The following is a 57,671-nucleotide window of genomic DNA, read 5'->3' on the forward strand; positions in this document are numbered from 1 at the left end:
GCGCGGCTGCGGGAATCTTCCCGCCGGGAAGTCAGCGCCCTGCGCGCCCTTGAAAGCCGGCGGGGCGAATACTTCTTTGGGCGGATGGAAGCTGGTGTCTATGAGGTCACGGCGGTGGTGACCGGCTACGAAGCCAAAACGTCCGAGGTTGTTGTCACCGGTGAGCGGACGACGCTTGAAGTGACCCTCCTGCTTAGCCGGGTTTCGACCATTCCGCTTGGCATCCGCAGTCTGGACCGTTCCTTCGTCGCACCACGGTTGCCCTCCAACGACGTGCAGACGGTTTTCCCCGACCGTGACGGGAGCGTGTGGTTTGGCACGGCGGCCGGCGTGTGCCGTTTCGACGGGCAGCAGTTCTGGTCATCGGAAACGCCGGAGTCGCTGCTGTCTCCGCTGGCTGGCAAATCGGTGACGGCGCTGGCGCGGACGGCGGACGGCACCCTGTGGTTTGGGCTGCCGACCGGGCTGGCCGCTTTGGGGCCAACGTCAACGACCGTGACGGCCCTCAGTGAACCGGCCGTGGCCGTCACCTGTCTGCTGCCCGGTCCGTCCGAAGACCTGTGGGTGGGCACCGGGCAGGGCCTGTACCGCTACTGGCCGTCGCCACCGCGCTGGGACTTCATCCGGGAAATCGGCAACACGCGCATCCGCGCCTTGCTGGCTGTTTCCGGCGGCCTTGTGGTGGCGACCGACCGGGGATTGTTCCGGTGGCCATCGGGGCCGGGTTGGGAGCCGGTGCTGTCCGTCGCCCAGGCTGGAGAGAGCGCCGCGTATGGCCTGACCGCTGATCCACAGTCGCTGACCGTGTGGTGCACTACGGCTGCCGGGCTTTACACTCTGACACCCGATGGCCAGCTTCTGCCGGTTTCCGGCTCTATGTTGCAGCGTCCACTGGGGGCCTGCCACGTGGATAGTGAGGGGCATGTGTGGTGCGCCCGCGCCGACGGGCCCGGTGTGGTGGTCTATGACCCACGTCGCCAGGAAACCGCCGAAGTGCTGACCGACACCGAAGTGACCGCTGTGGCCGGTGATCCCGACCAGAATGTGTGGCTGGCCACCCGCAAGGGGGCGCTGCGGTACGATGCCTACAGTTTCGTCGTCTTTGATACCAGTCGCGGGTTGCCGGACAGTGACGTGCAGGCCATGGCTCCGCGGGCCGAAGGTGGGCTGTGGGTCGGTACGTCGCGGGGGGTCTATGCCTTTGACGGGATTCGCTTCCAGCGCGTGCACCCTGAGCTGGACAAAATACCCGTGCGGGCCCTGCTGGCGGTAGAGAACCGTCTGTGGGTTGGGGCGGAAAACGGTCTCTGGCTGTGGGATGGGAACACGGTGCAGAGCATCCCGGCGGGTGAGGGGGCGTTTTCCAGGGTGCGCTCGCTGCTGTTTGACGGTTCGCGCCAGACACTCTGGGTGGCCACGGCCAAGGCCCTGTTCAAGGTGGACAGCCAGACCCTGAAACTCGACAGCGAGGCCATTCCACTGGATGGCGAAGTGCGGATGGCGCTGCTGTCACGTTCCGGCACGGTCTGGCTGGCGACGAACGATGGCGTGTATCGCTACGAGCCGGGCACGGCAGAACTCGTCGTCATTGGAACGACGCTGGGGCTGGAAAGCCTCGATGTGCGCACCATCGTCGAGCAGCCCCAGTCGGGGCGCTTCTGGCTGGCGACCGGACGCGGTATCGAAACCTTCGATGGTGTCAGTTTTGTCTCTGATGAATTCCGCGCGGCCGTGCAGGGCGGCGATGTCCAGACCCTCTACGTCGAGCAACATCCCTCCGGGGGCTTTCTGTGGGTGGGATTGGGCGACGGCAGCCTGCGCAAGTTCCTGCTCGATGGCAACGGTGTGGCCCAGACCTACCGGCGCGACCGCTATGACCTGGGCGGGCTGCGCTTCCGGGCCATGGTCGCAACCCCGGACGGCCACCTCTGGCTGGCGACTGATGCCGGTCTCGTGCGCCACCGTCCCAACGTGCGGGCGCCGGTCATTGACATCCGTCTGGAGGCCGATGGCGCCGAACTGCCGGGGACGGCCGAGGCTTCACTGCGCGCCGGTTTTCACCGGTTGAAATTCCGTTTCACGGCCCTCAGCCAGACCGGCCCCGTGACGTACTTTTACCGCCTGTCGGGCCGGGATGCGAAATGGCGCATCCTTTCACCCGAACGGACCGCCATGACGACGGCCGAGTATGCGGTCGCCGGACTTCCAGCCGGTGAACACGTCTTTGAAGTGCGGGCGCTCAACCGCGACCTCTACGGCCAGCAGGCTCCGGTGCAGCGGTATGTCGTGCGGATTGCCGCTCCGTTTTACCTCCGGGGATGGTTCTGGGCGCTCTGCGTTCTGGTGATGACCGGCGGCGGAACCGGCGTCTGGTTCGTTCAGCGCGCACGCAGCCGGGAGTACGTCCTGCCGCCAGCCCTGCGCCGGTTCACGCCCATCCAGCCCAATCCCTATGTTGTGGGCAACCCGATTCGCTCCCAGACGATGTTTTTCGGGCGGGAAGACGACTTCCACTACGTTGCCCGCAAGCTCGAAGGCACCCCCCAGGGGCTGGTCATCGTGTTCTGCGGCGAGCGCCGGACGGGGAAAAGCTCCATCCTGTACCAGATGGCCAACGGCCGGTTGGGCGCGGCTTTCGTTCCGGTGTTCATTGACATGCAGGAAATGCTCGTCCACAGCGACCGGGAGTTTTTCAGCCGGGTCGCCCGCCTCGTGGTCGAGGCGGTTGCCAAAGCGACGGCCACGCCGGTCAGCCTGGCGGCGGACCCGCTCTCCACCTGGGCCGAAGGGACGGTTGTGAAAGCGGCCGCCGGGAACGGGCAGGCGAATGTGTATGACCACGTACGGGATTTCGTCGGGCGGGCCCTGCAGCAGATTGGCGACCGGCAGATGGTCTGGCTGGTGGATGAATACGAGCTGTTTGAGACCAAAATCGAGGAAGACAAGCTTTCACGCGACCTGCTGCCATTTCTGGCCAGCCTGCTGGACCGTTACGAGCGCCTGTCGTTTGTTTTTACCGGCTCACGCCGTCTCGAAGAACGTGACAAGCGGTTGTGGCGTGATTTGTTGCGGCGCTCACTCTTTCGCAAGGTGTCCTACCTGACGCCGAACGACACCCGCCGGCTCATTACGGAGCCAGTCCGGGAGCGGGTCGTGTACGGGCGGGGCGTCGTGGAGGCCATCGTGCGGCTGACAGCCGGGCAGCCGTTTTACACCCAGGTGATTTGTCAGAACATCGTGGATTTTCTCAATGAGCAGAAGCGCCACTATGTCCTGCGGGCTGATGTGCTGGCCATCGTCGAGGAAGTCGTCAACAACCCCCTCCCCCAGATGATCTACTTCTGGGAGGCGCTGAGTGACGATGAAAAGCTCGTTCTGGCGCTGGTTGCCGATACGCTGGTGGATGAGCAGGATGTCGTCTCCTCGACGCGCCTGGCCGCGCGGATTACGGAGTGCAACTATCCCCTGACGCTTTCCGAAGCCACGATCCGCCTCACCCTCGAAGAACTGTTCCGCAGTGAGCTGCTGGAAAAATACGGCGCCGATACCTTTGCCTATCGCGTGGATTTGCTCCGCCACTGGATTCGGCGCAGTCACAGCGTCTGGCAGGTGGTGGGCGAAGTCCGTTCGCGGTAGCCGCCCTGCCCACGCGCCCGGATGACGTGGGCCGCAGGCGCGGACTGCCCACGTCAAAGCGCCTCACCTGCAAGGGGCAGATGAGGCGCTTTGACATCCGGGGCTTCCGACCATGTCTTTTCAGGAAGGCTGGCGAAACTTGTCCATCGGAAAGTTGACGCCCAGCACAGAGGGGTCGCCGTTGCACAGCGACTTGACAATGTACTCGTAAAGATAGTTCGACTCAGCGCGCACCTGTGGATCAGCCCGGTCCTCGTAGGTCTTGATGCTGCTGTCAAACTCTTTCTTGAGCAGGTCATAGAGGTTTTTCTGGGCGATGCCCTGCTCGATTTTCTGTGGGTTGTAGATTTTGATGTCACTGACAATGGTGCGGGCCACACGCTGCGCGACCTTGTGCAGTTCTTCGCTGGCCTTGAATTGCGTCGGTTGGGCGGCTGGTTTGGGAGAGCCAAGCGCCACCGTCTCTCCGCCGGGGGGCACGAAATAGGCCGGAATTTCGGTTTCCGCGGTGGTGGGGTCCGGTGGGGTTGGATCGGGCGCTGAGTTGACATCAAACTCCGGCAGTTGTTGGGCGCGCTGCTGGGCCTCCAGCGCCCGGCGGGCTTCTTCGGCGCGCCGCTGTTCTTCGGCGGCCAACCGGGCGGCTTCTTCGGCGCGCCGCTGTTCTTCCAGCCGCCGTTGTTCTTCGGCCCGGCGGGCCTCTTCGGCAGCCAGCCGCGCGGCTTCTTCCGCACGCCGGCGCTCTTCCTCGGCGCGGCGCTGTTCTTCAAGGCGGCGTTGCTCTTCCAGCCGCCGTTGTTCTTCGGCCCGGCGGGCCTCTTCGGCAGCCAGCCGCGCGGCTTCTTCCGCGCGCCGGCGCTCTTCCTCGGCGCGGCGCTGTTCTTCAAGGCGGCGTTGCTCTTCCAGCCGCCGTTGTTCTTCAGCCCGGCGGGCCTCTTCGGCCCGCCGCTGTTCTTCGGCCGCCCGCTGAGCAGCTTCTGCCTGGCGTTGGGCTTCGGCGCGGCGTTGTTCTTCAAGGCGTCGGGCTTCAGCTTCGCGCTGGGCCGCTGCGGCCAAGGCCGCGGCCTGCCCATCGTCCCGGGCCGCCGGGGCGGCAAAGGTTCCGCCCGTCAGCCCGAGCCCGGCTTCGTCAGCCTTTTTGCCTTTGAACACAAAGAACCACACGGCTGGAGCGGCGACAACGGCGACAACGAAGACCGCAATACCAATCAAAATGTATGACGACATTACCGAACAGGCTCCTTAGGGTGTCTCTCGGTTGGTGCGCATACAAAGCGTTGGTGTCATCTCACTTGCGCGACAGCTCATCCCGCGTGGCATGGATCGTTTGGGGAAGAATTTCACGAAGGCCATGCTCACGTGCATATTTTTCAGTGTTGTGCATCGCCTTCTTGCGAACAAAGAAGGGGATTTTTTTCAACTCCGCGAGAGCTTCGTCCGTCCACCGTGGCTCACCTGACCACTCGCCACCAGGCGCTTCGGTTGCCGGGGGAGTCACAACAGCGGCGGCTGCCGGTGTGGAAACCGCTGCCGGTGTGGAAGCCATCGCCGACGTTGCCCCACGCTGTTCCGTCCGTGGTTCAGCCGGGATGCCCTCATCCCGGCTCATCGGTGAGGGGGAAGGGGGCAGGTCTGGCAACCTCACGGCACCGAGTACCGAGTCATGCTCTATGCCCGGCAATTCGCGGAACATGTCAATCAAGTGCGATTCCAAACCAAGCGTCAATGTATGCGTTACCGCGTCGAAGATTACATTAGCCCCTTCCCAACCTGCAAATGGAGAATAGCGGGCAGGAAAATCCGTGACGTGGGCTGGACAACTGATGACCGTCGCCGGCAGCTCATGCCGCCGGGCGGAGTGCCGCTCCATCTGGGTGCCCAGCACAATGTCCGGCATGGCATCCGCGATCCGGCGCTCCACTTCCTTGAAGTCATCGGAGTAAAAGCCGGCCCAGCCGCGCCGGGTACATTCATCGAGAAACGCCGGGGCATGTTCGTAAGAGAACGTGCCGACGGCCAGCGGGCGCATGCCGATTTCTTCTTCCATCATCCGCGCCACGGCCAGCGCGTGCGAGGCCACGCCGAAGACGAATGACCGCTTGGGCGTCAGGTAGTGGCTGTCGGCCGAACGCGAGTACCACGGCACCCGGCTCATCGTTTCCGGGCGTGGATGGAAGCGGGCCGGGCGGCCGCCCAGTTCCCCGACCCTGGCCTGCACCAACTCGATGAATTCCTGTGTGGCCTGAATCCCAATCGGCGCATGCACCAGGTAAGGTTGCCCAAAGCGGTTTTCGAGAACTTTGGCCGCCCGCAGCCCGATTTCGGCGTAGGGCACGACGTTGAACCAGGCCTGTCCAAGGCGCTGGAAGTCAGCCGCCGTACCGCCAAAGGGAAGGGCGGCATTGACCCGCACTCCACACTGATTCAAAAGCTGTGTGATTTCACGCAGGTCGTCCCGGTGGCGAAAGCCCAGGCTGGTGAGACCCAGAATGTTGGCCGTGGGTTCGGGCGTCCGCTCGCCCGTGCCGGTGGCCAGGTGTTCGACGAGACCGGCAAAGGTCATGTCCGCCCCCTGGTCTTCTTTTTCGCAGAAGGCATTGAGCTGCAAAAACAGCAGCTTGGCGTCGCACGTCGTTTGCAAGCGGTTGAGCGCACCGCCCACGTCTTCCCTGAGCAGGTTGGACGTGCAGGTGGGGATGACTTGGATGACACGTGGTTTGTGTGTCCGCTCGACCTGTTCCACGACGGTCATCATCCGGTCCACGCCCGTCGTGGAGACTTCCTTCCGCCCGTAACTGACGTTCGTCACACTCGGAAAGCCACACTGCCGGTCAATCATCGTAAACAGCACGCTGGTGTAGGAATCGCCACCGGGAGCGTGCAGCACCGTGTGTACGCCGGGGATGGAGGTGCCGACCCGGCACGCGCCGACGTGGGCGGGGCCTTCGTACGTCCAATAGTGAAGTCGCATGCGTTTTTCTCCTGAGCAAAGTCAACCACTGGGTGATGTCCGGCGTGCGGCCGTTTCTCGTAAGAGGCCGACAACCAGCTAACTGGTTCGGGCAGCCGGGTGAGCCTGTCCGTCATGCGGTGGCGCTACCGGCCCGGGCGGCATCCGTTGGCTGGTTGACGTACCAGCCACGCTGGGCCATCAGATTCCCGCGCCGGACGGGTCGGGCGATGATTTCCGCCAGGTCTTTGGCGTGCTTGAAGCCGTGAATGGGCGTGAAGGTAAACTCGATGGACCACTTCGTGGGCAGCCCACGCGATTCAAACGGGTTGGCCAGCCCCAGCCCGCAGATGGTCAGGTCGGGCTTGAGGGCAATGACCCGTTCCGCCTGCGCGATGACATCGGGTTTTTCGTAAAGCGTCAGGCCTTCGGGCAGGCAGGCGACATCGGCTGCCATGGCCTTGCGGTTGAAATAGGGTGTGGACAGTTCGACGATTTCAGCCCCCATCTCGTGGAGCAGGTTGGCAATGGGGAGTTCCAGCAGGTTGTCGCCGATGATGGCCACCCGCTTGCCGATGAGCATTTCCCGTTCGGGTCCGATGCGTTCCCAGGCTTCGGCTTCGAGTGTGGCCAGGCTGGCCGGTGGTTCTTTCCCAAAGGCGCGGCAGATGGCCTCGTAAAACTGGCGGGTGGCAGTTGGCCCAATCGGAGTCCGGCAGGCAAGCACTTCCACGCCACGGCGCTTGAGGGCGTTCATCGTCATCGAGAGGTAGGGCTGCAGGGCCACGGCCACCGTGTTGGGTCCGATGGCCGGCAACCGGCGGGGATCACGCGCCGGCAGCACACCCCGCACGGGAATCTCCAGCGCCGCAAGCTGTTCGAGAATTTCATCCTCGACGAGATCGCCCACCGCGCCGACGAGCAGCAGTTCCCGTGGGGTTCCGGGCGCTTCTTCCGGGGAGATCGTCAGGAGCGCCTGCAAAACGCCGTCTTCGCCCTGCGTGAAGGTGTGCTCCAGACCGGAAACCGGCGCAAACATCACCGGGCGCGCGTATTTCTGCGTCAGCATTTCCCCGATGTTTTGCAGGTCAACCTTGATGATCTCTGCCGGACATGTCCCCACGAGGAAGATAATCGTCGGGTTGTATTCCCGCACGATGTCGCCCACGATACGGTCAAGTTCGAGGTGGGCAAAATCGGCCGTTTTGGCGGCGAGGTCACTTTCCTCGATGATGGCCGTGGCAAAGCGCGGCTCGGAAAAAATCATCACGCTCAGGGCCGATTGCATGAAGTACTGACAGGTGTGACTTCCGACAATGAGGAAAAACGACCCACGAATCTTGCGGTAGAGCCAGGCAATACAGCCCAGCGAGCAGAAGCCTTCGGCACAGCTCGCCTCGCGGATGACATTCAACGACGCCATAGGGGGATTCTCCAGAAAAAGGGTTGGTGCAGCTTGCGCCGCCACGATGCGGTACACCGGAAGGGTGCACAAAACACCTTGCACTCAACTTCGTTCATAAAAACACATTGCGCAACCCGGAAAGCAAGCAGGCTTCCGTATGCGCCGCGCGGCGGGAGGGTGTCGCCACCCGGCGCGCCAGGCTGCATCAGCCTTCCGGTGGCATCGGCGGCTTGCGGGGAAGTACAGGGCTTGTGATTACGCATCTGAGGGCTTGTGATTACGCATCTGACAGGGACACTGCTGGAGAAAAGCTCGGCATCGGTTGTGGTCGGGGTCGGCGGCATCGGCTTCGGCGTGGGGGTCTCGCTCTACACCTATGACCGTCTGCCGGAGGTCGGGAACACCGTGTCCCTGCACACCTACCTGCTCGTCCGCGAGGACGCCTTGTTGCTGTATGGTTTTTGTGACCGGGTCGAACGGGAGTTCTTCCTGCGCCTGCTGGCCATTGCTGGGGTGGGCGCACGGACGGCGCTGGCCGTGCTGTCCGGCTTTAGTCCGGCGGACCTCGCGCAGGTTATCCTTGCTGGTGATGGCAGGCGGCTGTCCGGTGTGCCGGGTATCGGAAAGAAGATGGCCGAGCGTATCATCATCGAGTTGCGCGACAAGCTCCCGGATGTCCCGCTCCCCCACGTGGCCACCCAGTCCCCGGTCAATGGCGATGAACCCCTCAAGCGGGATGTCGTTTCGGCGCTCATCAACTTTGGCTGGTCGCCCGCGGTCGTGGAAAAGGCCGTGGCGCAGACACTGGCCGAGGAAACAAGCCGGGATTTGAGCCACCTCATCAAGCAGACCATGAAGCGACTCTACCGCTAGCTTTTCTACAGGAGCCCCCCATACCCTGGTTGGTCTTTGGCTGAACACGTGTCTGTGACGATACCCACTTCCGCACCGGCCTTTTCGCTCGACGATCACCATGGCCGGACCCACACCTACCGGTTTCCACGCCCGCTGGTGACGGTGCTGTGCTTTGGCGACATGGTGAGCGCCTTTCAGTTGGCAAGCTGGATTGAGCCCCTGTACCTGAAGTTTCGCGACCAGATTGACATCGTCGGCATTGCCGCATTCCGGGGCGTGCCGGACATCTTCCGGGAATTGGTGCGCACGAGCATCGAGAAGCTTTCCCCCAAGGAAGTGCTCATTGACTGGGATGGCGAGGTCTCCCGCGCCTACGGTCTCACCTTCGGGCAGTGCCGCGTCGTGGTCGTCGCGCCCGATGGAACGGTGGTGCAGGCCGTGAACGGGACGGCCACCCCCGCTACCTTCCGCCGTGTCACCGACAGCATTGCCGGTGCGATGCCGGAGTCCACCGCCACCCGGTCGGCGTCTGACGCGAACCTGGCCTGACCGGGGCACGCGCCGGAAGGGAAGCGGACTTCACCCCCCGGTGATATATCTTGTGAACAAGTCGTGCCGCAGCGTCCCAGAGCACCTGCGGTGTGGTCGAACCTATGGCAGATACAGCAGCTTGCTATGATGTTGCCGTTGTCGGTGGCGGGCACAACGGCCTGATCTGTGCCGCCTACCTGGCCAAGGCCGGACGTTCGGTTCTGGTCCTGGAGCGCCGTCCGGTTGTGGGCGGCGCCGTTTGTACGGAAGAAATCATTCCGGGCTACAAGTTCGACATCGGTTCCTCGGCGCACATCATGATTCATGGCACGCCGGTGATTGCCGAGCTGGAGTTGGGTAAGTACGGTCTCGAATACATCGAGATGGACCCGTGGGCCTTTTACCCCATCCTGGGGACGCCCCACGGCATTGCCTTTCACCGGGACATCGAGAAAACCTGCGCCAGCATTGCCCAAATTTCGCCGGCCGATGCCGAGCAGTACCGCAAGTTTGTGGCGCACTGGGGCGAACTCAACGAGGCGATTTTTGAGGTGTTTCTCAATGCGCCGGACCCGCAGAAAATTCTCTGGACGGCGCTCAAGCGCAGTGTCACCAGTTTCCGGTCACGCAAGGCGTGGGGATCGCTCGAAACGGCGCGGCAACTGATGGCGCCCTACGGGCAGGTCATCCGGGAGACCTTCCAGAACGAGCATCTGCGGGCGGCCATGCTCTGGTTGGCCGCACAGTCAGGGCCGGCGCCAAGTGAAGTGGCCAGCGGGGATATGTTCGGCTGGAACGCCATGATCCACCAGACCGGCGCCAAACGCGCCAAGGGCGGCTCCGGGGCGTTGACGCAGGCACTGGCGAAGTGTTTTCTCGCCCACGGCGGAACGTTACACCTTGAGGCGGAAGTGTCGGCCATTGCGCGTCTGGCCGACGGCACGTTCAAAATCAAACTCGTCGGTGGTGAGGCTTTCCATGCGCGGCGGGTCGTCAGCGCCTGTCACGTGCAGACGACGTTCCTCAAGTTGCTGGAGGATTGCCCCACCGAACTCCGGCAGCGCGTCGCCAACATCCGGGTTGGCAACGGCTTTGGGATGATCGTGCGCCATGCCGTCGAGGAACTGCCCCAGTACGAGGGGATCGCCAGTGATGAACGTGGTGTGGCGGCCTGTCACAGCGCGCTGCAACTGTTGTGCCCGTCGGCGGCCTACCTGGAAAGCAGCTTTCGGGACTTCCTGCTGGGGCGTCCGCCGGAGCAGCCGAGCGTTGTGGCCATGACGTTCTCGGCCATTGACCCCACACTGGCCCCACCCGGCAAGCACACCCTGTTTACCTGGGCCCAGTATCACCCCTACGAGCTTTCCAACGGTGAGCAGTGGGATGACATTGCCGAGCGCGAGGCCGACAAAATCTACGAGGTCGTTTGCCGTTATGCGCCCAACATGCGCGGCAAGATCATCGGGCGCTACATTCAGACACCGGTCGAGATTGAGCGGAAGCTGGGGCTGTTGCGCGGCAATGTCATGCACGTCGAGATGTCGCTCGACCAGATGTTTTTCTTCCGCCCATTACCGGAACTGGCTTCCTACAAAACGCCGATTCCGGGGCTGTACCTGACGGGAGCGAGTACCCATCCCGGCGGCGGCGTTTTTGGGGCGAGTGGCTACAACACGGCGCGGGTGGTGTTGTCCGACCGGTGACGGGCGTTCCCGGCCATCCGGGCCAGGGCCACCCGCCACTCACCCGTACGGGCGGGTTCGGAACCCGCCCGTACCACTCGCCACTAGCCAACGCGAGCGGTGTCCTCTACTATCGCGCCGCACTACCCACTTCATTGCAGACAACCCTGACTTATGAGCACTGCCGCCCTGCCGCTGTCGTCAAGGCAAGCGACGACGTACGCCTATTTCGTGCTGGCGATGCTGACGCTGCTCAACCTGCTCAACTACATTGACCGGTACATCTTTTCGGCGCTGGTGCCGTACATCAAGGCGGACACCGGCTACACCGATGCGCAACTGGGACTGATCGGCAGTGCCTTCACCTGGGTCTATACGCTCTGCTCGCCGCTGTTCGGCTATCTGGGCGACCGGTATCACCGGGGGCGTCTGATTGCCGTGGGCATTTTTGTGTGGAGCCTGGCCACGGCCGGGGCCGGGCTCGCCCGCAGCCTGTGGCAGTTGCTGGTGGCGCGGGCGGCCGTGGGGGTGGGGGAGGCCAACTACGCCACCATTGCCCCCAGCTTGCTGGCCGATTACTTCCCCAAAGCCCGGCGCGGACTGGCGATGAGCATCTTTCAGGCGACAATTCCGATTGGTGCGGCGGCCGGCTTCGTTCTGGGCGGCTATCTCGGTGCACCGGACACGTTTGGCTGGCGCTATGCCCTTCTGATCGTGGGGGTGCCGGGGCTGCTGGCGGCGTTCACGATGGTTTTTATCCGCGAACCCCAGCGCGGCATCATGGATGAGCCGCCGGTGCAGCCGGGCCCGCCGTTACCTGATGCGCCATCCCAGCCGGCGACGGTCGGGTGGCTGGAAGGCTACCGGCGGCTGCTGGTGAACCGTGGCTACCTGCTGACCTGTCTGGGATATGCCGCCGTGACATTTGCGCTTGGGGCGCTGGTGTTCTGGGCCCCGGAGTGGATGAAAGCCGACAAGGGGCTGAGTGAAAAAGAAGCCAACCTGGTGCTGGGGATTTGCGCGGTCGTGGGGGGGACGCTGGGGAGTCTCATCGGCGGCCTGCTCGGCGATGCCCTCAACCGGCGGTTGCGCGGTGTACGCGGCTACTTTCTCGTCTGCGCCGTCAGTGCTGGCTTGGCGAGTGTGCCGATGTTCATAGCACTGGTGGCTACAACGCCGCTTGTCTATCAGGTCTGTACATTTATCACGCTGCTTCTGGTGTATCTGGGAAATGGCCCGGCCAACACGCTGGTCGTCAGTCTCGTCGCGCCCAACCTGCGCACGACGGCAACCGGCTTTCTGGTGGTGGCCATTCACGTTTTTGGAGATGGCATTTCACTGGCACTGGTGGGGTGGATTTCGACCCATCTGCGGGAACTGGCACAGGCGGGGCAGTCACCGCCGGCTTTTGTCGTCACCCTGGCCACACTCTGCGGGTTGTCACCGGCGGCCCAGACCCTTTCGGTCGCCCTGCTGCTGATGCCGGTGGCGCTGGTGGTTGCCGGCCTGCTGTACGGGCTGGGCACCATCACCCCGGAAGCCACCAGGGACAACCCCGCCTCGCCGGCCTAGCCGCTTGTGTCGGCTGACTGTCGTCAGATGGGGCTCCAGTTACCGGTCGGCTCCGTGACCCATGGTGGGGGTAGGACGGGATTCGTCCACGACCAGAATGGTCTCATTCTGTCGGACGAGTCCCATTTCCCGTGCTGAACGCTCGATAGTCCGTGGGTCCGTGTCGAGTTGGCGCAGTTCCTGCTGAAGGCGCTGGTTTTCAGCGGTCTGCCGGGCAATCTGCGCCTGCAGGCGGTTGTGAGCGGATGTGGCGTTCTGGAGTTCACTGTGCGTACGGAGCGTGACCGTGATGCACACCCCGGTCAGTCCGATGACGACCATGGCGACGAGGGCATAGAGGGGAATCCCCAGCGTCAGGACGCGCGGTTTGGGAAGGGACAGAACCTGCTCACGGCGCAGTTGGTACTCATTGATGAATGAAACTCTTGCCTGACTCAAGCAACACCTCCACGTCAGCTTCCGTTTGCGCCTCGGCATAGCACCGGGCCAGCGGCTCCGTCCCTGACAGGCGAATCAACACCCAGGCTTCATCTTCCAGAAAAAACTTCACCCCGTCGGTGCGATCAATGCGCGTCACCTGCTTGCCGCCAAAGGACTCCGGTGGCGTGGCTTCCAGGGTCTGGCGGAGTTGCTGCTGCTTTTCCGGGGTGAGGCGCACGCCGATGCGCCGGTTGACGAGGGTTCCGACGCTCCGGGACAGCTCGGCCAGCAGTTCCCGAATGGACTGCCCCCGCTGCGCCACCATTTCCGCCACGAGCAGACACGCCAGAATACCGTCTTTTTCCGGGATGTGACCGTGGATGGACAGCCCGGCGCTTTCCTCTCCGGCGAGAAATATCTTTTCCTCCAGAATCAGCTCGCCGAGAAACTTGAAACCGACCGGGGTTTCGTACACCGGAATGCCGTGCTGGTTCGCCACCCGGTCAAGCCAGTGCGAGGTGGCCACGCTGCGCCCGACGCCTTGCTTCCAGCCACGTGACCGGTACAAATAGTCGGTGAGCAGTGCCAGAATGGCATTCGCCGGGATAAAACTGCCGTCCCGGTCTATGATCCCGAAGCGGTCGGCATCGCCATCCGTGGCAAGTCCCAGATCAAGGCCATCGCGCCGGACGACTTCCCGAAGTTCAGCCAGGTTCGGTTCTGAAGGTTCGGGGCTGCGTCCCCCAAAGTACGGATCGCGCCAGTCGTGGAGGGTCGTCACCTCCCAGCCGTAAGACCTGAGAAACACATCGAGGTAGCCGCGTCCGGTGCCCCAGAGGGCATCGTAGGCCACACGCAGCGGGCGGTGGTGCAGGGCATCGCCGTTGACCTTCCCGGCCAGCACGGCCAGGTACATCTCGCGCAGGTCCACGGTTTCGATACGGCCGGGCGGCATCATGGGGATGGCCAGGGTGCTGTCATCCACCCGGCGCTGGATGAGCGTCTCGATACGTCTGGTAACTTCCGGCAGCGCCGGTGCGCCATTGGCCGTCGAAAACTTCATGCCGCCATACTCCGGCGGATTGTGGCTGGCCGTGAAGTTGATGCCACCACGCGCGCCCGTGGCGCGAATGGCCACCGAAAGCGTAGGCGTTGGGGTATCGCGGTCCGTTATCTGCACATCAAAGCCGCGGCGCGAGAGTTCCTCCGCACAGGCCGCAACGAATTTTTCAGCCATGAAGCGCGGATCGTAACCCACCAGGACCAGCCCGCCGGTGCTGGTGTTTTGCAGTTCGTCGGCAATGGCGTGGGTGACAAGCCGGACATTGGCAAAGGTAAAGTCATCGGCCAGAATGGCGCGCCAACCTGATGTGCCGAATGCAATCATGGACAATCTGCCGCCCCCCGAAGCGTGCTTCGAGACTTTTCAGAAAAGATGGGAATGAACCGCTTGTTACCGTGGGAATGTTATTTCGGAAAGATGCGCCCACGCTACCATGTGTTGGGATGTGCCGACAATGACTTTTCTGTTGCCGGTGCGGTTGGCTGTGTGCGAGACGGGTTTTTGCAGCCCGGTGGCTTGCTCTTCGGGCGTCATCCTGACTTGCAGAGGATGAAAACGCCGTGAATACTCACGGGTCAGCCCCAACGACATTGGCGCCGAAATCACATCCCACCAGAGCCGCTTTCGCTGTCGCCGGTCAGTTCCCATGCACCTGCTGAGGTGTCCCCATGCAGCCCAGGAAGCCCACCAAAATTCTCTACACATTTCTGGCGGTCATTCTGTCCCTGACCATCCTTCCGCTGATGACCATAAGCTGGAAGCTGATTGGTATCGGACGGGAGTCCATGCGGTTGAACGAGCGCGCCGAACAGCTCCGCTCGGTGGTGCTGGTGGCCAACGAACTGCGTACCTACGTGGGTGGCTATCGTCACCAGATCGCCGGCATGGCGCGCACGCTCGAAGCCATCGGGGGCGCTGAAGTGCTGCTTCGGCAGGAAGAAAGCGCGCGCAATCGGCAACTCGCCCAGTTTCTTGAAGATGACGCCAATCTCATCCTGCTGGGGATTGCGCCGCGCAGCAGCGAAGCCGACACCCGGCTGGTGGCGCAGTGGGACTCCAAAAAAATTCTGGGTGAGGAAGTCCGGGATACCGTCGGTGAGGCGCTCAAGGCGGTGAGCCGCCGGCTCGACCGCACCTATGTCAGCACGCCCCGCTACATCCGTTCGAGCAACGAGTTTGCCATCGTGCTGGCACATCCCCTTCACAAGGCAGATACCACCCCTGACCAGCCGGAAGTCGTTCTGGCGGTGGTGAGCCTCGAACCCATTTTCAATCTCGTCAACGTGACCTCCGCCAGCGGCAACCTCAATCACGAAGCGTTGCTGCGCAACGGCAGCCGCGTGGTGTTTCTGGTTGACCAGCAGGGACGCATCCTGGCGCATCCCGACCGGGCGCTGGTCTATACGCCGACGAACGTGAGCGACTGGGGGATTGTCGCCAAGTGGCAGGACACGATTGCCATTGATGTGTCCGCGCCGCTGGCCGAGCCGTTCGAGATTCGCTTGGGCAATGATCGGCTCCCGATGCTTGGCAGTTGCGCCACGGCGCTGATTGCGCCGGAGTTGCCGCTGGGGGTAATTGCCGTCATCAACGAGGAAGCGGCCTACTCATCCGTGACGACCATGATCTGGCAGGCGTCCATTTTGACAGTGGTGACCGCGCTCGTCGCCGCCGGGGTGGGTCTCCTGCTGGCCTACTGGGTGACCTCGCCGATTGCCGCCGTGGCCCACGGGGCGCGGGCCATTGCCGGGGGCGACTTCGCGCGGCGGATCGCCGTCCGCAGCCGCTCCGAGATCGGACAGCTTGCCGAAGATTTCAATGCCATGGCCGAGCAAATCCAGCGGTACATCACCGACCTGCGCTTTGCTGTCAACGAAAACCGGGAGTTGTTCCTGGGAACGGTCAAGGCGCTGGCCGAAGCCATTGACGGCAAAGACCCCTACACCCGCGGACATTCCGAACGGGTGAAAATGTACTCCGTGCTCATGGCGGAACACATGGGACTGAATGCGGAAGAAATCGAGGATATCCGGGTTGCGGCGCTGCTGCACGATGTCGGCAAGATTGGCATCGAGGACCGGATTCTGAAGAAACCGGCGGCGTTGACCGAGGAAGAGTACACCATCATGAAGACGCACCCGGAAAAGGGCGCGAAGATCATGGCGGAAATCCCGCAGATGAAAAAGTACGTGCCGGGGATGTACTACCATCACGAATGCATGGATGGGCGGGGCTATCCCATCGGTCTGAAGGGCGACCAGATACCGCTGATGGCGCGCATCATCAGCGTGGCCGATACTTTCGATGCCATGACGACCAATCGCCCGTACCAGCGGGCCATGACGCCGGAAGTGGCCGTTCAGAAGATTTGGTCCTTTGCCGGAACACGCTATGACCCGAATGTGGTGGCGGCCCTGGAAAGTGCGCTGAAGGCCGGCAAGCTGGATGAGGTCATTCATGGCTACCAGATGACCCTGGCGGCCGGAAAAGCCTGATATACTCCAGGTCCTATTCCCGTTTGGCGTGCTTTGGCACAGCCCTCAGTGGTGTGTACCTATGTTTTTCCATCGCCATTTCGCCCGCCTGGCCCTGCTGTTGATGGTCGTTTCCGCCGTCTTTGGGGGACTGTTGATGCGCTGGACGGCCTCCGGCTGGGGGGGCCGGCTTGGTCCGCCGGAACAGCAGCAGCGTGCTGAACTCGAGCGTTCCATCCGGGAAGCGCAGGAGGTGGTTGTGGAGAACTATGTAGCCGAAACGCCGCCGGATCAGCTCACCAAGGCCGCCATCCAGGGCATGCTCCGGGTTCTGGACCCACACTCGAACTTCTTTGACAGCAAAGAGTTCCAGGAGATGCGCACGGAGCAGCACAGCCGCTTCTACGGCATCGGGGTCTCGATTGCGCGCCGCCACGACCGCGTGTACATCCTGGCGACCATCGAAAACACGCCAGCGGCGCGCGCCGGGCTGCGGGCCGGCGATGCCATCATCAAGGTGGATGACGAACCGGCAACCGACTGGACGACCCGGCAGGTGCTTGAAAAAGTCCGTGGCGAGCGGGGCGAGCCGGTTTCCATCACCGTCGAGCGGCTGGGCGTCCCCAAACCGCTCACCTTTTCCATCGTCCGTGATGCTGTGCCGCTGCCTTCGATTCGCACGGCATTCATAGCTCGTCCCGGCATTGGCTACATTGCGCTTTCCGGCGGGTTCAACACCACAACAGAAGATGAGCTGCGGCGGGCCATGAATGAACTCACGGCGCAGGGGATGCAGTCCCTGCTGCTTGATCTGCGGGGCAATCCGGGCGGTCTGCTTCCCCAAGCGGTAAGTGTGGCGGATATGTTTCTGCGTCGGGATCAGAAAATTGTCGCTGTCCGGGGGCGCCAGGGCTACAGTGGCGAGGAAGCACGGGAATATCGGGCAAAGAATACGGCTCCGTTTGAGAAGCCAGTGGTTGTGCTCATCGATCGCAACTCGGCTTCGGCCTCTGAAATCGTTTCCGGCGCATTGCAGGACCATGACCGTGCACTTATCGTCGGCGAACCGAGTTTTGGCAAGGGACTGGTTCAGCGCGTGTTTGAGCTGTCTTTCGGAGCAGGGCTGACGCTGACCACGGCCAAGTACTACACCCCCAGCGGACGCTGCATCCAGCGTTCCTACACCAGCGGCCTGCTCTATGCCTACTATGCGCACCAGTCCCCGGAAGAGACGCCAACGGGCGAGGCCGTAGCCACGGATGCCGGGCGGACGGTCTATGGCGGCGGCGGCATCACCCCGGACATCATCGTCAAGCCACAAACCTTCTCCGCTGTGCAGTCCAGACTTTCCGACGCCACCTTTGCCTTTGCCCGGCATCTGGCGGCGGGCCTCGTGCCAGAGCTGGTGAACTACCGCATCGAGCGGACGGACTACCGCCATCAGTTGCGGGACAGCGACTTCCCCATCACCGACAAGGTGGTGGCGGCCTTTCGGGAATTTCTGAAAACCGATGCCGGGTTTGCTACGCTTGAAAGCGCCGTCACGCCCAATCTGGATTTCGTCAGGAACCAGATTCGGCAGCATCTGGCCACGGCCGCCTATGGCACGGAAGCCGGTTTTCGCGTCCAGCTTATGACGGATCCGCAGTTTCTGCGGGCAATAGAGTCCGTGCCCCAGGCCGTCGAGCTGGCCCAGCGGGCCTGGCTTGCCACCGGAACCGGACAGCGCCGTTAGCGCCGGCCCGGAACCGGGCCGGCGAAACCGGAAGCTGGCGCGGACGGCTTGCGATGGGCGCCACGTTTTGAAAGGAGTCATACCGAACCCATGCCAAAAGAGGATTTTTTGAACATTGACAGCCTGCTCTCCCCCGAAGAACTGCAAATCCGGGATGTGGCCCGGCAGTTCGTTCGCGAGCGGGTCCTGCCCATCATCGAGGACTGCTACGAACAGGGCGTCTATCCGCAGGAACTCATCAAGCCCATGGGAGAACTGGGCTTTTATGGCTGCACGTTGCCGGAAGAATATGGCTGCGCGGGCCTCAACAGCATTGCCTACGGCCTCATCACGCAGGAACTGGAGCGGGGTGACTCCGGTATCCGCAGCTTTGCTTCCGTACAAAGCTCGCTGGTGATGTATCCGATTTACACCTACGGTACGGAGGAGCAGAAGCGGAAATGGCTGCCGGCGCTGGCCAAGGGCGAGAAAATCGGCTGTTTCGGTTTGACGGAACCGGACTACGGCTCGAATCCCAGCGACATGGTCACGCGCGCGGAGCGCACCAAATACGGCTGGAAGCTCAACGGGGCCAAGATGTGGATTACCAACGGCTCCATTGCCGACGTCGCCGTGGTATGGGCCAAGACCGGCGCGGATGCCCGCAGCATCCGGGGCTTTCTGGTCGAGAAGGGAACGCGGGGTTTCAGCGCGCCGGAAATCAGGAAGAAGCACTCCCTGCGGGCCTCCATCACTTCCGAGCTGATTTTCCAGGACTGCGAAATCCCGGAGGAAAACCTGCTGCCCAATGTGGAAGGGCTGCGGGGGCCGCTGTCGTGTCTCAATCAGGCGCGCTATGGCATCGCCTGGGGCGCGGTGGGGTCGGCGCTGGCCACCTACACGACGGCGCTGGACTATTCGCTGTCGCGCATCCAGTTCGGCCGTCCGATTGCGGCTTTCCAGCTTACGCAGCGGAAGCTGGCCGACATGATCACCGAAATTTCCAAAGCCCAGCTTTTGGCCTATCACGTCGGCAAACTCAAGGATGCCGGCAAGGTGACGCCGGCGCAGATTTCCATGGCCAAGCGCAACAACGTCGCCATGGCGCTCGATGTGGCGCGCGAAGCCCGCACCATCCTGGGGGCCAATGGCATCAGTGCCGAATATCCGGTCATGCGCCACATGAACAACCTGGAATCTGTCCTGACCTACGAGGGAACGCACGACATCCACACACTGATCATCGGCGCCGAAGTGACCGGCATCCAGGCTTTCAAGTAAGGGGTTTTAACCCGGTTTCACGTGGAGACGCACCCCGCTGGCGGTGTGTCTCCACGTCGTGGTGCAACGTTTCCGTCCATGCCGTTTGAACTCGTCGCCCCTTATGTCCCCTGTGGCGACCAGCCAGCCGCCATCGAAACGCTGACGAACAACTTTCGCGCTGGCGCCAAGTACCAGACGTTGCTGGGGATCACGGGGTCGGGCAAGACGTTTACCGTGGCCAATGTCATTGCCCGGCTCCAGCGTCCGGCGCTCGTCATGGCGCACAACAAGACGCTGGCGGCGCAGCTCTACCAGGAATTCAAGGGTTTTTTCCCCCACAACGCCGTCGAGTATTTCGTCAGCTACTACGACTACTATCAGCCGGAGGCCTACGTGCCTTCCACCGACACCTACATCGAGAAGGAAGCGACCATCAACGATGAAATTGATCGCCTGCGGCTGGCGGCCACCCGGGCGGCGTTCGAGCGCCGGGACTTCATCATCGTCACTTCGGTCTCCTGCATTTATGGGATTGGCGACCCGGATGCCTACTTCGGGATGATCTGCTTCGTCGAGCCGGGGCAGCCACTGCGGCGCAACAAGCTCATCGAGCGCCTGGTCGAGTTGCAGTATGACCGGGACGACGAAGACTTTGCACGCGGCACATTTCGCGTCCGGGGCGACACGGTGGAAGTCCATCCCAGCTATACCGAACAGGCGCTCCGCATCGCTTTCTGGGGAGACGAAGTGGATACGCTGGAGCTGTTTGACCCGCTGCTGGGCGAAACCCTGGAGCGGATTGAGCACAAGTATCCCATCTATCCCAAGTCGCACTACGTGACGCCCAAGGCGATTGTGCAGCGCGCCGTCGGGACCATCCGGCAGGAACTCGACGAGTGGGAAGCCGTTCTGCTGGCCCAGGGGAAGACCATGGAAGCCCAGCGGTTGCGCCAACGGACGATGTACGACCTGGAAATGATGAAGGCGCTGGGTTTTTGTCGCGGCATCGAGAACTACTCCCGGCATTTGACCGGGCGGCCGCCGGGTGCGCCACCGCCGACGCTGTTTGACTACCTTCCCGAAGATACGCTGATCGTCGTGGATGAAAGCCACCAGACCATCCCGCAGGTACGCGGGATGTACGCCGGCGACCGCTCGCGGAAGCAGACCCTGGTGGATTTTGGCTTCCGGCTTCCCAGTGCTTTGGACAACCGGCCGCTGAATTTTGCCGAGTGGGAACAGCAGGTGGGACAGGTGCTGTTTGTTTCGGCGACGCCCGGCCCCTACGAGCTCGCCTGCACGGGTGGGGAAGTCGTCGAACAGATCATCCGCCCGACCGGGTTGCTCGATCCCCTCATCACCGTGCGTCCGGTACGGGGGCAGATTGACGATCTGCTGGGTGAAATCCGCCAGCGAATTGCGCGTGGTGAGCGGTCACTGGTGATGACGCTCACCAAGAAAATGGCCGAAGACCTGACGGACTACTACACCGAAGTGGGCCTCAACGTCCGGTATCTCCATTCAGACATCGAGACGCTGGAACGCATCAAAATCATCCGCGATCTGCGCCGGGGGGATTTCGATGTGCTCGTCGGCGTCAACCTGCTCCGCGAGGGGATGGACCTGCCGGAAGTGTCCCTCGTGGCCATTCTCGATGCCGACAAGGAAGGTTTCCTCCGCAGTGAGGCGTCCATCATTCAGATCATCGGGCGGGCGGCGCGTCATGTCCACGGGCAGGCGATGCTCTACGCCGACCGTGTGACCGAATCCATGCGCCGCGCCATGGAGATTACCGCCCGCCGCCGGCAGCTTCAGGAAACTTACAACCGGGAGCACGGCATCACGCCGCGTACGGTCATCAAGCCGGTCGAGGCCACGCTGGTGACGGCCCACGAAGCGGCGTATTTCAAAACGCCGCCTGATCTTTCCGCTTTTGAGGCGTACACGCCGGAAAACCTGGCGGCCACCCTGGTCCAGCTCGAAACCGAGATGCGTGCCGCGGCCAAGGCGCTTGAGTTTGAAAAAGCTGCGGCGCTGCGGGACAAGATCAAGTACCTCAAGTCAAAACAACTGCTCGCCGCCGAAAGTTAGCCTCCGGGTGGCCCCTGGGCCGTGCTTCGGCCAGTGCTTTTCGCCAGAGCAGGGAATGGCGGATGCTTTCTGCGAGGTCGGCTGAACGAAAAAAGCGGAGCCACCGCGTGGGTGGCTCCGCCAGCTTCGGCTGCCCGGTGGGCAGGCCGGTCAGTTCGGATTGTTTTCGAGGAAGACCTGCCGGTAGCTGCCGTTCTTGTAGAAGAAGAAGAACGGTGTTCCGGCCGGCACCCCGGTTGGCACCAGGAAGGCCGTATCGAAGTTCCAGTTACGCGGATTGGGCGGTGTGTAGTTGCCGTCTCCGCCGATGAGGAACGGACCATTCCCCTGGTGGCTGAAGAACTGGAAGATGAACGAGCCGTTGTAGTTGAAGTTGCGGCTGTGTGGATCACCCCCGAAATCTTCGGCAAACCGCGGGAAGTTGTGGAGACCGCCGTCGGTGTTGTTGTCAAAATCTGCACCTGTGGCGCCTGGAGGGTCAGGGGCATCATTGTTGCTGGTCTGCACCTGTCCGGTCAGGTTGTTGTTGCCGGAGCCGGTACGTGGCGCGCCAGTCAACCAGGCTGCCTTGATGGTGGTGCGGACAGCAATACGTTTGAGGGAGTTTTGTGGTCGGTAGAGATAGTTCAATCCGGTGATGAACATCCTGCCGTCCGACCAGCCGTTCGAGTGAATGGAAGTCGCATCGGAGTAAATCCCCATCGAGCCGTGCAGCAACGGATCATTGGGTTCGAGTGGGTTGGCGCACCAGTCCCCGGGCGGCGGCGTGGCCAGGTTGGCATTGCCGGTCTGGGCATAGTTCTCCGACGGTGTCGGACCGCCACGCGGGATACGGCTGTTGAGGCACTCGTTGGCGTTCTGGAAGTTTTCCGTCACCCCGATGGCATTGATGTTGCCATAAAGGTACGACGGGTTTTCCGTCGCCACCGTCAGACCCGTGAAACCACGTCCGTTGCCGGTCGGGCGATCAACGAAGAAACGTGGGATGTCCATGGCATTGACAATCCGTAGTGCCCGCCGGAAAGCCCGGATACGGCCGGTCTTGGCGCTGTCCACGATGCGCCACGTACGCATGCCGTCGCCTCCGTTGACCGCAGGGGTCAATGAAGTCGGAAAAACAGCGGAGGGATAGGCAATGCCGGAGAGGGTGCTGGCAATGGTGCGGGTTCCATCCGGGTTGGGGGTGTAGGTGTAGCGGGTAAACTGCGCCACGACGCCATGCCCGGTCCCGGCCGTGGCCGCGTTCGGATTGGCGGAGCCGCCGAAGTATTCGTACCCGTCGTTGACCGGCACGGCGCCATGGGGGGCTTCCCCGGAGCGGGCCGGCTGACTCAGCGTGGGTTTAAAGTTGGGCTGGGTTTCACATTCCACATCGCGCCGGAGGCGTCCGTCGCCCGGTTTGGGTCCGGGGCCGTTGGCGACGTTGGCATAGCTGACCGTGATGCCACCCTGTTGCGGATCGCTGACCGTCCCCGGATCGGTTTCACAACTGTCATCCAGGGCATTGAGGACGTTGTTTTCACCAAAGACATCGTTGAAGTCATAGATGCCGTCGTTGTTGAAGTCGCCCCGCCGGTCGGAGAAATAGACGACAAAGCCGTTGTCTGAGACATCAATCTTCCCGCCAAGCTGAAGGGGTTTCCCGGAGGTAAACCCGCCACTTGGGTTCGCGGTCAGTCCTGACGTTGCCGCTTCGACGTTGGCCAGGTAGGTATCGAAGTCCCCCCGGAAGAGGCGTTTGAGGTTACCGACGTTGAGATCGGTCAGGTTCATCACTCCCCGCCGCTCATAGGCGATGGGGCTGGGCATCGGCAGCCGATAAACCATGTTGGCCAGAATTCTCTGGTCATCAGGAAGCTGTCCGCCGCCGGGCCAGACCGGCCAGACCGTTCCCACAATCCCATTGGGGCCGCTGGTATTGCCGAGGTCACCGTTATAGTAATCCGATGCCGTTGCAATGCCCTGGAGGCTGTAGCGACGGTTGACGTGCCGCCCCTCGCGCTGGTCATAGACATTGATGGGGAAGGCGCGGTCCATCTCGATGCGTATTCGCGGGGTGAGCGTCGCCGTGCTTTCCGGTGGCAGCAGCGGGTTGCCTGGGTTGGGCTGGAAGGCGATGTAGGCGTGGCCGGGGAAGGCGTAGTTGGCATCACCAAGGCCCAAGCGGCGCCCAATCTGGGTTTCGAGGTTGAGGTTCTGGGTGCCGGAGCCGGGGCCAATCGGAGACGGCACCCCATCCAGCACCGGCGTGGTTGCACCAATACCGGCCGTGTCAATCCCCGGTGCACCGGGATAAACCCGTGAAGCCAGAGGATGCTGAAAGATAATCCCGACGGCCTCACGGACATTGAACCGGACGTTCACAAGGTTTAGTGGTGCACCCAAATTTACCGGCAGCGTTTTGCCGAGGAAGGTGTTGAACGGCACCTTGATGCGGAAGCAGTTCTGAAACTCCCCGGTTTCCGTGAAGCCGGCAGAGGGTGGGAAGGCAGCCGCCGTGCTGCCGGGGTCTGATTGTCCAAGTATGTCATCCCGGCCGTTTTCGGGATCGGGCAGTGGCGCAAAGTTGGGGTCCGGGTCATTCTGCGCCGCTTCCCAGAAGATGATCTCGATGGGCATTGAAGTGACCCGCCGGGCCATCCGGTTGAGGTTGTTCACTGCCGGCGGCGTGTGGAGCACCCGCAGGGTTGAAGGCAGCAGCGAGTTGACATTGCTTTCCGGGGAGTAGCCCATGCGGGCCACTCCCTGGTCCCCCGGGTTGGTGGTGGCGACAAGACGGGGCAGGGCGCTCATCTGCTCGCCAAGGTCATCGGTATCACCATCCCCAAAGAACCACTCACCGTTCTCATTGTTGGGAATCCGGCGGACGCCGTTCAGGTCCACCCGCTGGTTCTCAAACGGATAGTGGGGCGGCTCGATGAGGCCGTCGCCATTCCAGTCAAAAGTGAGGTTTTCGCGCGCGATTTCCGGTGTACCCAGAATCTGGGCCGTGGCAAAGTCGCCAATAGTCGGGATGTTACCCAGTGACGGATCAGTGGAGCGACCTGGTGTGCCAAGTTCGGCTCCCCGGAGGGTCTGCAGGAAGTTCACTGTGAAGTTTGGCGCTGCCCGAAGCAGATGCGGGAAGAGCCGGACCTGTTCAGCCGGTGTCAACCCCGTCGGGTTGAACAGGCACTTCGCCAGAAGCTGCTGGTCAGCCACATTGGCAAAGGGGGTCATCTCCTGCAAATCAACCGTACCGGTCGGTCCGGTCCCTGGGTAGTCCGTAGGGGGATCGCCCGCGGCGGGCGCATCTGCCGCCGTCGTGTTGAGGTTCCGGTTGAAGGTTGGTGTGTAGGGACCGGTAATGTAAGCAGCGGCAGGGCTGGTTGGGTAGGCTGCCGGGCCCTGGTTCAGATAGTCGAGGTCGTTGTCAAGGCGTCCATCGCCCAGGCTGCTGGCGCCGGCGCCGGCGGCAACCGGATTGCCCAGGATGTTCAGGTTGTCATGCCGCATGGCGTAGAAGCCGGGAATGCCGGGCCGGAAGACAAAGCTCCGCAGCAGGCGCACGAGTTGGCGCTCGACGCGCAGGACCCGCGCCGGGCTGGCCGGGTCATTCGTCCAGAAGTTGGGCGAGCGCATAATCTGGTTGAAGCTGGTCTCGTAGGCCATGACGGGTGCTGTGACCGACGGAGCATACTGCGGGTTATTGCCAAGGGTGTTCAAATCCGGCATCAGCATCGCTATCGGGTGAAGCGTTGTATCAGCGACAGGGAGGGCGTTCGGTAACGGTAATCGGAGTCGGGCCGCACGAACGCGCACCCGCCGGATGAACCGCTCCTGCCGTTTGTCGCCGCTGCTGTTTTCCCCGTTGAAGATTTCTTCCCGTGGAATGTCGCTCTTCATCGGGTTGGGCATCAGGAACATGTCGTCGGCGGTGTTCCGTGTGCCATCGGGGCCGATGTCGTAGGAGCCCTTGATGTAGCTGCGGTTGTCGAAGTCATCCGTGAAGCGGAAATACGGCTTGGCAAGCAGGCTCTTGAAACGCGCCGGATAACCGGTGAGGGAGGGGTTGCCGTTGTTGTCCAGCCGTCCCCGCAGGGAGGCCGTCTCGGTGGTGATGACCGGCCGTCCGCGGTCATCCACCTGCGGTGGGTCGGCATTCGCCATGTTGACGTTGGTCTGCGGTGTGAAGGGCAGCATCGTCCGCTGAAGCGTCAGGATGCTGTTGGGTTCATACCAGTAGGTGACACGCTGATTGACCGAACCGGCCGGGCTGCTGATGGCCACGGTTGGCGGCGCACCAAACGTCTGGGCAAACCGCCCGATGAAACTGGGGGTGGCGCTTTCCGAGAGAAACGGCAGGAAGTTGCGGGGAAGGTTGCCCGGGTCCTGCGTCTGGAGACGTGACACACTGCCGCCATCGTTGAGGGCATAGACGGCGGCATAGGTCGTTTCCGGTTCGGGCTGTCCGGCCGCGAGGTTGGCAGGGGGCAGATCACGCAGCACCGGGATGGGGCCGGCCGTAATCCCCAGGTTGAGGATATGCGGTGTGATGTCATACCGGGCCGGGAAGGCGTTGGGATTTCCGCCGGGGTTGTTGTTCACCAGCAGTTCAATCTTGATGTAGGTCCGCTTCCGCCGGGTTGGGTCATCCGTGTTGTTGGAGGTGGACTGGAAGTAGGCCTGCTGGTTGACCAGATTGGTTTGCGGTGGAAGCACCCGGCGCTGGGTTCCGGAAGCCGTCGCCAAGGTGTCGCTCTGGTTATACTTCTGCGGCGCGCCTCCACTTCCGGCCGGAAGCACACTGGCCGGTTGGTCCGGGTGGTCACTGCCCTGCAGCGGATTGAACTGGACGACATTGGGGTTGTCACTAAGCCAGAACTTCTGGAAAAGTTCCGTGTTGGGGTTGGAAAGGGCTTCCATGTCATAAGCGCGGGTGCCGCCAGGGGTGGCGGGGGGGAAGTGGTCGAGATCGTCATCCAGCAGGATGCGGATGGTGGTGGCGCGTGCCGAGACCTGTCCCTCGAAGAAACGTGAGTTGCGGAGCACTTCCAGATTCTCGTTGGGGTTGGACCGCCGGAGGATTTCGATGGCGTTGAAGCCGTTGGTCTGGGTCGGCAGGAGCAGCGGCACGATACGCTGCTTGCCCGGAGACTGACCATTGGTTGCACCCCAAGGCGTGCCAATACCACCGTTGTTCGGCCCGGCACCGACCACCGGGGTGCTTGGCCCGGGGCCAATGGCGAGGTTGATGTCGTCAATGAGCCAGTTGACCGGCGCAACGCGATATACCGCGGGGTCATTCGAGTACCCCCGCGGCCCCTTCCGGTTGGGGAGGCTGGGCGTAATGGGGCGGGTGACACTGTCGGCCAACTCTCTTGGTGTGCTGCCGCTGGCCGTGAGGTTGGGGTCGAGCACCCGGGAGTTGTTGGCACGGGTTTTGTTGCTTGGTGTGACTTCGGTGACGATTTCGCCGGCAACTGTCACCGGACCAAAAAACCACGCCCGGTTGCCCGCCCCAAGGTAGAGGTGGCGGTTGACGTGTGCGCGTCCGCCCAGATAGAACTCCGGACCGGGTGACACCTGAAGACAGTCAAACCCAAAGACAGCAAACTGAAACGCCGGAATCTGGTAGAAGTTGACCTGCCGGATGAGGCGGGCTTCTTCGTTGGCGTTGGTGGTACGCGCCGAGGCGCCCAGCACGAACTGGCGGCGCAGGGCCGTCATCCCGTTGAACGGGGCGTCGTTGACCGTCACCGTGGTGGTTGACGATGCGCCCGGTGGGACGAACGGTGTATCCGCCGTGAAGGTGTAGAGCGGCTGTCCGGCCTCGGTGACAAACGGCGGAAGATTGCTCGTGATGCCCGTCGGCCCAAGGTCATCAGCGGTGATGTTGGGCGACCGCGAGAGAATGCGGTTGACGTTCGCCGTGATGGTTTCCAGATAGGCAATTGCGGCGTTGAACGTCCGGGTCTTCTGGTAGTCGGCTGCCGTCTGGCGCGCCTCCGTCGTCATCAGGGTGGCTGAGACCGACGTAAAGACCAGCAGCACACCCAGGAGCACCAGTGCGATGGCCAGGGCGACACCGCGTTCCTGATAACGATGCTTACGACGCAGGATTCGGGCAAAACGTGGGGTCATGGCGAATTTCATCCTCACTAAAGGTCTCACACAAGGGCGTTGGGGCAAGGGTGTTTGGATTGGTTGTCGCAGGGCATGGGGCTTTCAGCCGCATCCGGGGCGGCTTTACTCCACGGTGGTTGTTTACTGCGGGGCCAGGTTGCGTAACCCGATTGAGGTGCGCTCGCTGACGTGGAAGTAGCCCCGGTTGAAAGCGTCCGGGATGGCTGCATCGGCGTTGATGAGCGCGCGTTGCCGCTCACCGGTTCGGCCGTACACGGTCAACTCCACCAGGCGCACCTGGGTTTTGGTTGTCAGGGGCGTCCGAGCCGGATTCTTGGTGGGGTCTGCCCCGCTGGGGAGGGGAATCGGGCCACCGATGTCGTTGGTATTGAACATAAAACCCTGAATGGGGGTGTCGTCGGCGCGCACCGCGCCCTCATCCACCAGGGTGAAGTTCAAGCGCAGATTCTCGATGTCAAAGGCCAGCGGCGACAGCAGTCCCCCCTGCCGGCAGTACAACACGGGTGCGCTGTCACCCCCATCCCAGCCAACAAAGTAGTGCGACAGCCGCATGCGCGTGATCGTGACCGGGACGTTGTTCTGAATGATGACCGGCCATTCAGGATTGATACCCGCCAGATCATTGCCCGCCAGGACAATGTTGTTGCCCTGGATGCCTGTCACCAGTCCAAGAACACAGAGCACCGTGGGAATTGGTGAGCCACTGGGAATTGGTGAGCCACTGGGAATTGGTGAGCCACTGGGGGGCGTGTAGGTGTACGTCAGCAGCAGGGTGTCCACATAGGGGCGCAGCCGTGGCGCCAGCAGGCGATCATTGGGGTTGACAAAAGGGTTGCTGTTCGTCACGACGTTGGGCGCGATCCGGGCGGGTTTGAGGTTGACCGGTGTGCCCGTCGGGATAGCGCCACCGTAGGTTGGGTCGGAAGGCGTCGTCAGCTCCGGGGTTAGGATGAGGTCGGAACCAGCCAACTGGGCGCGGGCCGAGAAAGTGGCTTCAACCGGGAAGATTTGCTTCTGAACGATGCTGTTGCCAGGGTTGTTCGGATCAGGCACCGCCACGCGCACGGCAACTGGCACGGGATTGACCTGCAGGGTGATGAGCTGGTGGCTGCCGTTGCCGTACGCTGTTGGGAATTCCGTACGGTCACAGGCTCCCGGATAAAGCCGCAGGTTGGGATACCGGGTTGCGGCCGGAGTCCCCGCCGTGTCGGCATAGCCCTGATTGGCGATGAGTCCCGGGGAGGTAAACGTTCCCTGTGAAAGGGCACCATTGGTGACGGCCGTCCAGGCCTGAATCGGCGACAGGATGTCACAGTTCGTGTTGATGGTCCCGGCAATCAGCCGGGGGGGCACATTACCAATCCGGTCGGGTGCTTCCGACCCGGAACCCACCGGAAAGCCGCGTGACGCCAAAAAGCCGCTGCGGACATAGACTGCCGGAGCACCCAAGCGGGGGTTGGGGTCCGGGGTGGCGAAGAACACACTCGTCAACGGCAGTTCGCCGACGTTGTCCAGGTCGTTTTTGATGAAGTTGACCACCGCCCGGACGTTGTTGTTGGCCTCGACCAGGGCGGCATTGCTGCGGTTGGTCTGAAGTGCCAGCGACAGCGTGCCCATCACGGCGGCCATGGCAATCGTCAGGATGCCGGCCACGACAAGCAGTTCGACGAGTGAAAAACCGGCCTGGATGACAGCCCGCCGCGGTGACCGGCGTTGCAGGCGTGACCACCCTTGCAGGCGGCAGGGAGGTTGCATTGCACCCAAGTGGAGAGAGACTCCCGGACGCGGTTGCGGCTGAAGCTGTCCCACAGGTGACTTTCCGTACATCCACAAGGTTGTCATACACATGGCTTTCACGTGGCTTTCCAAAAAGGTACGCATCAAAACGGAAGGGCAGCCCCTCGCCACCATCGCTCAATCTGCTGCCTGGCGGTTGCCGCTCACCCAGATACCCTGCCCCGGGGCGTTGCCGCCGGCGTTCTTCCACATCAGCACCCGCCCCGTCAGTCCAAAAATGGTGATGGCGCGGGCCTGGGTGCTGCGGGTGCTGGCCGGGCCGATGTCGCTGCTCAGGAAAATGACGCCGTTGAACGGGACATTGTTGAGATTTGAGGTCGGGTCGGCATTAGGGGGCGTGTTGATGATGGAGCCATCGCTTTTGAAGGTCAGAATGGCGCTTTCACCACTCATGCCGATGTCCACGCCGAGACTGGTGAGAAAGGCAAAGGTGTTGTTGGTGAAGGTCAGCTCAGGCAGATTCAGGACTGTGGCCGGCGGGGTCAGCACACCCGTCCCGCTTTCTGTAAAACGCTGGAAACGGTAGTCCGGCGGCAGGCTGTTGCGGCTCACCACCGTCGCCGTCGTGGTGTAGGTGGTGGCATCAGCCGTGACATTGCGGGCGTCGTTGACGTAGCGGATGACGACATACCCATCCGAGTTTTCACCCGGCCGACGGAAGAGAATCATCTGATAGGTGTTGCGCTGCCCCATAGCGGTGGCGCGGGTTTCCCGAATCGCTGCGGCAAGGTCGCTTCCGGCCGAGTCCGCCGCGACCGCCTTGCGGTAGGAGATGACGAAAATGCCGGAAATGGCGGCCAGAATCCCGATCAGCGCGGCAACGACGATAATCTCGATGAGCGAATAACCGCGTTCCTGACGACAAACCCCTTGGCGACCAAGCCGACGACCGTTGCGTTCCATGGCGAGCCTCACGCTGTGACGGATTTTGTCTCTACAGGGGAACAAATGGCGTGCCACAGCTTGCCAGCCCGCCGTGCCGGCAGGTAAGCATAAGTGGAACAAGGGGTTGTTGCTTGAGACCGAGGTGCGGGGCCGTCGTCTGTGGGATGATGCAGCACAGATAGCCGTTACAAAAGGTAACAGCTTAGGCGATGACTGCACGCCGCCGGGCAGCGATGCGGCTGTAAAGGAAGGCCAGCGCCGCAATGGACAAGCCACGGATGCTGAACCAGGCCATCGTGGGCATCTCCCAGTGATTGGCCAGCGCACCGAGTGCCGCCACGATGGTTCCCCCCACCACGACGACCAGAAAGGCCACCCGGAAGATGTTGAAGACCATCACCAGGAAGGGGACTGGTCGGTAGGGATAAACATAGTCGGCCAGCAGCAGACAGGTTGGCACGACGATGACGGATGCCACACCCGCGCTGTTGGTCCACCAGGAGGTTCCAGGCATCAGGGTCTTGTCCCAGCGAAGGGAAAGGGGATCGGAAGGGAAGACCGCAAAAGCGGCCAGTCCGGCCAGGACACCCACGATGGTCAGGATGGTGTCCAGCGCGATGTTGATCCCGGAGGTGGGCGTCGCGCCAAGTGTGACCGGAAGTGAAGTCGGTGCAGGTGGCGGCGGCAGTGACCCGGTGGAAGTCCGCAACTTGCCGGTGTGAGCAAGGGGTGATCCGGTCGGTGGGGCAAAGCTGCCCGTGGCCGGACTGGCCGGCAGAGGCACGCCCACCGCCGGAGCCGTCGCCATGACCGTCGTTTTGTGGGTCAGACGAATTTCCAGGCTCTGGTCACTGTTGCCCATGACGACCGTCCGCGCCAGATCGTTCCAGCCCGGCGAGGTAAACCGGATGCGGTATTCTCCCGGCGGCAGGCGCAGCTCGAACCGCCCCTGGGCATCCGTTTTGCCGCGAAAATCGCCGTCCACTTCAATCGTGCAGTTGCCCGGAAAGGTGGTGATGAGCAGCCGTGGGGAAGCCTGAAGCGATGCCGACGAGTCAACCGATGGTTTGGGCGCAATGGCGGCTTCGAGTTCGGCCAGAAGTTCGCGGGCACTCGCCTGGCGGTTGGCCGGGTTTTTGGACAGGGCGCGCAGAATGACGGCTTCCAGTTCCGGGGAGACGGCTGGATTACGCGCCCGGATGCTTGGCGGCGCCTGCGTCAGGTGCCCGGAGACGATGGCGGCAAAGGAGTCCCCCCGAAAAGGAACGTCCTTGGTCAGCATCTGGTAGAGAATCACCCCCAGACTGTAGATGTCTGAGCGGGCATCCACCGGCTTGGAAGAGCACTGCTCCGGTGACATGTAAAACGGCGTTCCCATGATGCCGGTTTTCAGGTCAGCATGGTCATCCCCCAGAATTTCATCATTGAGGATTTTGGCCAGCCCGAAGTCGAGAACCTTGACGGTCATTTCGGAGGCTTTGGTGATGGGGGCCGGCTCATCGGTCAAAATCAGGCCCAAATCCTCCAGGTTGTTCCCCCCGGCCGGCTCGTGAACCATGATGTTGGCCGGCTTGAGATCACGGTGAACCAGCTTCAAATCGTGAGCGGCCGCAATGCCTGCAATCGCCTGCCTGAAAATTTCGAGAATGCGCTTTGGCGGCATCGGCGCTTCGCGCGCAATGATTTCATTGAGCGGCCGTCCCTCGACGTACTCCATCACGATGTAGCGCGTGCCGTCGGGGGTGATGCCAAAGTCCAGGGCGCGCACGACATTGGGGTGTTCGATGGCGTTGGCAGCCCGGGCTTCACGTTGAAACCGGTTGACGGCCGTGGCATCGGTGGAGGCGTACTCCTGAAGCAACGTTTTGACGGCCACTGTGCGCCCCAAGTGGATGTGTCGGGCGCGATAGACCGCCCCCATCCCCCCACGTCCAAGGCACTTCTCCAAGTGGTACTTGTTGTCGAGAAGTTGGCTCCCCCGCAGGGACTGGGTGAGGGTTGCGCCATCGTGGGGGCAAACCGCAAGGTCATCCTCGAAGCAGTGTTTGCACTTGGGACACTCTTTCATGGGGCAATCCGGTGGCGGTCCTAAACGATTTCATTGAGGCTGGGACCACGTCGTCAGAGGAAGTCGCGGAACACGGCTGAAGTGTTGATTCAAGCCATACATGTAGCACACCTGGGGTGCCAAGCGTCCAGTCAGATACCGTGAGTTTACGGGATCGGCAACACCAGGCGCTCGCAGGGAGTTCCAATCAGTATCCCCCCGTCGGGACGGGCAACCAGAGGCCCGTACATGAACAGCCAGGTATCGTAGGTGACATCTTCGCCAAATACGGTTGTGAAGGCCGGTTTGGGGATGCTTCCAACGACGCCGACAATCGGTCTCTGCGCGGCAAATCCATCGTCATCATCGCCGTTGCCATCCTCACCCGGCGGCTGGGGGAGCATCCCCCCGGAGGGATCGAAGTTGCCGCCAAAGCCGCCCTGATTGACGACACTGGCCGTCAGCGCCACGTAGCTGGCGGGCACCGGTTGGCCCGTAAAGGATGACCACCGTTCGAGATACCGTCTGATGAGCGGGTCGCCGACGCAGACCACACGCCATTCATTGCCGGTAAACGGGTCACGGAGGGCAGAGGGGCGCAGCAGGCGCAGGCGCTGGCCGTTGACGTTGACCTCCTTGGTCAGGTCACTGAGCTTGAGGGGAAAGGGGGCGCCGGGGTTGAGCGGTGCAATCCGTCCGGCATTGTTGTAGCGGGCGATGGCCTTGGCAACCGCACAGCCACGAACGATGAATTCCGCCTCCCGTTCCCGTTGGCGCTCGATCTGGCTGGTGTCGGCCCGCATCGTCAGCAGGATGATCATGGCGGCCAGGGCAAAGATGAGAAACAGCAGCAGGTAGCCGCGTTCCTGACGCCGCCGGGTGCGACTCAGCCGACCGAAAGCACGATAACGCATCATGGTTCCGAAACCGCCAATGTGGGTGAAGGTTACGGTTACTGGTTGGGCGGACGCTGGCGATTGAACGGCCGCATGGGACGCCCATTGCCATCCGTTGGCTTGTTCGGGTCGCCCATGATGACCGGCATTCCCCCCTGACCATCCTGGGGCTTGGTGATGGGCTTGACCGGCATCTGGGGTTGACCCTGAACGGGTTGCCCGGTGCTGTCATACTGAACCGGTGGTTGCCCCCCGTAAGGCGCCTGATAGTTCTGGGGTGGCTGGTAGCCTGGGGTGGGATAGCCCTGTGGGTATCCACCGACGGGTTGGGTGGGTGGGGCTCCCGTCGGAGCCGGGCCGCTCGAAAGGGGCATGGTGTGGCTGACACCGGGCAGTTGGGTGTCTTCGACGACAACCTGTTCGCTGGTGACGCTCTTGACCCGGAATCGTCCAATGGCTTCGTCGGGGCGAACCGTCTGGTACTCGTTGGTGGTGGCCAGGACGGCACGTGGGTTTTGCCCTCCGGCATCGGTCACCATGCCGATGTAGCGGTACTCATCGTTCGGGTTGGGTGGGGGATCAATTTTCAGAGTGACATCGTTTGAGTACCACTTCGTTTCCTGTCCCGGAACGATGACGCGCACCGTGACAGTCCGGGGTTGGGCGGTCAGGTTGGGCGTCAGACGCACCCGCAACTGCTGGTCTCCCTTGCGCTCGGCAGCCAGAGTTTCCCCGTCTATGACAACCCGCGCGCCCTCCGGCAGGGGGCGGGCATCCACCGTGAGTTCATAAGTCATGGTCGAGCGCGCATAGACACTCGGAGGATAAACCGACTGAAGGGTAATCGGTGGTGGTGGCGGCGGTGGAACCGGTTTGGGCGGTGGCGGCGGTGGGTAGTCGAAGATGTTGCGGGGAGACTCCGGTACGGCGGGTGGTATCACCGGCGTCAGTGTGGCCCGGGCCATGCGCGCGAGAGTGCCTTCCACGACGACCGGTGGGGGCGCTGCCAGCTTGTTGTCCGTCCGGCCCCGTTCCAGGTCCGTTGCCCGAATCAGCCCCGGACGAAGGGGCGCCATCCCGGCGGTGTCGGTTCCGCCGGTGTCAAACCAGACATAGAGCAGGGCGGCCAATGAGCTGACAAACAGAATGCTGACGAGGACGGTCTTCCGGGTCTGATTCATGGCTGTGGTTTCGTGGACGGCCCGGCCGTCGGCTGGGGCTGGCGTGCTGCGGACACCGGGCCACCCAGGGAAACGCCCGGTTCACTTCGGAAGTAAGCGGTCAGGGAGAGGCTAATGGTCAGTTCGTCCGGGGCGGCAGGATTCCCACCCATCATAGTGCCCGACGGCATGCCGCCGGATGGCGATGGACGTTCTCCGGGGGTGAAGCTCAAAAGCTGGAGTACAAGAAATTGGCGGCTTTGTTCGAGGGCATGGATGAAGCGCCGGATGTTGCGATAGTTGCCGGTGATCCCAAACCTGACCTCGAAAGCCGGGTAGCTCTGGACGAGCTGGTTCGGTTGTTCACGGGAGGCGCCCGCTGCCGGGCCTTTGTTTTGTTCCGTCATCAGAAAGGCCACCGTGTCGGTCAGTTTGACGTCATGTTTACGCGCCAGCGCGTTGATCTCGTCAATCAGCGCCAGTTGTCCGACGCGGGCATCCCGTAACAGCTCGCGCTCGAAGCGCCGCCAGTTTTCGATGGCGCCGTTGAACGCTGCGGCTTCCTGCTCCAGTCGCTGACGCTCCATCCGCAGATTTTCCGTCTGGCGGCGGATGGTGCTGGTTTCACGGGAAATGCTGCTCAATCGCTGGTTGAGCGGCTCCAGCAGCATCTGGTAGCCCGTCACCACACCGGCCAGGCCCATGACCCAGGCCGCCATTCCAAGCCATTCCGGCCACTGAAGATAACGCCGCCGCACGACCGTTCCGTGCCATCCCCGCCAGCCAATCCAGCGTCGCCAGAGCCGGTTCATCGCTTCACCTCCATGGGCGCGGGACTCCCCGTGGCCAGTATCGTTCCACCGGGACGATAGCGACCACGGAGGGTGAATTCGACTTCCTCCCGACCATGGGTTGTCCGCTGGTCTGAAGGCAGGGCCTGGGTGTTGGGGTCAAAGTAAAAGACGCCCCGTTCATCGCAGGCCCGGATAAAGGCGGTGACGGCTTCGGGTTTTGGCGCCCGAACGGTGACGGTAAACGGGACTTCCTGGGAAACGGGCAGAGGTGTGTCCGCCCCACTGGTGTCTTTCCCTGGCGAACGTTGGTTCAAAGCCGGATTGGCCTCACCCTCCTGTCGGAAGGCGATTTGCAGGATACGGATGTCTGCCGGGAGTTGCTGTTCCATCTGAAGCAGCAGGCGCGACCAGGAAAGCTGCCGCCGTTCAAGAAGATAAAGCGCCTCGCGCATGGCGCGCGCCTGCTCCGGGGTCGGCTGAAGCCCGGCGCTGGCGGACTGTTCCCGGACCTTTGTGAGGCGCGCCTGCTCCAGTTCGTGGGTGGACTGGGAGGCTTTCTGCAGCTCCACATAACGCTGTTCATCGGCCAGCAGTTGGGTGTAGTGCCGGGTCAGGAAAACTGTGCCGAGGAGCAGAAGGCCAAAGGCCGCCGACAATCCCATCCAGAAAAGGCGCCGATTGTGAAACGGCGTTGCAGAGAGATTGAGGCGATACACATCGTGCGTGGTCATGACATCGTAACCTGATGGCTGGGTGCGCCCCGCACGGCGCACCGGTTGTTCCGAACGCTTTGGTGCTCGAACGGAGGCTGGTTTTATCAGTTCCGTTCTCTTTTGTCCCTACCCCGTGCGTTTGTTGGCACTGGCTGCCGGATGTCTCTCAGCATCACCGGTTGCGCGCGTCAAGATACCTGTGGGGCTTGGCAACAGGTAAGCGGATTGGACATCCAGAGGGGAAATTGACTACGATACTCTCGTCCGACATTACCTTATTCTGCGGGAAAGCCTTTGAAAGTCTATTCAACCAAGTGGTGTACGGACTGCATGCTGGCCAAGCAGTTCCTCAAGCAGCGGGGGGTTACTTTTGAGGACATTCTGCTGGAGACCAATCCAAGCGCCAAATCCTACATCATCGAGCGCCTGGGACGTGCCGCCAAAGTGCCGGTGATTGAAATTGGCGACCGGATATTCTCACTCAACCCTTTCGACCCGAACCGGCTTGCCTCCGAGTTGTCTGTTGACCCCTCCCACAATAACCCTGACGAAACCAGCGGGTAGTCCACTCCACACCGTCTGACTTCTCAGACGGCCATCATCAGATGGCCAGCAAGGGAATACCACACTAGGGCTTGACCGGCTGGGGCTGTTCCAGGGTGAGATGCTCCGTGGGCTGGTCATCACCGGATGGCGGCGGGGGTGCCGGTGACGGCAGGGATGGCGGTGTAGCGCGGCTGGCCGCAGATTGCCCGATTGTCTGCACCAGGTTCCGTCCACGGCGCTTGGCTTCATACATCGCTTCATCCGCCCGATGGATCAGATCATTGATCTGCGTGGCGTCACCGGGGTAGCTCGCAACCCCAATGCTGATGGTGAGACCGAGTTTGTGGTGCGGAGCCTTGATCGAGGCCGTAAACGGGGTTCGTTCAATGGCCTGCCGAATCCGCTCGGCTGCCTCGTGCGCCCGCAGCCGGTCGGTTTCAGGCAGCAGGGCGATGTATTCTTCTCCGCCATAGCGTCCGGCAATGTCAGAATCCCGCAGGGTTTCCCGGATGACCGCAGCGACTTCGCGGAGAACCTGACTGCCGACGAGATGCCCATAGGTGTCGTTGACCCGCTTGAAGTAGTCAATATCCATCATCAGCAGCCCAAAGGGATGCCCGTAGCGGTTGGAGCGGGCCATTTCGCGCTCCATCTCCAGGATGAAACTCTTGCGGGTCAGCAAGCCAGTCAGATCGTCGTGCGTGATGAGTTCCGTAATACGGCGGTGGAATTCCTCGTCAATGTCGTCCAGAAAGGTGAACTTGAGAATATGGCGACCGATAGAGAATTTGTCTCCGTCATGCAGCAGGACGGCTTCACCGGGCACGAGCGGAATGCCGTTGAGCTGGGTGCCGTTGGTGCTGCGCAGATCGGTCAGCCAGTATTGGGAGTGTCCGGTCGGGGTTTCCAGACGCTCGATCCGGGCGTGCAGCCGTGACGCCTCATCGTCATTTTCAAGGCGGAGCTCGGCATCCGAGCCACGCCCAATGCGGGTCACGGCGCACTCGATGCGGAACGAACTCCCAAGGTAATCCCCACGCATGTGAACAAGCGCCGGCCGTGCCTGCCGCGGACGCGCAAGCGGGTTGGCTTGCAATTTTTGCGTCTGATTGAGACTGTTCACGGGTTCAGAATAGCCCCAAGCTTCATGTTCATCAAGATGTGACCCAAATCAGGTCCGCTTCAAAAAGATAACCTGCGAGTACAACCCTCTGTCATGCCATTTGAACAAGCTGTCCACCGTGTCGTTTTGCCCAACGGATGTGTTGCCCTGCTGGCCGAACAGTCCGCGCTGCCGGCGGTGGCGCTGTATGCCATCGTGGCGTATGGCTCCCGCTACGAATCCGAGGACCAGGCCGGTCTGGCTTCCCTGCTGGGTGACATGCTCGATGAAGGAACAGCACAACACACGGCGCAGGACATTGCGCTGGCCATTGAAGCCACGGGAGCACGGCTCAACACGTTTGGCGGATATGCCCGCAGCGGGTTGGGTCTGACGGCGCTGCGGGACGACTTTCCACAACTGCTCACCATCGCCGCCGATCTGTTGCGCCACAGCCGGTTTCCTGAAGACCGCTTCACACCGTGCCAGGCACGACGGCTGGCGCAACTTCGGTCACGGGCCGACGACGCCCGGACCGTGGCTTCCGATGCTTTCGACGCGCTGGTCTATCCCGGACATCCGGCCGGCCGGCCGATTGTCGGTTATGAAACCACGGTTTCCCAACTGACGGTGGATGACCTGCGTACCGCCTATGCCCGGTTCTTCGTTCCGAACAACCTGCTCATTGCCATCGTGGGCGATCTGCCGGTGGCGGAAATGGAGCGCCGGCTGATGGAGGTGTTGGCTGACTGGGCACCGGCGCCGGATTTCCGGCTCCCGACCGTGCCACCTGTTCAGCGCCAGACCGTGCCCCAGGAGCAGGTGTTGTCACGCCCGGACAAGGAGCAGATTCACATCCTCCTGGGCCACCTGGGGATTACCCGGACGCACCCGGATTACCACGCCCTGCGGGTCATGGATGTCATTCTGGGGGACAGCCCCGGCATGACGGCGCGGATTCCGCGCATCCTGCGGGATGACCTGGGGTTGGCCTACACAACCTATGCCAACATCACGTCCACGGCCGGGGTCGATCCTGGTCGCTTCGTGGCCTACATCGGCACTTCGCCGGAGCACCAGACGAAAGCCATCGCGGCCATTCGGGATGAAATCGAGCGGATGCGGCAGGAGGTCGTGACACCTGAAGAACTGGCCGCGGCCAAGGCGTATCTGACCGGCAGCTTCGTCTTCAATTTTGAAACCAATGCCCAGCGGGCGCTGTTTTTGATTGAGACCGAAATTCACGGGTTGGGGGACGATTACGCACAGCGTTACCCTGAACGGATTGATGCGGTCACGGCGGAGGATGTGCTGCGGGTCAGCCAGGCCCACCTCAATCCGGCGGCGCTCACCACGGTCATCGCCGGCCCGGTCAGCTCCGGCGCCGGGGCGTGATGCATCCTGTGTGGCAGCTTGCTTGGAGGCGTTACCATCGCATGCCCTTTCGTTTTCCCCCCGGTGGATGGCTGCCGGGCAGCACCCTGGCCATCGTCGCATTACTGGCGGCCTGCAAGGCACCATCAAGCACGACCATCGTGCCCGCAGCCGCGCCAAACCGGCCGGCAGAACAGATTGCCGCACGTGAAACCACAACCCCCTTCGATGCCGAACGCGCTTTCAAACACATTGAAAAGCAGGTGTCCTATGGCCCGCGCCCGGCCGGTTCGGCGGCGCTGGGACGGTTGCGCGCCTGGCTCATCGAAGAACTGAAAGGCTATGGCCTGACCGTGACCACGCAGCCCTTTGTCGCCAAAACCCCGTCGAAGAAGTTTCCCACGCTGCGCATGGAGAACGTCATTGCGGAGTTGCCCGGCAAAAGCCCGGAAGTCATCATCATCGCCAGCCACTACGACACCAAGCACATGGAAGATGAGGTGTTCGTCGGAGCGAATGACGCCGGCTCAAGCACGGCCGTCGTCCTCGAACTGGCGCGGGTGCTGGCGGCCATGTCGCCGGAAGAACGCGGCTTTCCCCACACGCTGCAGTTTGTTTTCTTCGACGGCGAAGAGGCCGTTGTCGAGTGGGAAGGGGATGACAATACCTATGGCTCCCGGCACTTTGTGGAGCGCCTTCAGGCAACCGGCCAGGCGAAGCGGATCAAGGCCATGATCCTGCTGGACATGGTGGGCGATGCCGATCTGTCCATCCCCAAGGAGTATCAGTCGTCGGCCTGGCTGGCGAACATTCTTCACGACACTGCGCACGAACTCGGCTACGGCGCCCATTTTCCCAAAACAACCCACGCCATCGCCGATGACCATATCCCGTTTCTCAAGGCCGGGATTCCGGCCGTGGACCTGATTGACTTCACCTACGGTACGGATGAGGTCAACTTCGGGCCCGGCGGCCCCGAAAACGCCTACTGGCACACGGCGCGGGATACCGTGGACAAGCTGAGTCCACGCAGCCTGAAAATCGTAGGTGATACGGTACTGCGGGCACTGCCCAAAATTGCCCGGGCGGCGCGCTAAGGGCCGTCAGTCGTTGGTTTCCTCTTCGTCCGGCACATCAGGTGTTTCAACCGGTTCTTCGGCTGAAGGCACAACCTGCCGCCGGAAAGGCATACGGCTGGCAACATCCGCCCCACGGTAAATGGAGCCGGCAATCACCGAAGCGCTGGAGCCACGGGCCATTGAACCCTTCGTGATGACGGTCACGAGCAGCCCCGGCTTGCCGGGCGCATCCACAAATGACACGAACAAGCCGACGCGGGTGCGCGGGCTGAAGTCACAGTTGCAGCTTCCGGTCTTTCCGGCGACGCCCAGCGCCGCCGCGCCGGACCGCCGCGCCGTACCGCGCTCGACGGCACTGACCAGTCCGGCCAGCAGATCGCGGCGGATGTCTTCGGTCAGGGGCAGCGTCCGAACGGGAAGGGGTTTGAAGCGGGCCACTTCCTGTGGGCTACGTAAAACCTGGGGACGGTACAGGGTGCCGCCGTTGGCAAGGGCGCTGATGAAGGTGGCAAGCTGCACGGCGGTGACACCAAAGCCGTCTCCGTGGCTGCCCATGCGTCCCAGATCGGCTGGCGGGTGACGCGGAATGACGCCGCTGGTTTCACCGGGCAGGTTGATACCGGTTTTTCGTCCAAAACCGGCCTGCCCGGCATAAAACAGGAAGCGCTCAAAGCCAAGCCGGTGCGCCAGTACCTGAAAGTATTCGTTGTTGGATTGCGCCATCGCCGTCCGCAGCGTCCAGCTCCGGCTGCCAGCTAGGATGATTTCATCGGCGGTGGTGAGCTTTTCCTGAAGGGCTGCGTATCCGGTCAGCACCTTGATGGTGGAGCAGGGCTTGAAGGGCGTCCGCACGGCCCACTGCTGGTTGACGATGCTGAGCACCCGGCCCGTCCACGGTTCCATGACAACGACTGTCCCGGCCCGGTCGCCAAGCGCGTCGAGCGCCAGTTGGCGGATGGCCGGGTCTTCCCCGCGCAGGTCATCCTGTTCGATGCTGGATTGGGTTGTCCGTTGGAGTTGTTCATCCAGGGCACGGATGCGGGCCAGTTCCGCCAGACGCGCCTGTTCGGCCCGGCGGCGCAGGGCGGCGCGTTCGGCTTCGGCGCGGGTGGGCGTCCGGCGGACGGCTGTGGCGCGGGTGGTGTAGTCCCGGCGTGCCCTGGCGTTGCGGGAGTCCGTGGCCGTGCGCGCCACGGAAGCCGATGCCTGCCGGCTGCCGGGCGCTGGAGTTGTCCTGGTGGTTTTCGCCGCTTTGCCGGACGGCCGTTGTCCGACTAGCGTTTTGCGGTCCGGTTCCCGGCCGGCAGCCGCCCGGCGGCCAGTCTTTGGGTTGGCGGCGGCAGTGTCTTTTGAATGGCGCAGCCGCTGCGGCGTCCCCGGCTGCGCCGGGCGCGTATCTTTCCGGGTGATTGCAGGCCGGGTAGCTGCGGGAGACGCCTTTGGCGTCGGGCGCGAGGGCGGCGGAGTTTTGACCGGCTTTGCCGCACGCCGGGTGACTTGGGCAAAGGCCGGCAGTGCGCTCATGAGCAGCAGCCATGTGACGATCCCCCTGACGACGATTCGGCAAACAAGCCAACGATGCTGACCGGCCATGGTGATACTCCAAAAAAGCGATGGTCAGGAAACATTCGGAAGAGAACTCCGCATGTCCCCTGACCACCGCTGGTTGCTGTATGATGATATGGTGTGTGTCCGCCGCTGAACCCGGATGGTTTCACCTAGATGGCATCCGGGGCCGACGAACGTCAATCCATCCGACGCTTGCGCATGCTGGAACGTTGCCGCTTGCGGGCCAGCTCAGACTTGAGCCGCCGTTTCTCCCCTGGTGGGATGAAGAAACGATGCCGCTTGACATCGGCAATGATGCCCTCGCGCTGCACCATCCGCTTGAAGCGCCGCAGCGCGCTGTCAATGGATTCATTCGGCGCGACTTCGACGATGGCCATGCGTGTTATTCACCACCTTGCTGCTTCATAGTGTTTTTGGCGAAGCAGGGCATGGTAGTTTAGTCGGGAAACGCTTGTCAAGGTATTCTGTGGCCCACGGCGTAACCTTTGCCGGAAGGTGCGTCAGCGACGGGCAAAAAGGCGGCAGCGGAGTCCGGTTCGGTGGCGCGCCGCGCTGTGTCGTCCATAGGACGAATGTCCTCAGTGATGTGCGCGAAGTCGGCTCCGGTTCACCCTCAAGTCACCACGGGGCTGGTCGTACCCTGAGCTTTTACTCTCTCTCTGAACTGCCACCCGCGAGTGTCTTTTCAGTTTCAGCACAGGGAAGCACGGGGAGGACCGTGCACTGAGGTGTTTGGACAGAGAAAAAGGCCAGGCAGGTATCCGACACCACCTGGCCTTGCAATGTTCTGACAGGAAATGATTTAGCACCCTAGAAGGCAACTTCAATCCCCATTTTGGACAGAGCCTGAACTATATCCTGGAGGGTAGCTTCTTTGAGAGCTATCCTCACATGCTCTTGAGCATTACCTGACTTTATGCGAAGCGGAAAACCGCTTACGAAAGACAGCCAGCTTACCATCTCGTCAGCAGGCATACTGAATTGCAAACTGATCTTTTCACCTGCCAGGAGTGCACTGCGCAAGTCCTGAAGTGCGCAGAAGTCCACGCCGTCAATTTCCACGGTTCCTCTTTTGGACAACTCTTCAAAGACCTCCCACACAGGAGCCCGTTTGAAATCAAAGCTGAAGAGGTCATCGGGTTCGGATGCCGTAAATACGATTTCTCTGCCGCTGATACGCGTGAGTTCAGAGGAGAGTTGTTCACTGTTGGAGTTGGTTACCTGGAATGTAACTTCTTTCGCTGCTCCTTTTCTTCCTTTTCCACAACCTGAGACGCATCCTCCGCTTGTAGAACAGTGAGCGTAACAGCTACCCGGACATGTTGTAACCGTCGAGCAATTGTTAGTCCCGCAACTGCAAGTATCTGCGAGGGCAACCTGCATCGGGCTGACGAAAAACAGCAAGGACAGTGATGTGGCAGCAAGCGTTTTCTTCATGGTTTCACCCCCTTTGAGGATATTGTGGCGAGGCTCTACTTTTGTGTAGGCGGCAGCCAATGTAGTAAGATCGAAAAAAAACGTCAACCGGAATTTCTGTTCTTTGGGCATCAGATAAGTGGAGCGCGCAATGCTTGGCCAGGCTGTGGTGGAGGCTGCTGCGAGCAGGAAGTCTTTGAAACCAGCGATGCCCCACCCAGCCGGCTGGTCACCGCCAGCCGGCCACGTCGGTGGTGTTGCCGCTGTGTTGCCCGCCAGGAAGCTGACTGACGCAGCTGCCCGCGTCGTTCGTCAAAGGAAATCCCATGAGGTTTTAATTACTTGGAGGAGCGATTGGTTGGACTACTTTGGAACAATTATCAATACATGCGCCCTCGATCAGGTAACAATTGATGATTTCCCCAGGGGGCACGTTTCTTACGCAGCTTTCACGTAGATTCCGGCAGGCCTTCAGACAATCCTGATAGTCGCCCAAATTGGCTTTCTCTTGTACTTTGATTATTGCTTCAGGAATTGAATGCTCCGGGTTGGGTATATCTTTTGTGGCAAGCACATAGAAACACTCAGCATAGAGCGAACGGGGATCAATCTCGGCAATCATGCGAAGCCACGGCATGTCATCTGAGAAGTAAGCTTTGGCTGCTTCCGGGTTGCCAAGCGTGAGACCGGGCAAAGGCATTTTGGGCAGTTTCCCGTCAGACATCTTAAAGTTTCTTAATGTTTCTGAACAGACATAAGCAAAAACAAAGTCATTACCTGTTTCACCAACCAGCAACCCTGGGTATCGGAGATAACGAAATCGGTGCTGTGGAGCCGTTGTACGGTCAACTGTAATGACAATTTCCTGATGGGTTTCATAGATGGCGATTGTTGCAACCTCCTTGTCATTCTCGACAATCTGATAGCGGCCTTCCCTGAGATGTGATTTATCTCCCCGAGAACTGACGGCGAAACCGCCACCCGGAAATGATATGTTCGCCAGGCAGCCAGAGTCAGTGGCTGTGCAGGAGTAGCCTTCGGCAGGAGCGACCTGTATAAGGCTGACGAAGAACAGTAAGGACAATGATGTAGCAGCCAGTGCCTTCTTCATGCTTTCACTCCCTTCAAAGATATTGTGATAAAACCCTGCTCTTGAGCAGGTGGCAGCCAATGTAGCAAGGTTGAAAAAAAATGTCAGCCGGAATTTTGAGCCTTTAGGCATTAAATAAGTAGAGCACGCAATGTCTGGCCCGGCTGTGGTGGTGGGGGCTGCCACGAGCGGGGTGATCCCTGTAACTTCAACAGTGATTCACATGCCGGTTCTTTTCGGGTCAGGACACGTGGACACATGCAAGGCGAGGTTGGCAGGGGGGGCTGCGGCAGTTTCCACCGCCCCAAGCTTCGATTGTTTCCGGGTGGTGTTCTGCTTCTGAAGCCGGTTCTGACGCCAGCGCGACTTCCGCTTCACCCACCAGATGACCACGCCGCTGATGCTCAGCATGGCAATGAATACGCCGCCCACGCTGACCAGAATCCGGTACGGCAGTCCGCCGACGGCTGCAAAGTGCAGGGCGTATAGCCACGACGTGATGGTGTTCCCCATCGCCTCGCCGGTCGGGGCCTGGAATGCCCGCTTTTCCCCGGTGTCCCCGTCGAAGTACACGAACGTGCCGCTGCGCCTGCGCGATACGTCCAGTGAGCTGTGGACGCGGTACTGGTACGTTCCGGTTTGGGGGAGGTAGCGTAACTGTTCCTCATCGCCGAGTGTGAACCCGCGTGCGGCAGCTTCGGCGGCCATCAGCACCCGGCCACGGGCGCGAGCGGCCTGCCAGTCCAGCTTCGGTGCGTCAAGTGGCGTATCGCGCTCTGGCAGCATTTGTCGCACCTGTGGCCCCATGCCAAAGGTTGTGTTCATCACCGGGTGATAGACCGGTTGCAGGTTCAGCCCGACGGCCGACCACGCGAACACGAACAGCAGCGCCCAGAGCCACAGCCCGCTGGCCCGGTGAAAGGTGAATGTCGTTTTGAAAAGGCCGCCGGTCTTGACTTTCCACGACTGCCACCAGCACCGCCACCAGCCGCGACGGGGAGCTGCATTCGGAGGGTTGACAACCCCTGCTTGCCTTGGCGGGAACGTCAGGTACGCCCCAACGAAACAGTCGAACGTCCAAAGCAGGGCAATGATGCCGAACAGCAGCGAGCCGACTTCGCCAAGGGCCAGCGAGTAGTGCAGCCGGTAGGCGAACGGCATCAGGTTTTTGGTGCCCTGGGTGATGTCGCCCCATTTCCGGGAGCCGATGACTTCACCTGTGTAGGGGTTCAGGAAGTACTCATCGTCGGCGGATTCATCGTCTGTCTCAACGAAGAACACCACGGCGTGCCCCGGCTCAACTGGCTTGAGTGGTATGGTGTCCACCTTGATGCCGGGCACAGCAGCGTGCAGCCGCTCGTGGAGGGTGAACGTGTCAAGAGGAGCGGCCGTTGGGGATGGCAGCGGCACACGCCTGCAACCGGGATTCAGCAGCACGTCGAGTTCGTGGTAGAACGCGAGCAGGCTGCCGGTCAGCCCGGCGACAATCAGGAAGACGGCCGTCAGGAGGCCAACGTAACGGTGTAGAACGAGAGCGATGCGGCGCATGGGGTGTGGCTCTGGGGTCATGACGTCAACAGGTGTTGCCGGCAATCACTGCCAGCAGCTCAGTCAGGGTAGAGGTGGGGCAAGTGGGGGGTGTCGGCCCTGCAGCCGGTCAGACCTTCGAGCAGGACGGTGGTGCCGTGACGATTCAGTTCAAGGGCATCAGCCACCTCGTCGGCAGTGAGCGGTCCGTCAGCCAGCTTGTCGAAGACACCAAGCCGTACCCCGGTGGGAACAAGGCGGCTGACAACAGCTCCCATCCAGGCAGACATCGGCGTGGGGTAAATGCCAGACGTGAGGCGGTCGCGTTCGGCGTCGTTGTCAGGAGTCAGGGGCGGATGCGTGGTGGAATCCTCCAGTATGGGGTAGGGGGTAGCAACTGGGGTGGGTGTATCGGCAGCATCACCGGGGAGTCTTTGACTTCAGCGGCACGGCAGGTTTCACAGTGGCTTGGCATTGTTTGATAAATGAAAATGATTTTCAAGTTAGTACCCTGCCGCTTCACCTCTGTCAAGCCCTGTGATGGCCGGGGCCTGTGATGGCCGGGGCCTGTGATGGCCGGGGCCTGTGATGGCCGGGGCCTGTGATGGCCGGGGTAGGTGACCTGCTGAAAACAGCGTGGCTGTCACAGCGTGGCCGCAGAAACGCGAGGCAAAGTCATAAACCGTTGAAACCGTTGGTGAACGGCACGCCGGCTGAAGCCAGACTTGGCGGTGGGTTTCAGGAAGGCAACTGGGGCAGGGCTGGCGCTGGTAAGCTCAATTTCACTTTTCAGGCGTCTATCAGCCTCGATGAAGGTTTGCCGTGGCCTCACCGTGGGGGCTTTGCCGTGGAAAATTCCGGGAGTGCCGTTAACGGTTTGCCTTCAAATCCGTCTTTACCCATGGGCAACCTTTTGCGTAAGGTGTAAGGCTGGCAATGCTTCGTGGGACGAGACATGCATGGCTGACAAGCAGGACAGGGCGCCGTACACCGGCGCTGACCACGTGGCGGTTCAGCCGGGGTTGCCAACGATGTCGGCGTGGGGGTCCACGGTGGCGGCCCTGGTCAGGGCAGCCCAGCAAGGCGACACAGCCGCTTTTGAGCGACTCTACCAGATGTTTGCGCCGATGGTGCACGGGCTGCTGGTGGCCCGCCTGCCCCTCGATGAGGTTGACGACATCATGCAGGACGTGTTCTTCACCGCCTTTCGGCAACTGGGGACCATCCGCGAGCCGGCAGCTTTCGGCGGCTGGCTGGGGGCCATTGCACGACAGAAGGCGGCTGATTTTTTTCGCCGTTCCCATCAAACGGAATCCCTCGACGCGGCATCGGCAGAGATGATGGCGCGCAGTGGGGAACTCGACACCAGGCTCGATGCCCGCACGATCCTCGGTCATATCCGGCAGTTGCCGGAAACCTATGCCGAAACCCTGACGCTCCGCCTGGTGGAAGGGATGACCGGCCAGGAGATTGCGGCTGTTACCGGACTGACACCCGATTCCGTACGGGTTAACCTGCACCGTGGTCTGCGATTGTTGCGTGAGCGACTGGGCCTTGGGGACAGCTACAATGGGAAAACAGACGGCGTGTGAACACCGGGGAACTCTGGGCTGACAGGGAGCAAAGCCATGCGGGATGATTATCTGTGGGATAAGTCCGGCGAGCCGTCGCCAGAAGTCGCCGAATTGGAAACTCAGCTTGGCCAGTATGGCTTTCGACATGTCGGGAGGGTGATGACCGTGAACGACTTCAATCGTGTCTCTGAAACAACGACTGCCACCGGAACGGTTGAACCGGGCCCATCCCCGCACACATCCCGTTCTGCGTGGGCCCCCACGTTTGCTGGACTGCACAGCGAACCGCTGTTGGCTCGCCTGTGGAGCAACCTGAAGGATACCGTGCGGGACTTCATCCGCCACCCGGGGCAGTTTTTCTGGCACCAGCCTGCCCCGGACGAGCAGGGGATGTTTTCGTCAGGGCTGTATTTCGAGCCGACTTCGCGGAGTCTGTTCTCCAAGCTCGGTGAGTTTGTGCGTCAGCCGCGTGCTTTTCTGAGTCGTACACCCTCCACCCCGGTTCCCGATGCCCCCAACCTCACCCAGATTGACACGCCGCCGATATGGGGACGGATCACGCGCGAAGTTTCCGATCTGGGCCGGCAGGTAAAGACGAATCCCGCCGGCTACGCACGCGCCCAGTTCACCCTGACCCGTATGGAGCGGCAGCGCGCCCTGCTTTTTGGGCTGTGTTTCCTGTTCGCCTTCTTCATCATGTCCGGGCTGATTGGTGTGTTGCTGATCTGGTCGCCGCCACTGGTCGCCGAGCAGCCGCCGGAAGAAAAAGAGGAAATGCAGCTCATTTCGATGCTGGAGTTGCCGCCCCTGCCGCCACCGCCTCCGCCGGATGACCGTCCCAGTGGCGGCGGCGCCGGCTTTGGTCTCAAAACGCCGGGGAAAGGTGGTGGTGGTGGCGGCAAAACCGATCCGGAACCGGCCATGAAGGGACGGTTGCCCGAACCAACCCTTCAGCCTGATCAGCAGATCGTTGACCCGACAACCAAGCCCCGCATCGAGGAACCCTCCCTGCCGGTGGCTCCAAAAATCATTGCTGATCCGAAGTCCGTCCCGCCGCCGGACCTGAAGGTTCCGATTGGCGATCCCAACAGCAGCAATACAACGAAGCCTTCCGATGGCACAGGCAAACAGAACGCCGGTATCGGTAACGGCGGCGACGGGCGGAGCGTCGGCAGCGGAACCGGCCCCGGTGGCGGACCCGGGAGCGGTGGCGGTGTCGGCGGTGGCGTCGCGGGCGGCCCGGCCGGGCGCGGCCTCGGCGAGGGCGAGGGGACGGGCGTGATTACGCAGCGTCCAAAACTCGTTTATGCCGTCAAGCCGAAATATACCGAGGAAGGGCGGGTCAACAAAATCCAGGGAACGGTCGTGCTGTCAGCAACGGTCGGCCCCGATGGCTCACTCAGCAACATTCGGGTTATCAAGTCGCTTGGTTACGGTCTCGATGAAAAAGCCATTGAAGCTGCCCGGCAGTGTCGCTTTCAGCCGGCGATGGCCGATGGCCGTCCGGTGTCGGCAACCGTGAAGTTTTCGATGGAATTCCGCCTGCTCTAGCGCCCGGCATGCCGACAACCGTTGAACTGATCCGCCACAAACGCGAGGGCGGCGAGTTGTCTGCCGCTGACATCGCCGCCCTGGTCGCTGGCTACACCCAGGGCAACATTCCCGACTACCAGATGGCAGCCTTTCTCATGGCTGCCTTTTTACGTGGGATGACCATCGCTGAAACCCGCGCCCTCACCGAAGCCATGCTGCATTCGGGCGAGGTCGTGGATTTCTCACATCTCCCACAAGCCAAGGTGGACAAGCACAGCACCGGCGGCGTGGGCGACAAAACCTCACTGGCGCTGGCCCCCATCGTGGCGGCAGCCGGAGTCGCGGTGCCGATGATTTCCGGGCGCGGGCTGGGGCACACCGGCGGCACCCTTGACAAGCTCGAAGCCATTCCCGGCTTCCGTACCGATCTGCCGCTCGACACCTTCCGCCGGCTGGTGGAGCAGCTCGGCGTGGCGCTCATCGGACAAACCCGCGAAATTGCCCCGGCCGACAAAAAGCTCTATGCCCTGCGCGATGTCACCGGAACCGTCGAGTCCATTCCGCTCATTACGGCCAGCATCATGTCGAAAAAGCTGGCCGAGGGGATTGATGCGCTCGTGCTGGATGTCAAGTTCGGCAGCGGGGCTTTTATGAAAACCCCGGCCGAAGCCCAGGCGTTGGCCGATTCCCTGACGGCCACCGGAGAAGCCATGGGCAAGCGCGTCCAGGCGCTGCTCACCGACATGAACCAGCCGTTGGGCTGGGCCGTGGGCAATGCCCTCGAAGTCTGCGAGGCCCAGCAACTGCTGCGTGGCGAGCAGCTCACCGGACGCTTTGCCGATCTCACCTTCGGGCTGGCTGCCCACATGCTCCGGCTTGGGCAGGTGGCCGCCTCCGTTACCGAAGGCCAGACGCTCGCCCGCGCCATGGTGACGTCAGGAAAGGCACTGGAGAAGTGGCAAGCCATCATCAGGGCGCAGGGGGGCGACCCACGGGTGGCGGAAGATGACCGGCGGTTGCCACAGGCTGCCTACGAAACCGTTGTGCGTGCGCCACAGTCGGGCACCGTGACCGCCATGGACACCGAAGCCATTGGCCGGGCCGCCGTTCTGCTCGGCGCCGGACGCCTTACCCTTGATGCCGTCATTGATCCGGCCGTCGGCTTCCGCATGGAAGTCGAACTTGGTGCGCCGGTGTCTGCCGGGGATGAGCTCGTCCGGGTGTACTACAACGCAGCCCAGGCGGTGCCCGAAGTGGAGCAGCGCCTTCTGGCGGCCATCACTATCACTCCAAACTAAACATCCCAAACTAAGGGCGGTGCCCTGCACTTGCCGGCGGCTGTAGGGTGAACTTTTGCCGGGCGGCTTTCCCGATGGCCGCCGGGCTGAAGGGAAACACGGCAGGCGTACAGGTCTTCCAGCTTTCAAGCTGATCAGCCCAGTGCGGACTGCCGGGATCGCCGGACTGGCCGAGTGGCAGCCCCATCCGGGAGGCGTCCCACTGGCTCACGTCGGCGACAAAGCGCATGGAAACCGCCTCGCCGACATTCGGGGTCGCCACGATGAAATACCCTCCGCCCCGCTGCGGCAGAGGTGGAACCTGAAATGAGCGCCCAATCAGCGGCGCGGCAGCCAACGGGTGGGGAAATGTCGCCGGTTTCCACCGTCCCCAGGTCCAGTTCGCCGGGTCAGCGCCGAGTTCGGTCGCCAGTTGTTGCCGCGCCATCCGGTGGCTGCGGCGCAGCAGTTGACCGTAAGTGGCGGTTTCTTTGGGCAGCCAGTCGGCCGGTTGCGTCGCCAGAATATAGGTCAGTTCCGGCCCGCCAAAAACGGCGCGCCGCCAGTCGGCACGTATGGCCTGGCGGGAGCGGAGCGTCAGGTTGGCCGGCGGCGTACCGAATTTGGCCGTCAGCAGTTGCCGGCGGAGGGCGTTGGCCAGCTCCATCGCCAGGGCGGCCGCCCGTGATTCCGGGGTCATGTCCCCGTCCCAGTCCCGAAAGAGCCTGAGCGTGGCCTGCCATTCGGCATCCTGGCTGGCTTCCGGGTCCCTGGCCGCAATCTCCAGAACGAGTTCGACGAAATCCAGCGCGCCAAGGGCAACAATGTCGTCCTGGATGTGCAGACAGTCGGCAACCGAAACTTTGGGCTGTGCGGTCAGAAGGTCATAAATCCGCCGTGCGCGGTAAGGCGGGGCCCAGTGTGTGGTGAGAAAGTGGGGGTAGCTGTGCCCCACCACCCGGTTGTTGGCCGTGACGATGAGTCCCGCCGGGGGATTGAGCACGTGGGGCAGGGCATCGAATGGAATCAGTCCCGTCCATTCGTGGTCATCCGTATGGCCCGGAACGGGGAAGCGTCCGTTGCCCTTTTTGCGCCGGGGGATGCGGCCGGCGCCGTAGTAGCCAATGTTGCCCTCCACATCGGCATAGATGAAATTCTGCGTGGCCCCGCCGTAATCGGCAATCGCCCGGCAAAACTCCTTCCAGTTTCTGGCGCGTATCAGCCGCCGGTAGCAGCGGGTTTCATTGGGCGTGACATCGAGCGCCGTCCAGCGCAACGCCAACCGTTGGCCTTTGTCTTCGAGCAGAACCGGGCCGTGGCGTGTCACCAGCACTTCGTGGGAGACCGTCTCCACATCGGGCGCGCCCGGCATGCGCCGGACCGGGATGGTCTCCACCCGCACTTCAGCTTCCCGCCAGCCCTGTGGTGTCTGGTAGAGACGTGGGCGGGTCTGGTGGAAGGTCTCCCGGAAAAGGTCCTGCACATCCGGGTCGAGATTGGTGCAACCCCAGGCAATGTGCTCATTGTGCCCGATCAGGACACCCGGAATGCCCGGCGCCGTCACGCCGGCGACGCGGTATTCCGGCACGGCAAGGTTGACCATGTACCAGATGCCGGGCGCTGATGCCTCAAGGTGCGGGTCATTTGCCAGAATGGGTTTGCCGGTGGTGGTCCGTTTGCCGGAGACCACCCAGTTGTTGCTGGCGGCCAGTTCCTCGGCATACAGCCCGACGCGCGCCAGCGCCCGCTGCTGCGCCGTCAACCAGCGGTCGGCCCCGGCCAGCAAATCCGGCGACAGGAGAGCGCCTGACGCTCCGCCGGCGTGGTTTTTTGGAGGGGACGCCGGCGACGGCTTATCGCGCCCGACGACGATGACTTCCGGGATGCGTGACGATGCCTGCATCAATTGCGCGTATGCCTTGGGATCGGCCTGCGCCATGGCCGCCGCGGCCAGATCGACGGGCCACGTCGTCGAGAGTGACTCGGCAAACACCTTGCCAATCAGAAGTGTATCGGTTGGTTGCCACGGACGCGGGCGGTAGCGCAGCAGCCGGCATTCGCGGGGGAGCCGCTGTTCGTCGCACTGCGCCAGGTAGGCGTTGACGCCGGCCGCGTAGGCTTCGAGGTATTGCCGTTCTGTGGCATCCATCTGGGCGAAGGTGGCTTCGCATACCTGCCGAAAACCGTAAGTGCGGTGCAGCCGGTCTTCATCAAGGGCTTGCGCTCCGAAGATTTCTGCCAGTTCACCGGCCCCGGTGCGCCGGAGCAGGTCCATCTGCCACAGCCGGTCGCTGGCGGTCATGAAGCCTTGAGCAAAAACGAGGTCGAGTTCGTTGGACGCCGTGATGTAGGGGATGCCGCGCGCATCCCGTACCACCGTCACCGGTGCCGTCAGACCGGGCAGGGTGGTGGTATCCGCTGAGTCCGGCATCCGCTGGAGATGGGCCGATGTGTGAACGTTCAAACCAGCCATCAGGTGTAGCAGCAGCACCAGGCACAAACCGGCCCGGCCTGGCAGGGTGAAGGCAAAAGGGAACATTTGAGGTGACAACGTGCCTTGGGATTGGATGGGGATAAGGCAGAACAGGGAAATGATGCATGTTTTCAGAAATCGCGCTAGAGTTGGCGGCTTTTGAAAGCTGTTGTCGTCAATATCCAAGGAGTCATCCCATGGCTACGGTAAACGAACCCGATGAACCCACCCCATCACAACCCTCCAGTACGTCTGACCCAACCCCGGCTGCGGCCGATGCGCCGCCGGCTGCCGGAGACTTGCCGGTAGCCGAAGCCGCCCCGTCTGAGTTGGTCATCGGTGAGGCCGATATTGAAGCCACCGCTGAAGTGCCCGTTAGTGATGTGCCGACGGCGGCGCCAGTCGCCAGCTCTGCAGTGAGTCCTGAAGACCTGCTGCTGGCCGGGCAGGGTGGGGCCTCCGAACAGTTTTTGACCGCCACGGCAACGGTTGCCGACGTTCTGGCTGCCGCGCCGGAAATTCGGGAAACGCCGACCTTTCTTTCCGCCCTGCCCGAAGTGCCGGACGTGGATGCACCGCCCCAGCTTGCCCCGCTTCCCGACGAGTACGAAACCGATGCCATTGCAGCCCTGGTACAGGACCCTTTCCGTATGTTCGTCTATTGGGAAGCCCGGCCGGAGACGGTGCTTGCCGTTGAGCGGTTGTTTTCGCCGGAAGAGGTGGCAACGTTCCGCCCGGTGTTACGGGTTACGGAACGTGAGACGGAGAAAGAAACCTACTACCCGGTGCTGTATCAGGGGAGCGAGTGGTTCAGCGTGTTTCCCGACCGGACCTATCTGGTGGAATTCGGCGTCCATTCGCCGCAGTTTGGTTTCATTCGTCTGATGTCGGCGCCGGAGAAGAAAACCCCCCGGGGCACGGTTGCGCCGGAGTTGCCGCCCCAGCCGGAGTACCGGATTTCGGAGACCCGTTTCCGGCGTACGCTGGAGGTGTCCGGTTTCCAGACCAACGGTGCCGCGCTGCCACGGGAGGCGTTGGAGGCGTGGTTTGCGCCGGCCGTGTCTGACGCCGTGTTTACGGCTGGCGACGGACTGCCGCTCGAACCGGAGCATATTCGGCAGCTTCCCGATTCCGTGCGGGATGTGGTGTCCGAACTGTTCGAGCGGGATGGCGGAGACCTGGCGGCGCTGGCGCTGCTGCACTATCTGCCCGCCCTGCTGCGGGACACCTACCTGGCGCGACTGGCGGCGCGGGGCATTCCGGTTGCCTTTGCCAATGTGGAGCAGCTTCTGTCGGCCGGGTACATTGCCGAAGCCGTCCCGACAGAGGAAGAAATCATCGAGGAGCTGGAGTGGAGTGACTGGATTGAGGATGAGGAAACCTTTGACGTGCCGGGTCTTCACCGGTTTGGCGTAGGGAGTTCGGCGGGCAGCGAGTTGGGGAGCCTGCGGCAGCGTCGCCGGCGGCGTCTGCCACGACGGCGGGTGCGCCGGCCGGAGGTGGTCCAGCCGGTGCCACAGCCGGTGACGCAACCGCTCTGGTTGCCGAGTATGGAGCGTCCGGGCAGCCTGCGCCTGTCCGGTGGCGGGCAGGGGTGGCTTTATTTTGACCTGGATGCCATTGCCTGTGAGCTGGCGGCGGAGCTGGGGCTGCCGCCCTCGGTGTGGGTCTAAGCTGCCGGGAGCGCGGGCGTCCAGCCCGCATTGACCCACATGGGAATGGGGGCATCACCACGGTCCGTGGGTTGAAACCCCCTCAACTCAACCGTCGCTGACGCGACGGGGGTGTGGGGGGGCCGCGATCCGTGGGTTGAAACCCACGGCTAAAATCAGGCGTCGCTACGCGACGATGGGGATTCCAACCCGGCGTGTGGCGGTTGCCCGTACGTGACGCGGCCGATACGGGGATGCCCGGAATTCGTGGGTTGAAACCCACGGCTAAAATCAGGTGTCGCTACGCGACGATGGGGATTCCAATCCGGCGGGTGTGGCGGTTGCCCGTACGTGACGATGGAGATTTGGGGACGCCCGGGATTCGTGGGTTGAAACCCACGCCTCAATTCAACCGTCGCTACGCGACGATGGGGATTCCAATCCGGCGGGTGTGGCGGTTGCCCGTACGTGACGCGGCCGATACGGGGATGCCCGGGATTCGTGGGTTGAAACCCAGGGCTAAATTCAGCCGTCGCTACGCGACGATGGGGATTCCAACCCGGCGGTGTGGCGGTTGCCCGTACGTGACGATGGAGATTTGGGGACGCCCACGGAAATGGGGGAGATGCCTACGGTCGCGAAGTGGGAAACCCGTGTTCCTGCCGCGTCAGCGTGCAGACGAAGGTTGGTGAGATTCCTTGTTGAGTGCAGTGGGAAATGGGTGTTCCTGCCGCGTAGCGGCAACCGAATTTAGCCGTGGGTTTCAACCCACGGATTACGTCGCCCCCCCCCCCAATTGTTTCCCGTCGCGTCAGCGACGGATGAACGCCACCGGCGGGGAAGAGGTGTTCCGATACGTCGCGTAATTCGTGCGGGCAGGACGCCCGCGCTCCCAGGATTCCGTGGGTTGAAAAAAACGTCTCAATTCAACCGTCGCTGACGCGACGGGGGTGTGGGGGGGGCCGCGATCCGTGGGTTGAAACCCACGGCTAAAATCAGGCGTCGCTACGCGACGATGGGGATTCCAATCCGGCGGGTGTGGCGGTTGCCCGTACGTGACGCGGCCGATACGGGGATGCCCGGAATTCGTGGGTTGAAACCCACGGCTAAATTCAGCCGTCGCTACGCGACGATGGGGATTCCAACCCGGCGTGTGGCGGTTGCCCGTACGCGACGATGGAGATTTGGGGACGCCCACGGAAATGGGGGAGATGCCTACGGTCGCGAAGTGGGAAACCCGTGTTCCTGCCGCGTCAGCGTGCAGACGAAGGTTGGTGAGATTCCTTGTTGAGTGCAGTGGGAAATGGGTGTTCCTGCCGCGTAGCGGCAACCGAATTTAGCCGTGGGTTTCAACCCACGGATTACGTCGCCCCCCCAATTGTTTCCCGTCGCGTCAGCGACGGATGAACGCCACCGGCGGGGAAGAGGTGTTCCGATACGTCGCGTAATTCGTGCGGGCAGGACGCCCGCGCTCCCAGGATTCCGTGGGTTGAAAAAAACGTCTCAATTCAACCGTCGCTGACGCGACGGGGGTGTGGGGGGGGCCGCGATCCGTGGGTTGAAACCCACGGCTAAAATCAGGCGTCGCTACGCGACGATGGGGATTCCAACCCGGCGTGTGGCGGTTGCCCGTACGTGACGCGGCCGATACGGGGATGCCCGGAATTCGTGGGTTGAAACCCACGGCTAAAATCAGGTGTCGCTACGCGACGATGGGGATTCCAATCTGGCGGGTGTGGCGGTTGCCCGTACGTGACGCGGCCGATACGGGGATGCCTGCGATCCGTGGGTTGAAACCCACGGCTAAAATCAGGTGTCGCTACGCGACGATGGGGATTCCAACCCGGCGGTGTGGCGGTTGCCCGTACGTGACGATGGAGATTTGGGGACGCCCACGGAAATGGGGGAGATGCCTACGGTCGCGAAGTGGGAAACCCGTGTTCCTGCCGCGTCAGCGTGCAGACGAAGGTTGGTGAGATTCCTTGTTGAGTGCAGTGAGAAATGGGTGTTCCTGCCGCGTAGCGGCAACCGAATTTAGCCGTGGGTTTCAACCCACGGATTACGTCGCCCCCCCCAATTGTTTCCCGTCGCGTCAGCGACGGATGAACGCCACCGGCGGGGAAGAGGTGTTCCGATACGTCGCGTAATTCGTGCGGGCAGGACGCCCGCGCTCCCAGGATTCCGTGGGTTGAAAAAAACGTCTCAATTCAACCGTCGCTGACGCGACGGGGGTGTGGGGGGGCCGCGATCCGTGGGTTGAAACCCACGGCTAAAATCAGGCGTCGCTACGCGACGATGGGGATTCCAACCCGGCGTGTGGCGGTTGCCCGTACGTGACGCGGCCGATACGGGGATGCCCGGAATTCGTGGGTTGAAACCCACGGCTAAAATCAGGTGTCGCTACGCGACGATGGGGATTCCAATCCGGCGGGTGTGGCGGTTGCCCGTACGTGACGCGGCCGATACGGGGATGCCCGGAATTCGTGGGTTGAAACCCACGGCTAAAATCAGGTGTCGCTACGCGACGATGGGGATTCCAATCCGGCGGGTGTGGCGGTTGCCCGTACGTGACGCGGCCGATACGGGGATGCCCGGAATTCGTGGGTTGAAACCCACGCCTCAATTCAACCGTCGCTACGCGACGGGGGACGATTGCGGGGATGCCGCGATCCGTGGATTGAAACCCACGCTAAATTCAACCGTCGCTACGCGACAGGTTTGAGGCGCGGGCATCCCACATCGTCCTACGTCGCGTAGCGACGCCTGAATTTAGCCCGGCATTTCAATGCCGGGTAAGGTGTCACCAAGTCGTTCCGTCGCGTCAGCGACGGTTGAATAACATCCGGCGGACATGCGGGCGGATGCCCGGTTCTCCAGCAAAAGATGCGGGCGAGACGCCCGCACTCTCAGGAATTTGGGACGCCCGTGCTCCCAGCGGCGGCATATTCAATCTCAAACACATAGACCGTGCTGGGGCGGTAGTTCGACACCCACACGTATTTGCCATCGGGCATGGTCGTCACACCAATCGGGTGCACGTCGGTTTTGACCGTAAAGAGCTGTTTCATCTGTTCGAGATCGACGACGCCCAGATTGTTGTCTTCGTAGTTGCACACAAAGGCATAGCGATCATCAATGGAAAGCGAGGTCGAACGTGCCTGCGTGCCGGTTTTGGCGCGCCCGATAATGGTTTCCGTCGCGCGGTCAATTTTGATGAGTGTCCCGGAAGCATTGAGGGCAACGTACAACAGCCTGCCATCCTGGGAGACACAGACGTGACGTGGGTTGTAACCGGTTTCAATGTCGCGGACCTTCTGATGTCCCTGTTCGACATCAATGACCGCCAGACTGTGCCCGCCCATGATGCAGACGTAAGCCAGCTTGC

The 57,671-nt window shown here is 62.0% G+C and carries 38 protein-coding genes (2 of these 38 cut by a window edge); 16 read left to right on the plus strand and 22 right to left on the minus strand.

What is annotated here, in order from left to right; all coding sequences use genetic code 11:
- On the plus strand, positions 1–3,636 hold the 3' portion of the coding sequence (locus J8C05_RS05035) for a two-component regulator propeller domain-containing protein (protein WP_211423071.1). It extends 489 nt beyond the left edge of the window; the window shows 3,636 of its 4,125 coding nt (coding positions 490–4,125); its start codon lies off the left edge, out of view; the stop codon is at positions 3,634–3,636.
- A 120-nt stretch (positions 3,637–3,756) separates the two neighbouring features.
- Here J8C05_RS05035 and J8C05_RS05040 read toward each other — a convergent pair whose 3' ends face one another.
- The 3 genes from J8C05_RS05040 to J8C05_RS05050 form a co-directional block, all read right to left on the minus strand.
- Positions 3,757–4,863, minus strand: a complete 1,107-nt coding sequence (locus J8C05_RS05040) for a hypothetical protein (protein WP_211423072.1) — start codon at positions 4,861–4,863, stop codon at positions 3,757–3,759.
- A gap of 61 nt (positions 4,864–4,924) precedes the next feature.
- A complete protein-coding gene (bchB, locus tag J8C05_RS05045; protein WP_211423073.1) occupies positions 4,925–6,607 on the minus strand; it encodes a ferredoxin:protochlorophyllide reductase (ATP-dependent) subunit B in 1,683 nt (560 codons plus the stop codon).
- 112 nt (positions 6,608–6,719) lie between these two features.
- Positions 6,720–8,009, minus strand: a complete 1,290-nt coding sequence (locus tag J8C05_RS05050) for a ferredoxin:protochlorophyllide reductase (ATP-dependent) subunit N (RefSeq protein WP_211423074.1) — start codon at positions 8,007–8,009, stop codon at positions 6,720–6,722.
- Positions 8,010–8,264: 255 nt separating this feature from the next.
- Here J8C05_RS05050 and ruvA point away from each other — a divergent pair, with 255 nt between their 5' ends.
- The 4 genes from ruvA to J8C05_RS05070 all read left to right on the plus strand — a co-directional run bounded on the left by ruvA (position 8,265) and on the right by J8C05_RS05070 (position 12,631).
- Positions 8,265–8,864, plus strand: a complete 600-nt coding sequence (gene ruvA, locus J8C05_RS05055) for a Holliday junction branch migration protein RuvA (RefSeq protein ID WP_211423075.1) — start codon at positions 8,265–8,267, stop codon at positions 8,862–8,864.
- Between the two features lie 54 nt (positions 8,865–8,918).
- A complete protein-coding gene (locus J8C05_RS05060; RefSeq protein ID WP_211423076.1) occupies positions 8,919–9,395 on the plus strand; it encodes a TlpA family protein disulfide reductase in 477 nt (158 codons plus the stop codon).
- A 104-nt stretch (positions 9,396–9,499) separates the two neighbouring features.
- Complete coding sequence (locus J8C05_RS05065; RefSeq protein ID WP_211423077.1) at positions 9,500–11,080, plus strand: phytoene desaturase family protein; 1,581 nt, start codon at positions 9,500–9,502, stop codon at positions 11,078–11,080.
- A 153-nt stretch (positions 11,081–11,233) separates the two neighbouring features.
- The gene (locus J8C05_RS05070; RefSeq protein WP_211423078.1) at positions 11,234–12,631 is read left to right on the plus strand and encodes a spinster family MFS transporter; all 1,398 of its coding nucleotides are present in this window, start codon (positions 11,234–11,236) and stop codon (positions 12,629–12,631) included.
- 39 nt (positions 12,632–12,670) lie between these two features.
- On the opposite strand, the gene J8C05_RS05075 is transcribed toward J8C05_RS05070, so the two are convergent.
- Together J8C05_RS05075 and J8C05_RS05080 are read right to left on the minus strand one after the other, a co-directional pair.
- Entirely contained in the window at positions 12,671–13,069 is a 399-nt protein-coding gene (locus J8C05_RS05075) for an FtsB family cell division protein (RefSeq protein WP_211423079.1), read from the minus strand.
- Complete coding sequence (locus J8C05_RS05080) at positions 13,038–14,438, minus strand: phosphoglucomutase/phosphomannomutase family protein (RefSeq protein WP_343316655.1); 1,401 nt, start codon at positions 14,436–14,438, stop codon at positions 13,038–13,040. The genes J8C05_RS05075 and J8C05_RS05080 overlap by 32 nt, the downstream gene beginning before the upstream one ends.
- A gap of 344 nt (positions 14,439–14,782) precedes the next feature.
- Between J8C05_RS05080 and J8C05_RS05085 the strand changes: the two genes are divergently transcribed.
- The 4 genes from J8C05_RS05085 to uvrB all read left to right on the plus strand — a co-directional run bounded on the left by J8C05_RS05085 (position 14,783) and on the right by uvrB (position 21,656).
- Positions 14,783–16,609 (plus strand): HD domain-containing phosphohydrolase, encoded by a 1,827-nt coding sequence (locus tag J8C05_RS05085; protein WP_211423081.1) that lies wholly within the window; start codon positions 14,783–14,785, stop codon positions 16,607–16,609.
- A 61-nt stretch (positions 16,610–16,670) separates the two neighbouring features.
- Positions 16,671–18,323 carry a S41 family peptidase gene (locus J8C05_RS05090; RefSeq protein WP_211423082.1) on the plus strand — a complete coding sequence of 551 codons (1,653 nt, stop codon included), beginning with the start codon at positions 16,671–16,673 and terminating at the stop codon, positions 18,321–18,323.
- A gap of 90 nt (positions 18,324–18,413) precedes the next feature.
- Positions 18,414–19,583 carry an acyl-CoA dehydrogenase family protein gene (locus J8C05_RS05095; protein ID WP_211423083.1) on the plus strand — a complete coding sequence of 390 codons (1,170 nt, stop codon included), beginning with the start codon at positions 18,414–18,416 and terminating at the stop codon, positions 19,581–19,583.
- Positions 19,584–19,661: 78 nt separating this feature from the next.
- Entirely contained in the window at positions 19,662–21,656 is a 1,995-nt protein-coding gene (uvrB, locus tag J8C05_RS05100) for an excinuclease ABC subunit UvrB (protein WP_211423084.1), read from the plus strand.
- A 150-nt stretch (positions 21,657–21,806) separates the two neighbouring features.
- On the opposite strand, the gene J8C05_RS05105 is transcribed toward uvrB, so the two are convergent.
- The 8 genes from J8C05_RS05105 to J8C05_RS05140 all read right to left on the minus strand — a co-directional run bounded on the left by J8C05_RS05105 (position 21,807) and on the right by J8C05_RS05140 (position 36,092).
- A complete protein-coding gene (locus J8C05_RS05105) occupies positions 21,807–27,779 on the minus strand; it encodes a hypothetical protein (protein ID WP_211423085.1) in 5,973 nt (1,990 codons plus the stop codon).
- Between the two features lie 123 nt (positions 27,780–27,902).
- Positions 27,903–29,624: a PilW family protein gene (locus tag J8C05_RS05110; RefSeq protein ID WP_211423086.1), complete on the minus strand. Its 1,722-nt coding sequence runs from the start codon at positions 29,622–29,624 to the stop codon at positions 27,903–27,905.
- A 72-nt stretch (positions 29,625–29,696) separates the two neighbouring features.
- Entirely contained in the window at positions 29,697–30,482 is a 786-nt protein-coding gene (locus J8C05_RS05115) for a pilus assembly FimT family protein (protein ID WP_211423087.1), read from the minus strand.
- A 184-nt stretch (positions 30,483–30,666) separates the two neighbouring features.
- Complete coding sequence (locus J8C05_RS05120; RefSeq protein ID WP_211423088.1) at positions 30,667–32,532, minus strand: protein kinase domain-containing protein; 1,866 nt, start codon at positions 32,530–32,532, stop codon at positions 30,667–30,669.
- 146 nt (positions 32,533–32,678) lie between these two features.
- A complete protein-coding gene (locus tag J8C05_RS05125; RefSeq protein ID WP_211423089.1) occupies positions 32,679–33,428 on the minus strand; it encodes a hypothetical protein in 750 nt (249 codons plus the stop codon).
- Between the two features lie 35 nt (positions 33,429–33,463).
- Positions 33,464–34,588 (minus strand): polyadenylate binding domain-containing protein, encoded by a 1,125-nt coding sequence (locus J8C05_RS05130; protein WP_211423090.1) that lies wholly within the window; start codon positions 34,586–34,588, stop codon positions 33,464–33,466.
- Positions 34,585–35,379 carry a hypothetical protein gene (locus J8C05_RS05135; RefSeq protein WP_211423091.1) on the minus strand — a complete coding sequence of 265 codons (795 nt, stop codon included), beginning with the start codon at positions 35,377–35,379 and terminating at the stop codon, positions 34,585–34,587. The genes J8C05_RS05130 and J8C05_RS05135 overlap by 4 nt, the downstream gene beginning before the upstream one ends.
- Positions 35,376–36,092, minus strand: a complete 717-nt coding sequence (locus J8C05_RS05140) for a hypothetical protein (RefSeq protein WP_211423092.1) — start codon at positions 36,090–36,092, stop codon at positions 35,376–35,378. Before J8C05_RS05140 ends, J8C05_RS05135 begins: the two co-directional genes overlap by 4 nt.
- A 276-nt stretch (positions 36,093–36,368) precedes the next feature.
- Here J8C05_RS05140 and J8C05_RS05145 point away from each other — a divergent pair, with 276 nt between their 5' ends.
- On the plus strand, positions 36,369–36,638 hold the full coding sequence (locus tag J8C05_RS05145) for a glutaredoxin family protein (RefSeq protein ID WP_211424656.1): 270 nt from the start codon (positions 36,369–36,371) through the stop codon (positions 36,636–36,638).
- 64 nt (positions 36,639–36,702) lie between these two features.
- Here the strand turns inward: J8C05_RS05145 and J8C05_RS05150 are convergent, their stop codons facing one another.
- Positions 36,703–37,662, minus strand: a complete 960-nt coding sequence (locus J8C05_RS05150) for a GGDEF domain-containing protein (RefSeq protein WP_211423094.1) — start codon at positions 37,660–37,662, stop codon at positions 36,703–36,705.
- A 174-nt stretch (positions 37,663–37,836) separates the two neighbouring features.
- On the opposite strand from J8C05_RS05150, the gene J8C05_RS05155 reads away from it, so the two are divergent.
- Together J8C05_RS05155 and J8C05_RS05160 are read left to right on the plus strand one after the other, a co-directional pair.
- A complete protein-coding gene (locus J8C05_RS05155) occupies positions 37,837–39,117 on the plus strand; it encodes a M16 family metallopeptidase (RefSeq protein ID WP_211423095.1) in 1,281 nt (426 codons plus the stop codon).
- A 41-nt stretch (positions 39,118–39,158) separates the two neighbouring features.
- Positions 39,159–40,193 (plus strand): M28 family metallopeptidase, encoded by a 1,035-nt coding sequence (locus J8C05_RS05160; protein ID WP_211423096.1) that lies wholly within the window; start codon positions 39,159–39,161, stop codon positions 40,191–40,193.
- 6 nt (positions 40,194–40,199) lie between these two features.
- Here J8C05_RS05160 and J8C05_RS05165 read toward each other — a convergent pair whose 3' ends face one another.
- The 6 genes from J8C05_RS05165 to J8C05_RS05190 all read right to left on the minus strand — a co-directional run bounded on the left by J8C05_RS05165 (position 40,200) and on the right by J8C05_RS05190 (position 46,055).
- Positions 40,200–41,699 carry a penicillin-binding transpeptidase domain-containing protein gene (locus J8C05_RS05165; protein WP_211423097.1) on the minus strand — a complete coding sequence of 500 codons (1,500 nt, stop codon included), beginning with the start codon at positions 41,697–41,699 and terminating at the stop codon, positions 40,200–40,202.
- Positions 41,700–41,920: 221 nt separating this feature from the next.
- On the minus strand, positions 41,921–42,121 hold the full coding sequence (rpsU, locus tag J8C05_RS05170) for a 30S ribosomal protein S21 (protein ID WP_014099561.1): 201 nt from the start codon (positions 42,119–42,121) through the stop codon (positions 41,921–41,923).
- Positions 42,122–42,554: 433 nt separating this feature from the next.
- Positions 42,555–43,292, minus strand: a complete 738-nt coding sequence (locus J8C05_RS05175; RefSeq protein WP_211423098.1) for a hypothetical protein — start codon at positions 43,290–43,292, stop codon at positions 42,555–42,557.
- Between the two features lie 202 nt (positions 43,293–43,494).
- Positions 43,495–44,436: a hypothetical protein gene (locus tag J8C05_RS05180; RefSeq protein ID WP_211423099.1), complete on the minus strand. Its 942-nt coding sequence runs from the start codon at positions 44,434–44,436 to the stop codon at positions 43,495–43,497.
- A gap of 33 nt (positions 44,437–44,469) precedes the next feature.
- Positions 44,470–45,798 (minus strand): PepSY-associated TM helix domain-containing protein, encoded by a 1,329-nt coding sequence (locus J8C05_RS05185; RefSeq protein WP_211423100.1) that lies wholly within the window; start codon positions 45,796–45,798, stop codon positions 44,470–44,472.
- A gap of 59 nt (positions 45,799–45,857) precedes the next feature.
- On the minus strand, positions 45,858–46,055 hold the full coding sequence (locus tag J8C05_RS05190) for a methyltransferase family protein (protein WP_211423101.1): 198 nt from the start codon (positions 46,053–46,055) through the stop codon (positions 45,858–45,860).
- Positions 46,056–46,736: 681 nt separating this feature from the next.
- Here J8C05_RS05190 and J8C05_RS05195 point away from each other — a divergent pair.
- The 3 genes from J8C05_RS05195 (at position 46,737) to J8C05_RS05205 (ending at position 50,182) form a co-directional block, all read left to right on the plus strand.
- Positions 46,737–47,369 (plus strand): RNA polymerase sigma factor, encoded by a 633-nt coding sequence (locus J8C05_RS05195; RefSeq protein ID WP_246604663.1) that lies wholly within the window; start codon positions 46,737–46,739, stop codon positions 47,367–47,369.
- Between the two features lie 306 nt (positions 47,370–47,675).
- Positions 47,676–48,902: an energy transducer TonB gene (locus J8C05_RS05200; protein WP_211423102.1), complete on the plus strand. Its 1,227-nt coding sequence runs from the start codon at positions 47,676–47,678 to the stop codon at positions 48,900–48,902.
- Between the two features lie 8 nt (positions 48,903–48,910).
- Positions 48,911–50,182, plus strand: a complete 1,272-nt coding sequence (locus J8C05_RS05205; protein WP_211423103.1) for a thymidine phosphorylase — start codon at positions 48,911–48,913, stop codon at positions 50,180–50,182.
- A gap of 10 nt (positions 50,183–50,192) precedes the next feature.
- Here J8C05_RS05205 and J8C05_RS05210 read toward each other — a convergent pair whose 3' ends face one another.
- Entirely contained in the window at positions 50,193–52,634 is a 2,442-nt protein-coding gene (locus J8C05_RS05210) for a penicillin acylase family protein (RefSeq protein WP_211423104.1), read from the minus strand.
- A 197-nt stretch (positions 52,635–52,831) separates the two neighbouring features.
- On the opposite strand from J8C05_RS05210, the gene J8C05_RS05215 reads away from it, so the two are divergent.
- Positions 52,832–54,307, plus strand: a complete 1,476-nt coding sequence (locus J8C05_RS05215; RefSeq protein WP_211423105.1) for a DUF4912 domain-containing protein — start codon at positions 52,832–52,834, stop codon at positions 54,305–54,307.
- Between the two features lie 2,885 nt (positions 54,308–57,192).
- On the opposite strand, the gene J8C05_RS05220 is transcribed toward J8C05_RS05215, so the two are convergent.
- A protein-coding gene (locus J8C05_RS05220) for a cytochrome D1 domain-containing protein (protein WP_211423106.1) crosses the window boundary here: on the minus strand, positions 57,193–57,671 show its 3' portion. It continues 637 nt past the right edge of the window; the window shows 479 of its 1,116 coding nt (coding positions 638–1,116); its start codon lies off the right edge, out of view — the gene reads right to left on this strand; it ends in the stop codon at positions 57,193–57,195.

This window comes from Chloracidobacterium sp. N (assembly GCF_018304765.1).
Taxonomy (GTDB): Bacteria; Acidobacteriota; Blastocatellia; order Chloracidobacteriales; family Chloracidobacteriaceae; genus Chloracidobacterium; species Chloracidobacterium aggregatum.

Bases quoted from the DNA above. Each gene is read 5' to 3' on its own strand.
- J8C05_RS05160 (WP_211423096.1), top strand. From the start codon at position 39,159: ATGCCCTTTCGTTTTCCCCCCGGTGGATGGCTGCCGGGCAGCACCCTG.
- J8C05_RS05195 (WP_246604663.1), top strand. From the start codon at position 46,737: ATGGCTGACAAGCAGGACAGGGCGCCGTACACCGGCGCTGACCACGTG.
- J8C05_RS05090 (WP_211423082.1), top strand. From the start codon at position 16,671: ATGTTTTTCCATCGCCATTTCGCCCGCCTGGCCCTGCTGTTGATGGTC.
- J8C05_RS05110 (WP_211423086.1), bottom strand. From the start codon at position 29,624: ATGACAACCTTGTGGATGTACGGAAAGTCACCTGTGGGACAGCTTCAG.
- J8C05_RS05125 (WP_211423089.1), bottom strand. From the start codon at position 33,428: ATGATGCGTTATCGTGCTTTCGGTCGGCTGAGTCGCACCCGGCGGCGT.
- bchB (WP_211423073.1), bottom strand. From the start codon at position 6,607: ATGCGACTTCACTATTGGACGTACGAAGGCCCCGCCCACGTCGGCGCG.
- J8C05_RS05175 (WP_211423098.1), bottom strand. From the start codon at position 43,292: ATGCCCAAAGAACAGAAATTCCGGTTGACGTTTTTTTTCGATCTTACT.
- J8C05_RS05095 (WP_211423083.1), top strand. From the start codon at position 18,414: ATGCCAAAAGAGGATTTTTTGAACATTGACAGCCTGCTCTCCCCCGAA.
- J8C05_RS05130 (WP_211423090.1), bottom strand. From the start codon at position 34,588: ATGAATCAGACCCGGAAGACCGTCCTCGTCAGCATTCTGTTTGTCAGC.
- uvrB (WP_211423084.1), top strand. From the start codon at position 19,662: ATGCCGTTTGAACTCGTCGCCCCTTATGTCCCCTGTGGCGACCAGCCA.
- J8C05_RS05165 (WP_211423097.1), bottom strand. From the start codon at position 41,699: ATGAGCGCACTGCCGGCCTTTGCCCAAGTCACCCGGCGTGCGGCAAAG.
- J8C05_RS05155 (WP_211423095.1), top strand. From the start codon at position 37,837: ATGCCATTTGAACAAGCTGTCCACCGTGTCGTTTTGCCCAACGGATGT.
- J8C05_RS05205 (WP_211423103.1), top strand. From the start codon at position 48,911: ATGCCGACAACCGTTGAACTGATCCGCCACAAACGCGAGGGCGGCGAG.
- J8C05_RS05070 (WP_211423078.1), top strand. From the start codon at position 11,234: ATGAGCACTGCCGCCCTGCCGCTGTCGTCAAGGCAAGCGACGACGTAC.
- J8C05_RS05050 (WP_211423074.1), bottom strand. From the start codon at position 8,009: ATGGCGTCGTTGAATGTCATCCGCGAGGCGAGCTGTGCCGAAGGCTTC.
- J8C05_RS05190 (WP_211423101.1), bottom strand. From the start codon at position 46,055: ATGGGAGCTGTTGTCAGCCGCCTTGTTCCCACCGGGGTACGGCTTGGT.
- J8C05_RS05210 (WP_211423104.1), bottom strand. From the start codon at position 52,634: ATGGCTGGTTTGAACGTTCACACATCGGCCCATCTCCAGCGGATGCCG.
- J8C05_RS05185 (WP_211423100.1), bottom strand. From the start codon at position 45,798: ATGCGCCGCATCGCTCTCGTTCTACACCGTTACGTTGGCCTCCTGACG.
- J8C05_RS05140 (WP_211423092.1), bottom strand. From the start codon at position 36,092: ATGACCACGCACGATGTGTATCGCCTCAATCTCTCTGCAACGCCGTTT.
- J8C05_RS05135 (WP_211423091.1), bottom strand. From the start codon at position 35,379: ATGAACCGGCTCTGGCGACGCTGGATTGGCTGGCGGGGATGGCACGGA.
- J8C05_RS05120 (WP_211423088.1), bottom strand. From the start codon at position 32,532: ATGAAAGAGTGTCCCAAGTGCAAACACTGCTTCGAGGATGACCTTGCG.
- rpsU (WP_014099561.1), bottom strand. From the start codon at position 42,121: ATGGCCATCGTCGAAGTCGCGCCGAATGAATCCATTGACAGCGCGCTG.
- J8C05_RS05040 (WP_211423072.1), bottom strand. From the start codon at position 4,863: ATGTCGTCATACATTTTGATTGGTATTGCGGTCTTCGTTGTCGCCGTT.
- J8C05_RS05150 (WP_211423094.1), bottom strand. From the start codon at position 37,662: ATGCGTGGGGATTACCTTGGGAGTTCGTTCCGCATCGAGTGCGCCGTG.
- J8C05_RS05115 (WP_211423087.1), bottom strand. From the start codon at position 30,482: ATGGAACGCAACGGTCGTCGGCTTGGTCGCCAAGGGGTTTGTCGTCAG.
- J8C05_RS05080 (WP_343316655.1), bottom strand. From the start codon at position 14,438: ATGATTGCATTCGGCACATCAGGTTGGCGCGCCATTCTGGCCGATGAC.
- J8C05_RS05065 (WP_211423077.1), top strand. From the start codon at position 9,500: ATGGCAGATACAGCAGCTTGCTATGATGTTGCCGTTGTCGGTGGCGGG.
- J8C05_RS05215 (WP_211423105.1), top strand. From the start codon at position 52,832: ATGGCTACGGTAAACGAACCCGATGAACCCACCCCATCACAACCCTCC.
- J8C05_RS05085 (WP_211423081.1), top strand. From the start codon at position 14,783: ATGCAGCCCAGGAAGCCCACCAAAATTCTCTACACATTTCTGGCGGTC.
- J8C05_RS05105 (WP_211423085.1), bottom strand. From the start codon at position 27,779: ATGACCCCACGTTTTGCCCGAATCCTGCGTCGTAAGCATCGTTATCAG.